Origin of the sequence: Microbulbifer variabilis, from assembly GCF_020524905.1 — a bacterium.
GTDB lineage: Bacteria > Pseudomonadota > Gammaproteobacteria > Pseudomonadales > Cellvibrionaceae > Microbulbifer > Microbulbifer variabilis_A.
On the sequence record NZ_JAIVKI010000007.1, the window covers coordinates 114,865 to 172,535 of the forward strand.

The window sequence follows — 57,671 nt, forward strand, 5'->3', positions numbered from 1 at the left end:
GCGATGGCAGAGTGACCGAAGTGCTAAGTGGTCTCAATGTGGGTGACCGTTATGTCACCGAGAACAGCTACCTGATCAAAGCGGATATCGAAAAATCCGGCGCTGCCCATAGCCACTAAGAGAGACCAGAAGATGATTGAAAGCATCCTGCGTTTCTCTATTGAGCGACGCTACTTCGTGCTGTCCCTGATTTTTGTATTGGTGGGACTGGGAGTCTGGAGTTACCAGAAACTCCCAATTGACGCAGTCCCCGATATCACTAACGTCCAGGTACAGATTAACACCGAGGCCCCTGGCTATTCGCCTTTAGAGGCGGAACAGCGGATTACCTATCCGGTGGAGGCCGCACTCGCCGGCCTGCCCGATTTGGAATATACACGCTCCCTTTCCCGCTATGGACTTTCCCAAGTAACGGTGGTTTTCAAGGAGGGTACAGACCTCTATTTCGCCCGCAATTTAATCAATAGCCGGCTCGGCGCTATTAAGAGCAATCTTCCACCGGAGCTGGAACCTGAAATGGGCCCCATTGCTACCGGGCTCGGTGAGATCTTTATGTACACCGTGGAGGCTCTACCCGGCGCTATCCAGGCGAACGGGCAGCCCTACGATGCCACCGCCTTGCGGGAAATTCAGGACTGGATCATCAAGCCGCAATTGTCCCTGGTGCCCGGTGTGACGGAAGTAAACACCATCGGTGGCTACAACAAGCAGTATCACGTAACCCCAGACCCCCGCCAGATGCTCAGCTTCGACGTTTCTATGGAGGATATTGCTGAAGCCCTACGCCGCAATAACGAGAGTCGCGGTGCCGGTTATCTGGAGAATAATGGCCGTCAACTTTTGGTGCGTTCACCGGGTCAGCTGCAAAATATCGCTGAAATCGAAGATGTCGTTATCACCAGTCGTGCCGGTGTGCCAGTAAAAATCTCTGACGTGGCCGAAGTGGCTATCGGCAAAGAGTTACGCACTGGCGCAGCTACTCGCGACGGTAAAGAAACCGTATTGGCTACTGCCATGATGCTGGTAGGGAAAAATTCCCGCGAGGTTGCCCGCGATGTGGCTGAGGCATTGGAACGGGTGAAATCCACCGTGCCCGAAGGTATCAAGGTGGAGGCGGTTTATGATCGTACCACTTTGGTAGATAAAGCCATCGCTACCGTGCAGAAAAATCTTATCGAAGGCGCTCTGCTGGTTGTCGTGGTGTTATTTCTGTTATTGGGGAATATTCGCGCGGCCTTTATCACCGCAGCCGTAATTCCGCTCTCCATGCTCGCAACCATTTTCGGTATGGTGCAAACTGGTGTTTCCGCCAACTTAATGAGTCTCGGTGCCCTCGACTTCGGCCTGATTGTCGATGGGGCTGTGATTATCGTGGAGAATGCGATTCGCCGACTTGCCGAAGCACAGCATCGCAAGGGGGGCAAACTGCCTCTGTATGAGCGTTTGGAGTTAGTATTCCAGGCGACCAACGAAGTGATTCGCCCAAGCTTGTTTGGTGTGCTGATTATTACCGTGGTGTATATCCCTTTGTTCACGCTTACCGGCGTGGAAGGCAAGATGTTCCACCCCATGGCCGCCACTGTGGTGATGGCCCTGCTGGCCGCACTGGTGCTTTCATTGACTGTTGTTCCAGCAGCGGTGGCTGTTTTCCTTACTGGCAAAATTAGCGAGAAAGAAAACAAGCTAATCGTAGCCACCAAATCCCTATATAAACCACTGTTGATAGCGGCTATGAAGGTGCGTTGGCTGGTGCTTTCCGGAGCGCTCGCACTGGTACTGTTCTGTAGCTGGCTAGCCACTACTTTGGGCTCCGAATTTATTCCACAGCTCAATGAAGGGGATATAGCACTGCACGCCTTGCGAATTCCCGGTACGGGTCTAGAGCAATCGGTAGAAATGCAACGATTGTTGGAGCAGCGTATTAAGGAGTTTCCCCAGGTCGATAAAGTATTCGCGAAAGTTGGTACAGCAGAAGTGGCGACAGATCCAATGCCGCCCAATGTGGCCGATAATTTTGTGATCCTGAAACCCAGGGACCAATGGCCCGATTCGAAACTGCCACAGGAACAATTGGTGGCAGAAATCGAAGAAGCCGTACGCCAGTTGCCGGGTAATAACTATGAATTTACCCAGCCAATCCAGATGCGTTTTAACGAACTGATTTCTGGGGTACGTGCCGATCTGGGTATCAAGGTGTTTGGCGATGATCTGGATCAGCTGGTCGCTTCCTCCAATGAAATCCTGGGCGTATTAAATGGAATTGAAGGGGTTGCCGATGCGAGAGTAGAGCAGGTGGAGGGGCTTCCGGTACTTTCTGTAGTGCCTAAGCGCATTGCGCTCGCCCGTTACGGTATCGACCTGCAGACCCTGCAGGATCTGGTCTCCACTGCTATCGGTGGGGAAGAGGCTGGATTGATTTATGAAGGTGATCGCCGTTTCCAATTGGTGGTACGCCTGTCAGAGGGGTTGCGCAGAGACTACGAAAATCTCGGCGACCTGCCTATCCCTTTACCTGCTGATAGCCAATTGGGCAGCTATGTCCCCCTATCTGAAGTGGCGAGCCTCGAAATGACGCCGGCCCCTAACCAGATCAGCCGGGAAAATGGTAAGCGCCGCGTGGTGGTAACAGCCAATGTTCGCGACCGTGATTTGGGATCTTTCGTTGAAGAAGCGAGGGCACGTATCGAACAGCAGGTTTCCCTACCCGCAGGTTACTGGTTGGCTTATGGTGGCACCTTCGAACAGCTGGAATCGGCCAGTACTCGCCTGTCGATCGTGGTACCGCTAACGCTGTTGGTAATCCTCGGTTTACTGGTCATGGCCTTTGGCTCTTTTAAGGATGCCCTGATTATCTTTACTGGAGTTCCCTTGGCCCTAACTGGGGGTGTTTTAGCCCTGTGGTTGCGAGGTATGCCCTTGTCGATTTCGGCGGGTGTAGGTTTTATTGCGCTATCCGGTGTCGCGGTGTTAAACGGCCTGGTGATGCTCTCCTTTATCCGCCAACTGCGCCAGCAGGGCGGCGAGCTAATCACTTCCATTATCGACGGGGCCATGATCCGCTTACGCCCGGTGTTGATGACTGCATTGGTGGCCAGCCTCGGTTTTGTACCTATGGCCTTGAACGTAGGTACCGGGGCTGAAGTGCAGAGACCTCTAGCCACGGTAGTGATTGGAGGAATTATTTCTTCGACATTGTTGACGTTATTTGTATTGCCGCTGCTTTATCGGATTGTACATGGAAGAGAAGAGGCTAATAGGGCTACTACGATAGCCGAATAAACTGACCAGCTTACTCATACTATCTCAGGGAGTTAGAGCTAGTATGAGTTGGACTCCTATTGCAAATCATACGAAAGTTGACAAATACGTCTCCACTCTGTCTGGCCTAAGCATACTAGCGCTTCGACTCTTTGAATCGCAGATGATTTTTTAATAGTCATGGTTTTCAGCGCAATTTAACTCACATCTGAAATTTAGAGTATCCAACCACAGTTAGGAGCTTCTAAAAAAATCTAGGTAACTGGAAGTTTAAGTTGTTTGTAGGAGTGTTCTAGGGAATTGCTTGGTTCACATCCTTGGTCCCAGATATTAGCGGTTGTCCATAATTGAAAAGGCATCACTTATTAGTGATGCCTTTTTTATGTGATAAAACTTACCTATATAGGTTAATTTTATCTACTGTGCTTTGTGCATGGTCTCAGTAACTTCAACTCGACTTTCAATGGTTAGGCCGGACTGTTTTATTGCATTGAAAGCTTCTAACAAATCATTGCCTTCTTTAATTTTTAAGATGGCAATGTCAGTGCCAGGAAATACCGACAATACTTTCATGCCGGTTGCTTCTGCTACTTCAGACGCAGTAACATTTTTACTTAACAAAACTGTTACGTTTCCAGTCAGAGTTGTTAGTTCTTTAGTTATCGTGTTTCGTACGATTGTGCCTTTACCGACAACATCTTTTACAGAATCGTCACCGATATTCACTATGGCTACTTCACCCTTTCTTGCAACAATATGTTCTGGTGCAGCAATCGATGATGGAACGCTTGTCAGTGATCGCTCAACTTTAAAGATGCCAAACTCAGCAGAACTTGTTCTTGCTGCAGATAAAGTTCTTGGCTGTTTGGTTATAATGTCTTTCTTATCTATGCTATCAATAGCGTTAGCTTGCGCCATACCTGATAAACATACTGCCGTAGTTAAGATTATTAATTTGTTAAACTTCATTGTATTATCCTTCTTATTGAGCAGCACGACCGAACGCTCTTAGTGATACACCCTCTAGAACACTCTCTACGGGGTTGTTTATCATGCCTGTTGGCTTCTCATCTGCCTCCTCATCTACAAAAATGACGAGACCATCTGTGTCACTAAATTCTAAGTTAGTATCACCGGTATCTAGTGCTTTGATGGTCCAAGTTCCCTTGGCATTTTCACCATAAAACGCATTAGAAAGGAATACTGCGCCATCTAAGATATAACCCATGCTATATCCATTTGCAGAGCTCCAAGAAGCATCCAGTAATGCCTGCTTAGATGAGAGTAAAACACTTCTAGTGCCAGAGGGAGAAACTACTTCAAGTGCTAAGTCGTTACCTGCAGAGGAGAGTAGATTATCATTTATGAAAGAACCCATATCATCATTGCGGATGTCAAACTCGAATTGCATAGCTTCAATGATGATATCTTCAGTTACTTCGATTTGTTGGGTCACACCTGCTGCACTGTTATCTGGAATAGTCGTTTCCATGGCAACTTCACCAGCTGTTGAGCCTAGACCTTTCCATTCGGTGATAATTTGCTCACCAAGACTTTCTGAGTAGTCCAAAGCCATAGCTACAGCTGCACCGGCATCAACACGACCAAAGCCATATAGGTTATTAAAGTTATAACCTGCCGCATTTTTAACCCAACCGTCATGGGCAAAGAAAGAGCCATCTGGGAGTGTTAGCTTAACTTTTTCGTTTTCAGCGTCAATCAAAGTACTTGTTGAAGCTAAAATATGTCGAACATCACGCCAAGTCAGTTCTGGGTTTGCGGATAAGATTAGAGACACAACACCTGATGCATTTGGTGCAGCGGAAGATGTTCCATTGAACGTTGAAGTATAGTTGCAACTCACATTTTCCGGATGGCCTGGGTAATTGAACGGGAACTGGCTAGCTGCAAAGTCTTCGCCATAGGCACCGCTCCAAGCGCTGATTGTTCCACCATTGAAGCCAGAATAACCATTGATGCAGGTCATTTGGTCTGTGGTTACCATTGCCGGTGCCCAACGACCATATTCACCCGCAGGAGCAGACACCATCGTGCTCGCGCCAGCTGTTGAGTAACTGGTATGTTTGCCATTAGCGTTCACCGCAGCAATACTCAAGTAGTATGGGTGGGCCTGACTAGGCTCAAACGCTGCGCTGTAACAAGTAAGGCCTAAATCCTTAGCGCCATTATCTTTACAGAAACTCCCTTCACGGCCACCGCTTCTAAAAGAATTACCATTAGACTTAATGTTCAAAGCACCTTTGCCGCTTCGAAGCATAAGGTTAGGGTAAGATTCAATAGCTTCATCTAAAGCAGAGTACCCAATAAAACCTGGCCAGGTAATTCCGTAGCTGCGATTAAAAGCTGAGATTTTCTCATCTGTAGAAATTCCACTTCCAGGGAACCCGTGAATTAACAGCTCTGTTTGTTCTATTGTAGGCTTTCCTATCAGAGTCATGCCGATAAGCCCGGTATCTGGGGCCACACCGCGGCTGCCTATATTGTTCCAGCCTTTAGCTGCAATCAAGCCAGCGACACTGGTACCATGGTCACCGCTATTAGAAAGGTTCGTTGGATCAGTTCTATCAGTTGCTGATTCGAACAAGTTGAGAGAGCGATTTACTAGCACATTATCTATTAAATCTTCATGGCGAATTTCCAACCCCTCATCTACAACAACAGCTGTCACGCCCTCACCAGTTACACCTTGAGCGTAAGCTGCGGCAACGTTCATATCTTCGCCAGCAACAAGCTCTTCAGCTTCACCTTCTGCAAGCTCCTCGGCAATTTCTTCGGGAGTATAAAAGCCAGCATCGACCATCCCTTGCATCATCTGATCACTTAATGCATAAGATTTTTGGCCTGTATTGCGAAGGTGCCATTGCTGATAAGCAAGTGGGTCGTTTGCAACATTCACAAACTCAATTTTTGCAGATGTTGATGCATCATTTGCTGTTACGGTATAAGTAATTGAGGCATCCTGGCCTGATATCGAAGTATATTCAAATTGATTGCCGTTTAATGTTAGTTCACCATGACTAAAAGTATAAACGCCATCAACTGGATTAATCGCTACATCATTTTCAGAGAAGCTATATGCTAAAGCATCGCCATCTTTATCGCTGCCCAGCAGCTCACCAGATATCGGTACCCACTGCTTTGCTCCATCTATATTTACAGTGTTAGCTGTTGGAGGAACATCGGCGATGATTTGAATCTTAGCGGAGGCTGAAACACTATTCGCTGTTACGGTATAAGTAATAGAAGCGTCTTGTCCTGAAATTGAAGTGTATTCAAACTTATTGCCGTTTACTGATAATTCACCATGGCTAAATGTATATACACCATCAACAGAACTAATAACCTTATCTTTTTCTGAAAAGCTATAGGTTAAAGTATCGCCATCAGGATCGTTGCCCAATAATTCTCCAGATACTGAAATTCCCTGCTTTACACCACTGATTGTTACATTGCTAGCAGTAGGTGGTTGATCCGCCGGTGTAGGAGTAGGAGTAGGAGTAGGAGTAGGTGTAGAAGCAACAGGAGCAGAAGCAACAGGATCAGAAGACGAGCTACTGTTACTATCACAGCCGGTTAATGTTAATAGAACAGCTGCTGAAATTGCAGAAAGTCGAAACATCTTTTTATTCATCAAAATTCCCCATTATCCCTTTTTTAAGTAATTTCGGGTGTTGGCATTATATACAACCTCGGTGGTGTATAGACAACTAAAATTGGCCAACAAAAATCATCATCCTGTCTTTAGATTTTATTGTGACAATCTATTACGCTTGGGTTGAATTGTAACCAGGTCGGTAAAAGGGAGCGCTCTCCAGAAATAATGCTATAGGCTTTTAGGCTTTTAGGCTTTTAGGCTTTTAGGCTTTTAGGCTTTATAGCTGCTGGTTGATAAAATTTATATGATTAAGGTTGGTGTTAGATATGTTGTAAGAAAGTCTACGATGGATTCAAAAGATAAATACAGGGCCTGGCGATAAGAGCCTTGGTGAGTTGCTATCATTCGAGACCAGCAAAGCAATAAGAACAGGGACGGACTATCAATTTGATAATAGGGTAGGAATAAAGTCCAAGAATTCGCTCGCCTATTCAGTATTTGACTTCCCGGTCATGATGTGAAGTTTCAAATATTACAGGGTTACCATGCCATTCAACAGATTTATGAAGTATTCGGTGTGCACCAAGCAATGATTGGAGTAGGGCCCGTTGGAGGTGGGCCAAAAATCTGATTGAGATATATAAATACAAGTTCCTACCAGGGCAACGTATAAAATCAATATTAATTTAGTCAAGCTCCTTGTTCTTCCCAAAATTGAAGCCTTCTACAGCAAGTACTTGATGATGGATAGTATGAAGGAAGATCTTTCCATCGTGCATCTGAGAATAAAACCCGCAATATACTTTCATAACCAGCTCGATTATCAATGGGTTTTGGGCCTACTTCCCTTTGTTTAGGATTGGGAAGGCAAGGCTTGATGAATTTCCACTGAGTGTCGATTAACTCAGGCTTGAAGCGGCTCACTAATGCCGGTCTTTTTATGTGGCTGCTTGAGAATAGCTATTTTAATATGTGAGACAGCTTCTAGGAAAATCGTAGGGTTATGGATGGTATTGGCATTGATTTTTTAAATTTGCGTGTGATAAAGCCGGTGAGAGTTGGATAATAAACGAAGAAGGAAGGGGATTGTCTTTGAGATTGTACTATATATGTAGGCCGAGTTTTTTGATATTTCTGGTGGGCTTCCTATCCAAGATGAATTTCTAGAGGGTTATCAAATGTCATATGTAGATGGTTTCGTAGTGGCTGTGCCTACAGCAAAGAAAGAAGTTTATATAGAGTATGCAAAGACTGCCGCAGAACTATTTAAAGAGCAGGGCGCCATGAAGGTTGTGGAATGCTGGGGGGATGATGTTCCTGATGGTGAAGTCACCTCCTTCCCTATGGCTATAAAATGTACTGAGAATGAAACCGTTGTATTCTCCTGGACTATTTGGCCATCAAAAGAGATTCGTGATGCTGGCTGGCAAGCTCTTATGGATGATCCAAGAATGCACCCAGAGGAAAACCCGATGCCGTTTGATGGCAAACGACTTATCTATGGCGGCTTTAGTGTCATCCTTGACGTATAAAGGTATAAAAAGGAGAGCTATAGATACAACGCTATAAGTGATATAAGTGTATATTTCTACAGGCTCGTGTATTTGCATAGCCGATCTTTAATTGTGTCAACTGGACCTGATTAATCGATGCGAATAGCGTCACGGCATAGATAATGAAGTATTAATGTTGTCACGAAAGGATTCTGCTGCAAGAGACCACCCATATCCCCTCGATTTATCAAGCATGAATTATCTTCTAGTTATAGTTCTTTATTGCGTGTTGGTGGATAACAGTGTCAACAGAAAATGGTAGCTATGAAAAGGAAACGTTTCAGCTGGAACTTAAGTCAAAGAAAGAATGTGTTTCTTGTGCTGAGCCAATAGTTCATAAATATGATGACAATAAGGTCTGTGTCACTGATAAAGTTGGATATCCTGTCTTAGAGAATAGATCCCCGCTTGACTTGGTGTTGCACAGCGGGGAGGGATACATTTCCCTTTGGGGAAAGAATGTAACTCTAAGGTGGAAGTTTGATGAAGAGTCTTTGCGGTATTTTAAAAAGCCAGATGAAGTAAAAGACTATATTCGAGCTCTACTTGGTGAGGCTCTGTTAAAGTGGGGTGATGCTTCTCCGGTCAAATTTAATGAGAACCCAAATGTTTGGGACTTCAAAATTAGAGTAGAGTCTGTAGAAATTTGTAGTGTGGTAGGTTGTACATTATCACGCGCCTTTTTTCCTAACCCGGGACGTAATGAGCTGGTGCTCTTTCCCACAATGTTTGAACAAAACCGGAAAGAGCAGGTTGATACTATGATTCATGAGCTGGGTCATATTTTTGAGTTAAGACATTTCTTTGCTGATCTGAAAGAGAAAGCTTGGCACAGTGTGATTTACGGTGTACATAAGCCTTCTCCATTATGAACTATGGAGAAAATAGTGGGCTTACCAAAGCCGATAAGAATGATTTAAAAACTCTTTATGATTTGACATGGTCAAGACAACTTACCGAAATTGATGGGGCACAAATTAGATTTGTTAAACCATATCATGAAACTATTGAGCAGATGTCCGTTTTCTTTGAAGTTTCAATTGGGTAAGTTCTAAAATGCTCTAAAGTTGGTGGATTAATGAACCCAACTATTATCGGGAGGAATTCATCTTTTATATCCAATTCCTTTTAAATCAAGAACGCAAGGTTTGTGTGCAGATTGAATAAGCTTATCATTTTTATTGGTAGAGGTTGAGATGTAGGCTTCGACAATAAATGTTTAAGATAATGTATGGTAGGGTTTCTTAATTTTTGAAGGTTAACTATAAACATCAAAAATTTTCATCGGTATATTGTCTTTGAACCTGTTCCATGTTCCTATTTATTCCTACTAAGCGGCTACGTGGTGAAAAGCGATAGATACTCTATATGGCTCTTAGTGATGAGTTCTCCAAGCTAGTATCCAAAATAAATTTCAATAAAAAGGAACAAGTTTTGAATAAAATAGTATTTGTGGTATTGCTTATAGTATTTAGTGTAAAGGTCTTTGCATCAAATCCCAACGTCGATCAGGCAAGAGTCTCTTTGCAGGTAATTAAGGAACTGACCCCATGGCCTTGGGAAGAGCCTGTTACTCCAATACTCGATGATTACCTGGCTGCTGAGTTTGACCAATATCAGGGGCGGGCGAAATCGCTCTATATGGTCGATGAGCTAAAAATGCACAAGTGGGGGCAGTCTATTACTGAATTTACAGTGCTTGCCGAGCTTTTGTACACCTTTCAGCCAGAGGATTACCAGGAGGAGTATAGGCAGGCTTTTGAAGCCGCTATCGCAGATTTGGATCTGTTTAGGCAGGAGCTTAATGACTTTCTGTATCCCTATGTGCCCGGTTATAACCTTAAACAACATAATCTAGTTAGGCATTTTGATGGGGAGGGTATTGTTATTGGGGTGTTCGATTTGTTTGATCCTGTCCGCTTGCAGGAACAACGTGAGCAGTACCCAAATATCGAAGCGGAAGTTCAGTTTGGTGACCCGATCACATTCCTGCATGGCAATACCGTCATCGATATTATCCTCGATATTGCACCTAAGGCCACCATTGTACCCATAAGTACCGAGAGTAAGACATACAATGAAGCCATGGCTTATATGCGTAGTCGAGATGATATCAGTGTGATTAATATGAGCCGGGCCTTCCATATCACCAATGATCAGTTAGATCCAGAGTTCTCAGACCATCTATCACATATTCTACAGTCCAAAATTTTTACCAAATCTATAGGAAATACGGGTACGGATTTGAACGGTGAGGATACGGATGTGCGTAAACGTCTGGGACTTCCCCCTTTGGGAAGTTTCTTTACTTATGATTTGGATCTGATTAAAGCTTTCTTACTTCAAAACCAAAGCATGCAGGGTAATAAAAACCTGATGTTTGCGATTAACTTGCAACCATTTTCCGATGAGGTATCTCTAACTGCTACCGTTCCTGGTTATAACGAGTTGGCGATCAACCGCAGCTTCGCCATCTCAGGTGATGCTGTTTACTCGGCTTCTAGCCAAAACTTTGAATCTGGCAGTTCTTTTGCGGCCCCACAATTGGCAGCTGTAAGTGCGCTTCTATTGGATGCGGCTGACCACTATGGATACTCTAAGGATGAGGCCGTACCAATGGTTGTGCAGGCTCTTCAGGGCACGGCAAGGCACTCTCACTTGGGTGCTAATAATACTGGGCTGGGTTTTGTTGATGCTCATAAGGCCTTAGTGGAATTGATGCAGTCTAGTAGAAGACCTGGGCATATCCACTAACGGATTCACATGCCGACAATAATCGCTGTGTATTAAATCACTCAGCAGGTCTGATTGGTTTTGAAATGAAGGCGGGTGAGAATGCAGCAAGATCGTTTATGATTGCTACCCTGAGCTGATAGTCTTATCAATCTATATCTTCGGGAAGTTTAACTTGAAAGTAATCGTGTTCTTCGCTCTTTTTGTGAGCAGTCTTGCCTGGTCTTCAGAAAATATTGAATGTGGGAAGTCGTGCACATTTGTTCTTAAGAATCACAAAGAAGCCACCTATTCAATCATTAATGAAAGTAGGGCAGATGTCAGGATTACCCCTTTCTCAACCTTCAAGGTGCCCAATACCTTGATCGCTCTGGATACCGGGGTAGTTCACAGTCTTGTTCAAGAATTAACCTTTGACCACTTGAAGTATCCAGCGCAAAGTTGGTGGCCCAGTATTTGGTATGACAAGCCGCTCCCCATCCGGGCGGCATTCCAGAACTCCGCAGTGCCTATTTACCGTCAGCTGGCCATTCAAATAGGTGAGGAGCGGATGAGTCAATATTTGAGCAAATTTGATTATGGCAATAGGGATATTTCCTCCGGCCTGGATAAATTTTGGCTAAATGGCAGCTTGAAGATTTCGGCTAGAGAGCAAGTCGACTTCCTACAAAAGTTGTTTTCCGGTTCATTGCCTGTTTCCCAAGAGACCTTGTCTTTATTTAAAGAAGTGATGCTGGTAGAGGAAACAGATTCATACAAGCTATATGCGAAGAGTGGGGGAGGGCAAATTTCCGATGATTTTGCCCAGGGCTGGTATGTCGGCGTAGTAGAGACTGGTAACAACATGTATTTCTTTGCTGCGAATATAGATGGTAAGAATTTTGCCGAAATACAGACAAAGCGTATTCGGTTTACCCGGCAACATTTGTCGAGGCTTGGGGTCATTTAGCCGTTTGAGGTCCAAGGTGGATAATTGGCCCAACCGCTTTTAAATGCTTCAATATAGAAGGCGGTAACAGAGCAAAGTAAGTGGCGCTGACCGGTGCCACTCTGATAATGTTGGATTTATATCCTAATTTTCTCGCCCATGACAATTACCCGGCTTGAAGGAATGCGGTAATACTCTACCGCACTACTGGCATTGCGAAACATTGTGGCAAACAGTCGCTCCCGCCAGAGAAACATGTGGCTGTCTTCTTGTTTGGAGGGAATGATGGTCTGCCGAGTTAAAAAATATGAAGCCTTGTTAGGCTCAAAATCCAATTCTTTTTTGGATCGAAGTCCCTTAAGAACCTTCCAGATATCAGGTTGCTCTATATAGCCATAGCGTAGAAGTAAGTAAAAACAGTTTTCTCCAATTTCGCTGAGTATATATCGGTTGCCAGGCATTACCCGCGGGGTGTTTACAAAAGATACGGTAATAAATAGTAATTTTTCGTGCAAAACCTTGTTGTGTTTCAGGTTATAGATTAAGGCGTGAGGGGCATACAGTTGCCTTGAGATAAGGAATACAGCAGTTCCAGGTACTCTCAGTGGTTTCTTTGCCAGAAGGGCTGCCAAATAGGGCTCCAGCTTAAACTCCTGTCGCTGAAGATGTTGTGCCAATACTTCCTTGCCATCCCTCCAGGTAAACATAGAAATACATGCTATTGCGCCCAGGCCCAGTGGGAACCAGCCTCCGTGGCTGATTTTTAATAGGCTGGAAGAGAAGAAAGACAGATCGATACAGATAAAGAAGGTTGCAACTGAGATGCATAGCAGTAAGTGATATTTCATCTGAATTCGGTAAACAACTGCCGCCAGGCAGGTACTTATCAGCATGGCGCCACTTACAGAAACACCGTAGGCACTAGCCAGATTTGTAGAGGAGCCAAACCCTACAACGGCGCCAATAACTAAAAGCATAAGTAGCCTGTTTACCCCCGGCATAAAAATTTGCCCTTCCAAGTGTGCTGAGGTGTGCTTGAGGGCAAGCCTGGGAAGGAATCCTAGTTGCATGGCTTGTTTGGCCATAGAAAAGCTGCCGGTAATGCAAGCCTGGGAGGCTATGACCGTAGCGGCGGTGGCAAGCACGATCACCGGGTAAAGCCCCCAGCTGGGAAACATGCGGTAGAAAGGGTTGTCCACGGCATGGGGATTACTCATCAAAAGTGCCCCTTGCCCCATATAGTTCAGAAATAGAGCAGGAAATACCAATCCAAGCCAGGCCAATCTGATAGGACTGCGACCGAAATGTCCCATATCGGTATAAAGCGCCTCGGCCCCGGTAAAAACCAGTAGAACGGCACCGAGAACCAGGAAAGAGCTAAATCCATGGGTGGTTAGAAATCTTAGAGCATGTACCGGATTTATGGCCTGGAGAATCTGGGGGTTACTGATGATACTGGAAATTCCAACTACCAGCAGGGTGAGGAACCACAGGGCGGTAACCGGTCCGAATAGGGCACCCACAGTAGAGGTGCCGTAACGCTGCACAAAAAATAGACTGATTAACACCCCTATGGCAATTGGAACGACCAGGATTTTGTGTGTCTGGTCGCCCACCTCAAGCCCCTCAATGGCTGAAAGTACAGAGATTGCGGGGGTAAGGACGGCATCTCCAAAGAACAAAGCGGCACCGCAGATACCGGCGCCAACTATAAACCACTGTAGATACTTGCGTTCTTCTGCGGCATCCAATGCCAACGTCATCAACGCCATGATGCCGCCTTCACCACGATTATCCAGGCGCATTATCAAGGTGACATATTTGATTGTCACTATCACGATTAGAGCCCAGAAGATCGCAGAAATACCGCCCAGGATATTGGCTTCGCTCAAGGGAATACCAAATCTCGAGTGAAAAATAAGCTTAACCGCGTAAAGAGGGCTGGTACCGATATCCCCGAAAACCACCCCAAGCGCAGCGAGTGATAGAAACCATTTTCCCTTGCTGCTCTTCTCTTTGCTTTTCATAGAGACGCTATTAATGGAAATCGGGAAAGCTATCTTTTGTGCAGAGGTTGTTGGTTGGTGGCAGGCTGGGTTGGATTACCATCAAGGTGGATAGAGTCGCAGTTGGCAACATTAAGTCCTTGATTCGACTCTTGAGATCCATGGGGAAGGCCTTTTTAGATGGAGTTCTCCACTCAATGATATTGGCAAGTAGTGCGTGTGGAGGAATTCTGTCTTTTATAGTAATCCCTAGGGTTGGAGTGTAGGGAAAAGTGGAGCTTGTGGGCACCGAAGACGTCATCCTGTGCTAAAACTCAGAGGGGTTTGACTTTTGTATGTTCAAATTAATGTCACTGCCCGCTGGGAGTGACGAAAGAAGTGGGTAGCTTTAGCCTTCTGGGGTTAGTGAATAGAGGCGTCGAACATCCCGGATTTGGCTGATTCTATAGAGCTTACAACGACGAGAGACGCTCCTATGAAAGCATCCGATCTATTTGTACGCGCCCTGGAGGCTGAGGGGGTTGAGTATGTTTTTGGTATTCCTGGTGAGGAAAATCTCGACGTGCTGGAGTCTCTACGGGGCTCCAAAATTCAATTAATCCTTACCCGCCACGAACAAGCAGCAGGTTTTATGGCTGCGACTTATGGCCGCCTTACCGGCAAGCCTGGCGTTTGCTTGTCAACTCTGGGTCCTGGCGCTACCAATCTTGTCACCGCAGCAGCTTATGCCCAGCTGGGGGCAATGCCAATGGTACTTGTTACCGGGCAAAAGCCCATCAAGAGTTCTAAGCAAGGGCAATTCCAGATTATCGATATCGTGGATATGATGCGTCCACTCACCAAATTCACGAAAACAATTGTGGGTGGGGATTATGTGCCTGCACATGTACGCGAAGCATTTCGCCGCTCTGAGGAAGAGCGGCCCGGTGCCGCACACCTGGAGTTTCCTGAGGATATTGCCCGCGAGCACTCCTCTATGCCGGTGCTCGAAATCAGTTACTCCCGCCGCCCCATTGCCGAAGAGAAAGCCATTCGTAAGGCGGCTGAGGCCATTACCGCCGCTCGTAAACCCCTTTTGTTGATTGGCGCCGGCGCGAATAGAAAGCTGACATCGAAGATGTTGAGGAAATTCGTAGAGAAGCTGGGGATTCCCGCGATCACCACCCAGATGGGCAAAGGGGTGATCGATGAATCTGGGCCGCACTTTATAGGTAACACGGCCTTATCCGATGAAGATTTCATTCACCGCGCAATCGGGCAGGCGGACCTGATTATCAATGTGGGTCACGATGTGGTGGAGAAGCCCCCGTTCTTTATGCGCCCTGGAGGGCCTGAAGTCGTACATATCAACTTCAATGCGGCTCAAGTGGACCCGGTTTACTTCCCGCAGATAGAAGTAATTGGGGATATTGCAAATAGCCTATGGCAATTGCAGGAGAATCTGGAGCCTCAGGAGCATTGGAGCTTTAGCGATGCCCATCGCATACGTTCGGCATTACAGAAGCAAATAGAGGAGGGGGCAAGTGTGGATACCTTCCCCATCCGACCCCAGCGACTAGTGAAGGATGTGCGGGAGGTGATGCCGGAAAAAGGCGTGATTGCCCTGGATAATGGCATGTTTAAGATCTGGTTTGCCCGTAACTATCCTGCTTATTACCCGAACACTGTGCTTTTAGACAACGCGCTGGCCACCATGGGTGCGGGTCTGCCATCGGCCATGGCAGCCAAGTTGGTCTGCCCCGATAGAAGGGTGTTGGCGATCTGCGGAGACGGTGGTTTTATGATGAACTCCCAGGAAATAGAAACGGCTGTGCGCTTAAAATTGGATCTCATTGTGTTGATTCTTCGTGATGATGCCTATGGCATGATCAAGTGGAAGCAGTCCATGATGGAGCTAAAAAATTTCGGGCTCGATTTTACCAACCCTGATTTTGTCACCTATGCAAAATCTTATGGTGCTCAAGGCCATCGAATTGAGGCCACCGGTGAATTAAAATCGATGATTGAGAAATGCTGTCATGAGGGTGGGGTGCACTTGATTGATGTGCCTGTGGATTACAGTCATAACGATCGAATTCTCAATCATGAAATTAAGGATTTGGCGAGCAAGCTGTAAGTTGGATTGGGAAGAAATAGTAATATCGCTACGGCTCTCTTCGCGAATCATGCATTGTGCGCCTTGAGTTTTAGTGAGATTGCAGAGGCAATTACATTGAGGGCTATTTTTACTTATCAATAATTTTCTTTATCGCGTCATAACGCCAGCCGAGCCTAATCAGTATCAAAACGAAGACGGCTGCGACGGCGGTTATAAAAAATGGCAGCCGGATATTGATCTCCATGGCGCCGCCACCTAGCAGTGAGATAAGAGTCGCTACTATGGTAAATCCTGCCGTGGCGATACCCATTACCCAGCCCTGCTCACTCTCATTCACACTCTGGGCAAATAGATGCAATAGTGCTGGATAAGCTACCCCAAAGCTTAAATAAGCGATAAACACACTCAGATAACACAGCCAAACCTGACTGCTAAAGGCAAAGATCAGTGCACAAGCGCCCATGATAAATGCCGATACTTTAATGATCAGAGGCTTACTCCATCGGGATAGCACGGGTTTCACCAGAAAAATACTGGAAATGCCCACGGCGATTCCCATAAACAACATAGCCATACTGGTTCCCAGCAACCCAAGTTGAAAGCGGCTATTCAAGTAGTTGGTGATAAAGATATAAAAACTGAGATGTACCAGCATAAAGCTCAGGTAGGCAGGGCATAGTCTGACAACCTGCGGGCGGTCTTTCAGATGCACAAATTGCCTGAACAGGTCGAGGAAACGTAGTTGAACAGGTGCCGTAGGCTTCCGGCTATCGTGATAAAACGCCAGAATCAGGCCTAGAGTAATGCCAACCAACAGTAGCGCGAAATAAAAAGGGAGCTGAATACTTGCGATATTGCCTAATAGTGCCTTGTCGGCTAATACGCCAGCGATAATCGGCCCGGCTACTGCCCCAGCGCTCATTCCAGCCACCAGTAGCCCAAGGTTCCTGGAGGCATCCAGTTCGCTGCAGCTGGCATCAATCACTGCCGCCTGGGCAATGGGCTGATTTCCTGCGGTAAATCCACTCACTATACGCCCCAAAATTAGCAGCCACAGGCTACTGGTGAATAGTGCTACCACTGTGATGGCGTAGCCTGCCAGTGCACCAACCAGACAGAGCACCATTGCATTTTTTCGCCCGATACTGTCGGATAGCTTCGCGACATACACAGCGCCCAAAAACCAAGCCAGGAAAAAGCTACTGATAACGATGCCATAGAAAAGGTGGCGTGTGGATTGCGGGGTGTCTAAAGGTAGAAAGTGAAACTTAGTCGACATGACCAGCTCACTGATGATGGGGAATAGCAGCCCTTGCCCCATTAAGTCGACAAAAACGACAGCCAGCAGGGCCAAGCGGCTCATCGCGGACATTAAATCTCCCCTGTGGGGTTTCTCTTGATAGGAGCGCCATGAATCGCGGCACTGGGGAGAAGATAGCACCGAAATAGAGGCTTCACGGGAGTGGAGGGAAGTTGAAGTGGAAAATCCCGAAGTCTGTAAGGCCGCCCCCAAAGTACTGGATGACGATGAGGGCGAGAAGCTATTGCGCCAAGATCAGCGAACCTCCTGGCACAGGTTGTATTGCGCAACACAGCGGCTTACGTAACCAATCTTGATAAACGTTGCACTGATAATCATAAAAATATGACCAGCCACCTGGGCTGGAATCGAAAAATAATGCGAGAACGGATAACAGATAACAACGGTGAGTAGCAGCAGGGGAGCTGAGAGTAACAGGGTGAGATTTCCGGCCTTGAGCAGAAGTTCGAAACGTCTGCGAATTTTCAGAGTGTATGTGTCCAGCATTGTCTTTGCCTCTATTACTGAATAACCTCAACAGTTACTAGGCAAAGGATGTGCCAATCTAAAAAATCTTTATAAAACAATAAGATACATTTTGTATTTGCCAGGCTTGTGTCATTTTGACTGAATCTATAAATGTGTCATAATGACTCTAAGAGAACTTATTGACTGGTTGGGTTTTGGTGGATATCAATTCTACTTTGCTGCTTGAAGTGGCGCTGGATCTCGCGAATAGCCTGAATAATAGCGACCGGTTCGAACGATTGCTCTCCACCATCCGCAAGGCCATTAAGTGCGATGCGGTTGCCCTGATGGGATTGAATGGAGAGGTGCTTACGCCCCTGGCCGTGCAGGGCTTGGCCAGGCGCACATTGGGTCGGCGCTTCCTGGCTAGTGAACATCCCCGCCTGGCTCAAATCTGTAACTCTGAATCACCTGTTCGCTTCCCTTCTGATTGTAACCTGCCAGACCCTTTTGATGGCCTGTTGCTAGATAGGGAAGGGGATCTACCGGTGCACTCCTGCCTTGGTTTGCCACTCTATTCCGATAATCACCTGGTGGGGCTGCTGACCTTGGATAGTATGGCATCCGATGCCTACAGCCTAATTAGTGATCGAACTCTCGAACTGATTGCGGCTCTGTCAGCCGCAACACTCAAAACCGCTCTGGAACTTAAAGCGCTTTCTCTTTCTGCGGAGCATGCCGAGCAGCTGGTGAAAGAGTTGACCCAGGAAGCCTTCCAGCGGGATGGTGGCGAACTGATCGGTGAGAGCAAGGTAATGAAGACCCTGCGCAGTGATATTGAACTGGTCGCTGGGTCCGACTACAACGTGCTTATTCTCGGGGAGACCGGTGTAGGTAAGGAATTGGTTGCCCGAACGGTGCACAGGTTGTCCCCGCGCAAGGAGAAACCGCTGGTATATCTCAACTGTGCTTCCCTGACAGAAACACTGGCAGAAGCTGAATTATTTGGGCATGCCAAAGGGGCCTTTACCGGCGCGGAGCGGGAACGCCCCGGTAAGTTTCTCTTGGCGAACGGCGGAACTCTTTTTCTGGATGAGGTAGGTGAGCTGCCTTTGTCTGTACAGGGCAAGCTGTTGAGGGTGCTGCAAAGTGGTGAAATCCAGCCTGTTGGTAAAGATGCAGTGCAGCTTGTGGATGTGCGTATTGTGGCAGCCACGAATAGGGATTTGCTGAAAGAAATCGCGAAGGGTGCCTTCAGGGCCGATTTATATCACCGCCTCTCTGTGTACCCCCTGGAAGTACCCTCGCTATCGCAGAGGGGAAATGATGTTCTCTTGCTGGCGGACTACTTCTTGGAGAGATCTACGAGAAAACTGGGTTTCCGCCAGCTAAGACTCACTGCGGACGCCTCCAGCAAATTAAAGCGCTACGGATGGCCGGGCAACGTACGGGAGTTGGAGCATATCATTAGCCGCGCAGCACTCAAGGCCAGAAAGAACTCGTCTCCCTCTGAAATTGTATCGCTAACCGCAGCGCATATAGAGATTCCTGAAGATATGGTGGCGCAGGCAGACTTTGAGAAACCCCTTGCGCCGACGCTCGAAGTAATAAACCTTAGAGCCGCAACCGAAGATTACCAACGAGATCTGATTAAGCATATCTTGATTCAGTGTGAAGGAAATTGGAGCAGGGCTGCCAATTTGCTTTCTACTGACCGGGGCAATCTGGTCCGTCTCTCAAAACGGCTGGGTATTTATGTTAAAAAAGAGATTGTCGGAGTAAAGTGACACTAAGCTGCCCTATAAAAGCGATGAGAAATATTTATGAATAAGGATGTTAGGCAGTCAATAGCTATTGGTGTTATTGCCCTGCTGATCGGAATCGTTGCATTTGCTTATAATTGGCTGATTGTAGGTGGGGGTTGGCAGTATTTCCGTGTTTTTTTGTTTCCAGGAAACCTTGTACTATCCCTATTCACTGAAGAAATTGACTTTTGGCCAAAGTTTGCCTTGCAAATGAGTGGGCAGTTTATAGTGACATTCTCCGCTGCCTACTTGGTAAGACGGGAACTGAAAATTACTGTCATGCGAATGGGTTAGAGCGTTTTAAGTTGATCCTCAACTTGCGAGATGCTGGTAATGACGTAGAGTTTTGCTACAGCTTCGCCGCAATAGGTTTTCATTGGCATTTTGGTCTCTATTTGGATGCCCTTATCAGGTTGCTGAAGAGTGAAGCCATAGTATTATTTGAGCTGAGAGCACTCTTAGAAGGAGGTGATGTCTCATCTCCTTCTAAGAGTGCTGAATACCGGTAGTTTTTTGATGATCAGGAGCTATACGCCCAAAAACATTCTGACTATGTGTTTGAGAGCCTAACGGATTTGCATAACTACCGCGGTCTTGAGTACAAAGATAAAAGTCATTTCCTGATTTTGCGCAAGCGATCACCTCTTGTTACTGCATATTGGGCGGCACCCGTCTTGACGAGTAGTTATATTTACTTGTCCACAATATGAATCCCGTATTGCTTAACGAAGCGTTCCTTGTCAGCTTGTGTCGGCGCATCGGATAAATTGGATACATCGTGCATAAAGGCCTCCGCTGGTCCTCCCGGTGCATTGATCACTACGAGTCGGCTGTCTGTCAGTGCTTTAAATCTGCGATGCACCTTGGGGCCCGCAATCACCAGGTCTCCGGCAGTAGCAATGAACTCGTCATCGTTAACACCGAACTCGACTTCACCTGAAACGATATAGAAAATCTCATCATCTATGTCGTGGTAGTGCCATGGCGCACCGTTGCCTTTTGGCAGCCAACTCTCAGACACCGTGACACGTCCTGCGGTGTCGGCAGCCGTTGCGAGAAACAGTGTTGTCTCACCGCCTTCAACCTTGAGGGATTGGGCATTGGCAGGAGTAATATGCTTCGATCTCATCGTTCAGCTCCAAGGGTTCAGTTTGGTTGGGCCTGTTGATACTGGTGTTAACGGCTAGGGGCTCTAAAAAGTCCATAGCGTTTAGCTTAGAGTGCAATATAATCAATACCTATCTGAAAATAATCACAGCTAAAGTAATAATAGAACTTACTAAAAGTATCGAATGGACAAGTTGAGAAAGATGGCTCTGTTTTGCAGAGTGGTGGAACTGGGCAGTTTTGTTGCAGCTGCTGATGATCAAGGCATCAGCCCCGCAATTGTTGGGCGTCACGTGGCCGACTTGGAGAATCTACTTGGCTTGCGTTTGATCAACCGCACCACTAGGGCTATGGAAATTACCGAAGCCGGCCAGCTTTACTATCAGGGCTGTAAGGAAATGCTTGACCAGCTGGTCTCATTAGAGCAGGTCGTTTCCGGAGGTCGGGCTCAAACACCCAGTGGCATTATTCGCATTTCTGCACCGGAAGGGTTGGGCTCTCCTCATCTGTTGGAGCTTATTGAAAGCTTTCAAGCAAAATATCCCGACGTTCTTTTTGATCTTTCCTTGGATAACGACAGAACGGATTTTGTAAGTTCCAATGTTGATATCGCTATCCGAATGGCGATCTCTCTGGAAGATAGCTCTTTAATTATGCGAAAGCTTGCAGGCACCCCATTTGTCCTAGTCGCTTCCCCTAACTATCTGAGAGAACATGGAACCCCTAAAACACTGGCAGATTTGTCTGGACATGCTTGCCTGAGTTTTGGTGCAACCCGCCTGGGGAATAGCTGGCCGCTGGTAACAGCGAAGGGGATTCGTAAATTCAGCCAGCCTTGGAGGTTAGTGCTTAACCAAACGCACACTCATCGTGATGCTATTGCGCGTGGTATGGGAATAGGGTTATTGCCTAGGATCATGGTAGAAGAACTGATTGATCAAGGTAAACTGGTCCCTATAGAGCTCGATGCAGAATTTCCAGTACTGGGAATCTATGCAGTATACCCCAGTCGGAAATTTCAGCCTAATCGGGTTCGTTTGTTTTTAGAGCACTTGCAGGAAATGTTTTGCCTGAAGGCTGCTGCCAGTAATGTAGTGGACAGAGAATAATTGAACCATGTGATGACACCCTGACATTGCAGGGTGCTTGGCAAGACAAATGTATCTGGCAAATATAGATACCCGAGTTAGCTCGAACTCCAAAACCCTATCACTTCCGCATCAACCGCAGCCCATTAAAAACTACCAGCAGGCTGGTGCCCATATCTGCAAATACCGCCATCCACATTGAGGCTTCGCCGGCAAAGGCGAGTGCCAGGAAGATCACTTTGATGCCGAGGGCGAGGACGATGTTTTGCCAGAGAATATGCGCGGTAGTCCGGGAGAGGCGGATAAAGCTGGCGATCTTACCCAGGTTGTCATCCATTAGGGCAACATCGGCAGTTTCTATGGCGGCGTCGGTGCCGGTAGCGCCCATGGCGAAGCCGATATCGGCGCGCGCCAGGGCAGGGGCATCATTGATACCATCGCCCACCATGCCGACACGCCCGTGGCCCGCCAGGGAATCCACTTCGCGCAGTTTATCCTCAGGTAGCAAATTGCCCAGGGCCCGGTCTATGCCCACTTCCTGGGCGATGGCATCAGCGGTGTGCTGGTTGTCGCCGGTCAGCATTAGGGTTTTCACCCCCAGCTGGTGGAGTTCCTCAATGGCCTTGCGACTGGATTCCTTTACGGTATCGGCCACGGCAAAAAGGGCCAAAACGCCGTTCTCATCCACCAGCATCACCACAGTCTTACCCTGGTACTCCAGTTTGGAGAGCCGATTCTCGAGTTCAGCGTTGCAGACTTTTAACTCCTCCACCAGGCGATGATTGCCTAAGTAGTAGCCGGTGCCTTCGATTTCTCCGCGAATTCCCCGGCCAACAAGGGCCTCAAAGGCCTCTACTTCTTGCAAGTTCCCCTCACCTAAATTGAGAAAGTCCGCCACGGCCTTGGAAACCGGGTGATCGGAGCGGTGTGCGAGGCTGGCGGCAAGGTGCTTTATTTGTCGCTCATCTGAACTGTTTATAAGGGCAAAATCGGTTACTTCCGGTGCACCATGGGTGATGGTGCCGGTTTTATCCAGGGCCAGCCAGCGTAGGCGGCGCCCCTCTTCGAGATATGCTCCGCCCTTGATCAGTGTGCCGTGTTTTGTGGCGGCGGCCAGGCCGCTGACAATGGTGACCGGGGTAGCAATGACCAGGGCACAGGGGCAGGCGATCACCAGCAGTACCAGGGCGCGGTAAATCCAGTCCATCCAGGCGCCGGAGAAAAATAGCGGCGGAATCAGCGCAGTGGCCAGGGCTACCACAAACACCAAGGGGGTATACCAACGGGCGAATTGATCCACAAAGCGCTGGGTGGGGGCACGGCTGCCCTGGGCTTCCTCTACCGCGTGGATAATTCGGGCGAGCACCGCATCATTGGCGGCGGCGGTAACTTTATACTCCAATGCGCCGGATTCATTAATACTGCCAGCAAAGAGGCTGTCTCCCGCTGTCTTGTCCACCGGCAGACTTTCGCCGGTAATTGGGGCTTGGTTTACTGCGGAGTTGCCTTTTACCACCTCGCCATCCAAGGCAATGCGCTCGCCGGGCCTGACCCTGACGGTGGCATCGAGAGAAACGGTTTTGGCATCCACTTCGCGCCACTGGCCACCAGCTTCAAGTACTGTGGCAGTTTCAGGAGCCAAGTCCATCAATTCGCGAATGGCATTTCTGGCACGGTCCAGCGACTTGGCCTCAATCAGCTCGGCCAGGGTAAACAACACCATCACCATGGCCGCCTCGGGCCAGTGTCCAATCAAAAGTGCGCCAGTGACCGCAATGGACATCAGCGCATTCATATTCAGGTTGCGGTTCTTAAGGGCAATCCAGCCTTTCTTGTAGGTGGAAAGCCCCCCGCCGGCAATGGCGCCGAGCGCCAGAAGCATTACCAGCCAGTTATTCCCTCCCTGTAGCCAGAACACCCACTCGGAGGCAAGTGCCGCCAAACCCGCCGCACCCAGAATCCACCAGTTAGCCTTGGCGGCTGGTGGTGCGCTTTCTGTATCTGACGGGGAAGCGATCCTGGCCTCAAGATCCAGCGGGGCGAGTATGTCTAGGATTTGCTGCTGCATACCAGGGGCGTGTCCCACCCGCAGGGTGCGTTGCACCAGATTGAAGTCGAGGCTGTAGATCCCTTCCAGTGGGGTGAGTTTGGCGCGGATCAGGCTTTCCTCAGTGGGACAGTCCATTTTGGTGATCGAGAAGAGGGAGATTTCACTCTCCTTTCCAGCGCCACTGTCGACTGGTTGTTGCTGAGGTTCAGTGTTGGTGCCGCAGCCACAAGTGGAATCCTGTTTTCCCATGATTAACTCTCGAATAGCTCAATGAGTGAGCCAGCATTACAATCCCTCTAGTAACTATAGAGTCAAGGGGGCGCCAGTATGCAGTTCCGGATAGGAGAGGCCGCCAAGCGGGCAGGCTGTAAGGTGGAAACGGTACGTTACTACGAACAAATGGGACTGCTGCCGCAACCGTCCAGGTCAGAGGGCAACTACCGCCTGTACTCCGAGGAGCACCTGGCGCAATTACGCTTTATACGCCACTGCCGTTCACTCGATATGCCCCTTGAGGATATACGCAACTTGTTAACACTACGGGAGCGGCCGAGGGAACATTGTGCAGAAATCAATGCCCTGGTCGATGAGCATATTGATAGGGTAAACAGCCAAATGGCATTGCTAGAACAGTTGCGCGAAAGTTTATTGACCCTGCGCAGCCAGTGTGCCGGCCCTGGTTATACCGATTCCTGTGAGATTGTGCGGGAGCTCTCTACCTGCGAATGTCACGATTCATAAATCACCGCTTAAATAATAATCTGTACCGAGAATCTCTCATTGAGAAAGTTGTTAAGAAAGTCTCGTATCGTTTTTCTATTGATTCTGGCGGTGGGTATTATTCTCTCTGTTTGGGCATTTTTCGCCGAACCCAGGAGTTTCAGGATTAATGAGCAAACGCTCCGATTGGATACCTGGCCTGCCGCCTGTAGCGAAATGAAGGTAGCGGTAATAGCAGATTTGCATGTAGGTTCTCCCTACAAAGGGATGGATAGCCTGCGCTCACTGGTTCGCAAAGTGAATGCCAGCCGGCCGGACCTGGTATTGCTACCCGGAGATTTTGTGATTCAGGGTGTGCTCGGTGGCTCTTTTGTCACGCCTGAGCGTGCTGCCGAAGTACTTACCGGGCTTAAGGCGCCGTTAGGCGTCTTTGCCGTATTGGGCAATCACGACTGGTGGTTGGACCCTGGCAGGGTAGCGCGGGCATTTTCTGAGCGGGGAATCCCGGTGTTGGAAGATACCTCCACCAAGATAGCCAGAGAAGACTGTGCTTTCCGCTTAGTCGGTATCAGTGATTTTTGGGAAGGGCCACACAATATTGACCAGGCAATGGCGGCTGTTGAAGATAATGAGTTGGTCATGGCTTTTACCCATAACCCCGATATATTCCCCCAAATACCTCAATCTATTGCCTTGACGATAGCCGGTCACACCCACGGAGGACAGGTATACCTGCCAATGATTGGCCGCCCGATTGTGCCTTCTCGCTATGGGCAGCGTTATGCGATCGGACATATCGTCGAAGAGGGCAAGCATCTGTATGTCAGCCCTGGAGTGGGCACCAGTATCCTGCCGGTGAGGTTTCTTGTGCCGCCGGAAGTGACCCTGCTAACGCTTTTAAGTACCGAGTAATAAATGTTCAAGCTGGGAATGAACGAAATGGTTACTCGCTTTGGCAGGATGCCGCAGGGCCTGCTGGAATAGAATGCAGGCCGGGCTTTTGGTACAGGGAAAATCCAATGATAACCGTCAGACGCAAGGTTTTGTTTGGAGACTGCGATCCAGCGGGCATTGTTTATACCCCCAGGTTTTCGAACTTTGCTCTGGAAGCCACGCATGAGGCATTGTCGGATCTTTTTGGTGGCCCGGCTATCACCACTATGCAGCAGCGGGGATTTGTGACCCCGGTGCGGGCCTTTAATTTGGAGTTTCTCACCCCGGTTACCTGGGATCAGGAGTTAGAAATAAAGGTCAGCGTATCCAGGGTCGGCAACCAATCGTTTACCCTAAGGGTGGAAGCCTATCTCAACCCTGATCAGCTGGCTTTTACCGCGATGATTACCTATGTCACCCTATCGGTTGAAACCAAGGAGAAGATCAGCCTACCTGAATGGCTGAGAGATGCTCTTAGAGAATATGCAGAGCGGTGAATGATTAATTTAGAAATTCTTAAATTATTAAATGTCACTAATTCATAAAGTTCTCGACAAAGATATCCTTCCAGTTTAATTCCAGGGTGACTCTCACTTTTTCAGATAAAGGAAATTTTTCCGGGTCTGAGAGTACAATTTTGGCGAGCTGGTTACGCTCCTGTGGTTTGAAGGTATTCTGAAATTCTTCCGGTAGCTGATCGGAGATTGGCAGTAATTCAGAGATTACCCCTTTATCCTTGTGGCGCCCACTCTTGATGGTGACAACCATCCCCGGCCTGATTGAGAGCAGGTAGCGGTGGGGCATATAGGCAAGAACATAGGGCTTACCCCAATATACCTGCATCAATGGCTCCCCCTCCCTATAGACATCACCTACGGAGGGGACTGTTGCTCCCACAATACCAGTCACCGGGCTGTGTACTTGGCCATCGTCATAGTGGTCTTTCAGCTTCTGGTAAGCTGTACCAGCTACCTCGATCGCTGCATCCACGGCTTTTCTTTTCTTGTCTAAAGTGGAGCTCTCTACCTGAATCTTTACGAGTTCCTGGCCCGCATTAAAGTTATCCCTGAGAACCTCCTGGTAGGTGATTTTGCTGACAAAGCCCTTGTCGGCAAGCTTATTGATTCGCGCCAGGATCTCCTCTATCTCTTGTTTGCGCTGTTCCGCAGGAACCAAAAGTTGTTTGGCGGTTTCTGCTAGCAAGGTAAATTCGGCGGAAATTTGTATTAGGTTGGCTTGGCGGCTAGAGAGATCTGCTAGACGCTCCAGCAATTGCATAGATTCTATTTTAAGGAGTAGCTGCCCCTCTTTAACCGATTCCCCTTCGTCGACTTCCACCTCGGTCACTCTAGTAATGTAGCCCATCTCTATGGCTGCATAATCCCTGAGGACTAGTCCGTCACCTTTAAGTAAAAACATATCCCCAAATAAGTAACGAATGATTCCCAGGGCAAACAATATCAATACGAAAATGTAGATACGCCTGCCTATGGCACTGTGATGGGGGCGTATCTCACTGGCCATATTATCCGGGCGGATATGTTTTCGTATGGTTCTCATCGAAATTACTCCCGGACACGATGCACTTTGGATGGAGCGAAGGTGTCATAGTAGGAAGATTTAAACACCCACTCCTGAACATAGGCATAGAGCCTAACAAGGCGCATCATATTTACGTAAAAAACACTATAACCCAGCAGGTAGGGCCACAGGGGGGCGGGCTTGAATTTTTTTATGATTAATGCACCTAGGGTGAAGGTAACTATGTCTAAAAGTATCAGGATAATCTGCGCCCCTATTAGAATAAACCAACCGTTAGCGCCATAAGTGTAAAATAACCACGTTAGGTAAAATGGTAATACCAAAATGGCGATTACATTAAACAACAGGAATTCAAACTGGTGAAAGAATTCCCTGAATTTTAGGCGGCGTTCGAAAGGGTTGATAAAGTGACGGTATTTTCTAAAGCGCAGGCGGACGGCATCCCTTTCCCAGCGAACTCTCTGCCGAATGAGTGCCGCCAGGTTTGTGGGTACACTGGTATAGCAGATGGATTCGGCTGCATACTCTACTTTCCAGTCATAATGACGTATTCTTAATGTCACATCCAGGTCTTCACCACCGCCGGAATCGAAACCGCCAGCCTGGATGATGGCCATTTTTCTGAATGCGCTGAAAGCCCCAGAGGCGCAGGACATCTGCTCCAGCATGGACAGCGCATGCTTGCCAAGGGAGATGGCGACAATATACTCAATAGCTTGGAATACTGTGAGTAGATTGGTATCCCAGTTGCGTACAAAAATATTGCTTGAAGCTGCTCCAACTAAGGGATCTTCAAACTGCTCCAGGATTTTTTTAATGGCGTGATAGTCAAAAGAGCAGTCACAGTCGACATTTAAAATTATATCCCCAGTGCAAAACCGTAATCCTAAATTGAGAGCGGCGGATTTACCGCCACGTATTTCCGTGGAGTGTGCCCCCTGGATAAGCCCGTTACTTAATAAATTTCTTGCTTTTTCTCTCATGCCATCGGTGGAACCATCACTCACCACAATGATCTCATCGGGAGGGCGGCTCTGCTCCAATAAGCTGTAGACACATCTCTCAATGGCCTCCTCCTCGTTATGACCGGCAATAATGACCGATACTTTTCCCAGGCTTTCAATATCTGTCTCGAATTCTGGCTTGGTACTATAAAAAATTAGGGCAGTAAAAAATGAAAAAAGGTAGCGGGGAATTTCGAAAATCACTACCACCCAAAGCATCAGAAATAGAGTCGTATGGCTCTGGGAAATAAGGTAGTAGTAACCTTCTTGGAGCTCCTCCCACATCAGATGAGATCCTCGGGCCCAAAGACCTGCAGGATAGGTTCCACATCCAGGCGCAGTGAACTGGCGGCCTTCTGACCTGCCTCTTCACTAAAGACGTACAGGTCTTTCTGGTTGATATCGCTAACCAAAATAAAGTCTTCTAGCCTGCCTTTGGCTGCGGTAACCGGGTATTCTCCCTTCATTACTTTCTTCAAGGAGTGGCTTAAGCTCTGAAAGAACTGATTGCGGCTATGGAAGAACTGGCGGTTACCGTGCTCCTGCTCAATCAAATATTCATTTTCATATTTGATGCAAAGCAGGGCAAACTCGCTTTCGTTGTTTTTCCACTTTTTCAGTTCCTTGTTTAAAACCACGATTAACTCGAAGGGAAGCCCGGAAAAAATCGGGCTCTGCTGGGTGAGCTCCAGGAATGCGTGGCCAGCGTGCAGGTAATGAACCGCTTTTTCGGTGAGGCTATATTTAAATATATCCCCAGTCTTCACTGAGTCACCATCGATATGGGTGTCGCAGTTAAGGCATAAAAAGCCGACTTCGGTTTCTGAGCTGGTCTTGCCGCAGGAGTTGCAGATCAATATTGTCCCTGGTTTGTCGTAATCACTGCCGAAGTGGCTCATCTCCATTCTGCACTTAGGGCAGATCAAATATTCACCCTGGCGGAAGTCTTCTTCCGGGCCCAAGTAGGCACACTTAAAGTGGTGTAGGTAGAAAGACTCCCTCAAATTCGGTGATCGACATTCCGGGCATTCTTCACGCACATTAAATTGTGAGGCGCTGCAACCACTGCAAATATGCCGGCGGTCAAAAAAGCTACCCGCCAGCAGTTCTGCGGTCATCATTTTTTCGCACTCGTGTAATACCGTTTCTGAATCTAACAGGGTATTGAAATATACCGTGGTGCGCGAGTTCGGTTGGTAACTTGGGGTCAAACTTACCCCAGAGACAAAAATACGGGCCAGGATTTTGTCGTCATCGTTGTGGGGGTTTTGGAAATCTGGGTGCAGCTGGGAGCGGCGAAAGTTAAATGAGTCGATCAACTTGCCATATTCTTCGGGGTCTGCCTTGACGGTATTGGAAGCATCCAGATCTGCCCTGACTCCCAGTGTGCCTGTTAGGTCAATAACCGGTAGCAGGTGCAGCCCTATCTGGCTGTTCCAGAGCCTTTCAATGCACTGCGGAGTCATTGGCTCCTCTACAACCAGGGCATCACACTTCTCAATACCCGGATGTACAGTATTGAAGTCACTGGGCCAGCGATAGTAGCTGTATGCATCACTGAGAAAGGATATGGCGAACCCTCCTACAAAAGAGCAACTTCACTCTGTAGTGCCTGGTTCATACTTCTGGCAGGGAAAACCCTGCCTCAAGTAAAACGATAGACCATGTGGTGTATAGCGCCAATCGGCTGGAGATATTCCGGTTGGTCGGCTATTGCAGAGCTTTTGACAGGAGGCCGGAATATTGCGAATCGTCATAAACCAAACTTAGTGCCTTGCCTATTCATCAAGTTCAGTCAAAAGGTGAGGAGGTCGGTGTGATGGCCATGAGCTCTACAGGTTTTTTTGTGGTGACAAGCTGTCGAGGCGGCTGATGGGGATTACTCCCTAACCCGGTGAACCTTAGAGGGGGCGAAGGAGTCGGCGTAGGAGGTTTTAAAGACCCACTCCTGCACATAGGCATAGAGTCGTACCACACGCATCATGTTCACATAGAGAATGCTGTAGCCAATTAAAAAGGGCCATAGTGGCAGAGTACTAAATTTATAGGTGGCATAGGCTGCGAGAGTAAAAGTGAGGCAATCCAACAAAATTAGTACTACCTGGGCACCGATCAAAATAAACCAGGCGTTACTCCCGTAGCTCATAAAGAGCCAGACCAAATAGATCGGCAAGGCGATAGCGGCGATCACGTTGAAGATTAAAAATTCAAACTGATGGAAGAATTCCTGGAATTTAATACGGCGTTGAAAAGGGTTGATGAAGTGGCGGTACTTTCGATAGCGCAAACGCACGGCATCCCGCTCCCAGCGTAATCTCTGGCGAATTAGTGCCAAGATATTCGTGGGTACATCCGTATAACAAATAGCCTCTGGGGCAAAGGCGACTTCCCAGCCGTAGTTGCGTAGGCGGAAGGTAATATCCAGATCTTCACCCCCACCGGAATCAAACCCACCAACCTGGTCAATGGCGGTTTTTCGAAATGCGCTGTAGGCACCGGAGGCGCAGCACATCTGTCTGATCATGGCCAGCGCATGCCTGCCGAGGGAAATACTGATGATGTATTCGATGGTTTGAAAGGCGGTCAGCAGGTTGTCGTGGGGGTTGCGCACAAAGACATTGCCGGATACCACGCCTACTTTGGGATCTTCAAAGGGTAGCAATACTTCCTTCATGGTGTGGTGCTCAAAGGAGCAGTCGCAGTCCACGGTGATCACAATATCACCGGTGCAGTAGCGTATCCCCAGATTTAGGGCGGAGGCCTTGCCACCTCTCAGCTCTGTGGCATGAGCCCCTTGGATTAAGCCCCTGGATAGTAAGCTGGATATCTTTTTGCGGGTCCCATCGGTGGAGCCATCGCTGACCACAATAATTTCATAGGGCTTGATACTTTGAGCCCAGAGGCTGTGCACACACTTTTCAATCGATTCTTCCTCGTTGTGGCCGGCAATAATGACCGAAATTTTGCCGATTTTTTCCAGCTTGACCTCTGTATCGGTCCTTGAACTGAAAAAGAAAACCGCAGTAAAAAACGAAAAGATATAACGCGGGAGTTCCAGAAAAATCACAATCCAGAACATGACAAACAAAGCGCCCCGACTCTGCGCCAACAAAAAGGTGAAGCCGTCTTGCACCGTCTCCATCATAGGCGCGGCTGACCTTTGGAGGGGAGGGCGGATTGCATAGGAGAGGAGTATCTACTCAATGAATAGTCGCAACGATATTTATAGCTCTCGTCGTAACTATCGCCGAGGCTATGGCTCTCTCTGAACCTGAACCTGAACCTGAACATGGTTATTCCTCCAGCTGCGAGGCTAACCTGGCGGTCAGTAGTGTTGACTACCTGTTTTTAGGGAGCAGTCAGGGTGGCCGCATCCCACTGAAACAATAGATTAAGATGAGTGATACGCCAAACCGTTATGCTAAGGCAGCGTTAGCACCATCAACTGGTTTTATTGAGGTGGCTTGCCAAAAAAAACCAAGCATGGCTGGGGATAGGGCACTTGTGAACTCTGAGTGTGAGCGGGCCTATCGCTCCAGGTACGCCGCTGTAGCCATGCCGCCGGCGGTACAGACACCAATAATTGCCTTGTGTGCATCTCTGCGCCCGAGCTCCAGTAGAGAAGAACCGAGATAGCGAATGCCGGACATTCCATAGGGATGTCCCAGGGCAATAGCACCACCATTAACATTGGTAATATCCCACGGGGTATCCAGTTCGGCTTGGTTATAGAGTGTGGTGACTGCAAAGGCTTCGTGTAGCTCCCACAGATCTATCTCGCCCATAGCTAGGTTGTGATGCTTCATCAAGCGTTTGATGGCCGGCGTCACGGCAATACTCATTTCCTCGGGGGCTACAGCAGCAAGCTGCATACCGCGAAATAAGCCCAGAATAGGCAAATTTCTTCTCGCAGCCAGCTCGGCATCCATCATGACCACCGCCGCGGCTCCGTCAGAGAGTTGTGAGGCGTTGCCCGCGGTTACGGTACCGCCGGCATTGACCGGTTCGAGAGATGATAATCCTTCAAGAGTGGTTCCGGGGCGGGGGCCTTCATCTTCTTTGAGCAGTACGGTCTTTTCTGAGACCTGTCCGCTGTCTTTATCCAACACCGACATCACCGTCTCAAAGGGGACGATCTCCTCGGCAAATTTCCCCGCTTTGTGTGCTTCTGCCACTCTTTTTTGTGATTCCACCACATAGGCATCTTGAGCCTGCCGGCTGATGGCAAATTTGTTGGCAACGTAATCTGCTGTTTGGATCATGGTCCACCAGACCGCGGGGATTTGTTGCTGCAGGGGCTCAAAGACAAAGTGATTCAGGTTCAGGTTGAACTGAACGAGGCTGATGCTTTCCACACCTCCGGCAACACCAATCTGCATTTCCCCGGCGGCGATACGATTCGCCACGGTTGAGGCTGCATTCAGGCCCGAGCCGCAGTAGCGGTTAATGGTTATACCGGGAACCTCGCTCCCACAGCCGGCAAAGAGAGCGGCATTGCGGGCGATATTGTGGCCGGTGGCTCCTTCAGGTAGTCCACAGCCCAGCACCACATCTTCTACTTCCCGTGGGTCCAAAGTTGCCTTGTTTATCGCTTCCTTTATGACGTGTGCTGCCATTGGAATGCCGTGAGTTTGATTCAAGGCGCCGCGTCTCGCCTTGGCGATAGCGGTTCTGCAGTAGGCGATAATGGCGACGTCTCGCATGGGGTCTGTCCTGCGCTGGTGAGGGTTTCTAATACAGTAGAACAGTTATTAGCTACTGAAATTATTTTGAGCTGGAAGTATTTACGTAGAGAAATATGAGAATTGAGACGGACGATAAGCCTGCATTGCAGGTGGTACATTTTGACATGTCAAAACATATATATGTGACAATCATTACAAATTTAAGATTTTAATAGATAAAATTTCATCAAAGATTAACAATCTGTGGAATAGACTGACTTCTTTGTTGGTACGCTTTTCTATAGAATGCGCGCCAATTCACATTGTTCGAATTCAAAATAACAACAGGAAGTTGGGGTTTATGACCGTCTCTCGTCGCACATTCGTTCAGGCAATGGGGCTTGCGCTGCTCACACCATTTACCGTCCGCACTCTAGCGGCCAGCAATAGCGAAACCTACGCGCGTTTTAACCTGAGCGGCAGTCCCGTGGGCTATGACATCGACCAGGATGGCCTGATTTTCGATTTGTCTGTGGCCTCGGGAGACCCCAGCCAAACGGGTGTAGTGCTCTGGACCCATATCAACCCGGCCGCCTTTTTACCCGGTCAAATTCTGTATTTGGATGTGGCCCTGGATGAATCATTTACTCAGCCGGTGATGAGCGCCGAGATCAATGCCGAGGATATCAGCGCGGATCGCGACTACACCGTAAATATTGACCTGGAAGGCTATCTGTCTCCGAACCAGCGTTACTATTACCGCTTTAAGTACGGCACATTGTGCAGCCGCACCGGGCGCTGTCATACCTTGCCTACCGGCGGGCTAGAAAGTATCAAAATGGCGGTGGTGACTTGCCAGGATTACACCACGGGTTATTACAACGCGTACAACCACCTGGCGGATGAAGACGTGCACTGTGTATTGCACCTGGGGGACTTTATCTATGAATACGCCCAGTACGAAGGTTTTGAAGATGCCATTGTCCACCCCCTGAGCCTGCCTTCCGGTGCAAAAGTGGCTATGGATCTCGAAGACTACCGTCATATTTACCGGGAATACCGCAAGGATAAAAACCTGCAGCGGGCGATGGAAATGCACTCCTTTATTATCACCTGGGATGATCACGAAACCGCAGACAACGCCTACTGGGATTACGATCGAGACACCCTCGGCGTGCCATCCCATCCCTACCAAACCGGTGATAACAATCCCGAGCAATTGCGCCAGTTAAGACGCGATGCGCAGCAGGCCTGGATTGAGTATGTGCCCGCGCGTGTGAAAGTTGATGAAGCGGCCAGCCACGCTTTTGACTACTTGCAGATCTATCGCTCTTTCCAGTTTGGTGACCTGGTCGATGTATATATGACCGATAGCCGCACCTACCGCACCAAGGAGCCCTGTAAAGACGGCACCGCCTGGCAAAACTATTGGTGCACCGACTACGAGAAGAAATCCCAAACCATGCTGGGTAAAACCCAGCGCGATTGGCTGATTGATGGCCTCGTCAATTCAAATGCGCGCTGGAAAGTCTGGGGCAATCAGACCTTACTGGCCCAGCTTGCGGGCACTGCCCTGGGGCGCCCATTGGTTTTTGCCAACTACGATGCCTGGGATGGCTACCAGTGGGAGCGTGAGAAGATTCTCTCCAGTGTGAAAGACAGCAATGTCGATAATTTTGTTGTGCTGACCGGGGACCTGCACACCAGTATCGCCTCTTACCTGAAGGTAAACTTCAATAAGATCAGCAACTGGAACTACGATAACCTGGTGGGCATTGAACTGATGACCCCTTCGATTTCATCGCCGAATCTCAATGATACGGTAGAAAGAGGGCACGATGTGGGTGCCGTATTTACTTCACTGCTCAATGGCGGAGTGCAAGTGAATAACCCCCACATCAAGGATTTCGTCAGTGATATTTATGGATATGCGCTGATTGAGTTCAACCACAGTGAGTTGAATTGGACTGTCTATAACATCGACAAAAAGTCAGACAACCCATCCACCAAGAAAAAAACCTATAAAAAGTTCAACTACGAACCCGAAGGCATGTGGCTGACGGAGCAGTAAGCCAGAAATAATAGTCTTCTATAGCGCCACCAAGCCTGTTTTGGTGGCGCTTATTTAACTCTCTTCGCCCGAGTCCCACCCACCAAAGTCTTCGCAAGTCTCTCAGTTGCTATCTGGCCCTGGGTGACCTATACCCTCGTGATTGATCGAGCGGGTTTTTGATGTCGATGCTCACCGTGAACACCACTTGGAGACATCGATGCTACAGAAAGCATACCCCTACTATCTGGCCAACGAAGCCGTCTATGCCAATACCGAGCTAGAAGTGACAGATAAGTACTCCGGCGAGGTGGCAACACGGGTTGCCATGGCGGATGCCAAGGTGATCGATAGCGCTATCGATTGGGCCCTGCTGGCGGAAAAGCCCATGGCCGCGTTGCCCCCCTACAAGCGCCAACAAATCTTGGATCATTGCGTACAGCGCTTTCAGACACGGTTCGAAGAGCTGGCCGAGGCCCTGTGTGTTGAAGCGGGTAAACCGATTCACGATTCCCGAGGGGAAGTCTCCCGTCTGATTGATACTTTCCGAGTGGCGGCAGAAGAGGCCGTGCGTATCAATGGCGAGATTATTAATCTCGAAATCTCCAAGCGCAGCGCGGGTTACCAAGGGTTTGTTAAGCGTGTTCCCGTGGGTGCCTGCTCTTTTATTTCACCGTTCAATTTTCCACTGAACCTTGCGGCCCATAAAGTGGCTCCAGCTATTGCTGCCGGCTGCCCCTTTGTGCTCAAGCCCGCGAGTAGAACACCGATTGGTGCCCTGATTATCGCAGAGGTGCTGGCGGAGACCGATCTACCCAAGGGTGCCTTCTCAGTGCTGCCCTGTCATCGCGAAGGCGCCGATCTGTTTACCGTGGATGATCGCTTCAAGTTGCTCAGCTTCACCGGCTCTCCTGCCGTTGGTTGGGATTTAAAAGCCAGAGCAGGGCGCAAGAAGGTGATTTTAGAGCTGGGCGGCAATGCCGCCTGTGTGATCGACCGTGATACCGATCTGGAGGATGCGGTAGAGCGTTTAATCTTTGGGGCTTTTTATCAATCGGGCCAGAGCTGTATCGGTGTGCAAAGAATTTATGGGCACTCCAGCTTGTATGAGGATCTGAAGGCGCGCTTAGTGGAGCGCACCAAGAAGCTAAAAAAAGGCGATCCAAAATCCGAGCAGACTTTTATAGGGCCAATGATTTCCGAAGGCGAAGCGACAAGGCTGTATAACTGGATTAAAGAGGGAGTTGAACAGGGAGGGACTCTCCTATGCGGAGGCAACCGCGATGGCGCCATGCTTGAGCCAACCCTACTGGAGAATGTTCCCAGTGACTGCGACGTAGTGCAGCAAGAAGCTTTTGGTCCTGTCGCAATACTGGAGCCTTTTGATGACTTCGATGAAGTACTGAAAAAGGTCAACGACAGCGCATTTGGTTTACAGGCCGGGATCTTCACCCGTGATTTGTATCGAGCCCAAAAAGCTTGGGACACCCTGGAGGTGGGCGGTGTAGTGATTGGTGATGTGCCCAGTTGGCGGGTAGATAACATGCCCTACGGAGGCGTGAAAGATTCAGGCCTAGGGCGAGAGGGGGTGCGTTGGGCTATTGCGGATATGACGGAGGAGCGGTTGATGGTGGTGAGAACTCTAAGATAAGCAGTTAATCTTCAAAGAGTATCTGATAAGCACTGATCGTGATAATATTCATTAATAAAAATCGGTTGTCGTGCATTATTGAAGAGGTACACTTTATATGTTTTATATCCTTCCTAATCTTATTTTAAATCATCCAGCTGGCTGATGTATTAATTACCATATAACAAACGCAGTTAAAGCCTTGGGCTTAATTGCTCGTTGAAGTTGTTTTAGGTATTTTTCATGGATGACCAGAAAAACAAAAAAGCCAAGATCACACCAGTATCACTGCTATTTTTCATCGCCTATCAAGCTATATTTTGCACCCTTCTATATCAATGGGCTCTCACACCGGTAGTTGATAAGCTTAGGATGTTCAATTGGCTTCCAATGGATGCCCATCTACTTGAAGTGGATCTAGAAGTCTATTGGGATGATGAAAGTACTTTCTATCAAGTTGTTGCCAGCTTTGAATTTAATATAGATGGTAAAACCTATTGGGGTAATAGGGTTGATATACACTCAGAACCAGATGATTCTGGAGGAAAGCGTTACCATGAAAATATGCATAGCCTTCTTCAGAAATTTAAGAGGCAGGGGCGCACGTTTAATGGATGGTTTAACCCAGATAACCCCTATGATTCAGTCCTGGATAAGAAGCTACGTTGGTCAAAAATTATTATTCCCGGCTTGTTATGCTGTCTATTTATTTTAATTGGTTTAATCGTTTATCGAGCATATATTTTTCGGGAACAAGAAAAGGACCCGGAGCTGGTTGAAAAAACACCATGGATCGCGAAAAACAAATGGAAGCCGGAGGGAATATCGTCTGAAACCAAAGGGATACTGAAAGGGCAGTTATGGAGTGGGATCGTGGCGGCTTTGCTCGGTGTAGTTTTTGCTTATGCAGGATTAACGATCTTGTTAAATGGAGAGTATGCGGGGCTATTTTTCTTAAGTCTAGGGATTATCGCTTGTTTATTGGCCATTGAACCAATTAAGAGCTGGTGGAAATTTAAGGCGCTTGGAGGTGTGTCTGTCGTCATTAATCCATTTCCAGGTAGAGTCGGTGGGAAAGTATCTGGCTATATTCAGTTTCCCCAGTCTCTGTTAGTTGGAGAGCATACTATTCGCATAATACTAAAGCAGTTTACAAGATTAACTGAGCGTGGCGGGGATATTAGGAATCGAAGGGAGTTTGTAAATTGGGAGGCCGTAACTAAAGGGAGGTATCAGGCTACTAATTCTGGGATAAGGGTCTACTTCTCTTTCGAAGTTCCAAACAAATTGCCTGAATCGAATACGGATATTTATTGTGGGGATGGGGAGTATTGGTATTTAAATGTTCGTGGTGGTTTTCAAGGTGACCACTTTGAGAGGGAGTATGAACTGCCGGTATTTAATGTGGGTTCTTCTGATCATAATAATGGGGATCAGGAGTGCGAGGATAACAGTACAGAAAGCCAAGTTGACAAAACTCCTGGGAATATAAATTTTAAGGCGGATTTTGTTCAAGGAAGTAAAAAGTCTCCTACTGATGTTCCTGTGGGTAAGCCGTTGAGGAATTTTTCCGAAGAGCTATCCAGCATAGTACATATGGAAATGCAAGGAGGCACGGTAATAATTAGGCAAAAGTCATTTTTTCATAAGTTTAGTGTGTGGATGATGGGGCTCACATTTTTCATGCTTTTTCTTGGGTGTGTGCTAGTTATATCGGAACCAGAATTTCCTTTTTTAGTGTTTGGGATAAGTATTTTTTTATTTGTTTTATCGGTCCCGTCGGCGTTTTCAGTTAAAGAGGTTCAAATTACTCGGAATCATTTAATACGCCAGAAACTTTGGTTTGGCATGGCGAGAGAATATGAGAAGATTAATCGTGAATCTATTAGAGAGGTAGTGTTGAAAAAAGTTGGATACCTCACTAGCTCTAAAAATCAAACCCGTGAATGCTTCAATCTATTTGCTAGAGGTGAGTGCGGAACAGATATTTTAGTTGCAAGCTTTATCCCAGGTCGTGGAGCTGCTGAGCAATTACGGAAGAGGATAAGTCTTTTGATTGGGCGCAGAGTGCGCCAGACCAAAAAGAAGCCACCCAGCCGTGTGTTGCAGGGGGGAGTTCAGTAGTGGCTTTTATAATGAGCAAGCTTGGAAAGTTCAGTTTTTCATTCAATCCTTATTTGTTTGGTATAGCGGGTATATTCTTTGTTTTTTCATTTGCTGCATTCCTATATGAGGTTGTTGATCCTGTCCGAGATGCGATAAAGATGCGAGATTGGTTGCCAATGACTGCAGAGGTTCTTGAGGTTGAACTGGCAGAAAGCTGGGGAGATGGGGGATCAGTCAGTTATCAAACTTTTGCTGCATACGAATTTGTAGTGGATGGTAAGGCTTATTGGAATGACCGGGTATGTGTTAATGATGGTTTTGATAATTTTGGGCAATATCAAATAAATCTTTTCCATCGATTGAATAGTGCTAAGGAAAGAGGGTTGCAGATAAGTGGGTGGTATAATCCTGGTAATCCTGCCGAAGCAGTAATTGACCGGGGATTGAGATGGATACAAGTAGTACCTTTAACCCTCTTTTGCTTGCCTGTAATGTTTTTCGCATTCATTGTTATGTGTGCATCTGTAGTAAGAAGAAGAGATGATGAACCTAATTTAGAAACTGCTTCCTACCTGTTTAAAGAAGAGTGGAAGGTGAATGGAATCCTATCGGAAGAACATCGTGGGCAGCTATCTGGATGGCTGTTTATTATGCTTCTGTGTTCTCTGATTATCCCTTGTCTATATATTGCGGTTGATAAGTTAACTAGAGGGGCACATGATCTTGAGGTGGTAATATATTTACTTTTTGCTGTTTCTCTATTGTATGTACTTTACCGGCCTCTTAAGCGCAATATACAACAAGTTCGATATGGAAAGGTTCCTTTGGTGGTGACTCCATTTCCAGGCATATTAGGTCGTATTTTTTCTGGATATTTGCAGTTCCCTAAAATAGTTAAAGTTAGTCAACAAGCTTTTCATTTTTCGCTTCAGCAGGTACGAACATACAGAAACAACCAGGGAGAAGGTTCTGGGTTACAACATGTCGTAAATTGGGAGGCTCAAGGGCTGGGTCATTTAGAGGTAGTCAATGGCTATTCAAGGGTCTATTTCGCCATTCAGGTCGAGGATAATTTACCTGAATCGAAGATTGAGGGAGACCAGGGGGATTGGTGGCGACTTAATGTCGAGGCCAGGATGCAGGGAATTACCTTTACTCGTACCTACAAAGTTCCAATCTTTAGCGAGGGCTATGAATTTCAAGAAGCTGATACTTTAAATACTGAAATTGTGGCCAAAGTGCCGGTAGGGCGATTAAGAACAGACTATTCTGAAGAACTAAAAAAACTTGTGTCGATAGAGGAACTAGGTACCGCTATTCAGTTTCGTCAGAAGATACTTATTAGCATACCAACCGTAATCCAACTAGTTGGAGGCTTGATTTTTAGCGCTACTGGCATTGCATTATTTTTCACGAAATTTCCATTTGTTTTCGCTGTCGTCTTTACGATAGCGGGTTTTTTGCCCCTTGGCTCTGCATTGAGTCGCACTGCTAGATACTACCAAACCTATATAGGAGATAATAAGATCACTTGTCGCCACTCTTGGATGTGGGTGAAGCATGAGCAGAAGATTCTGGATAAGTCCAATATACGTGGTGTTTACATGACAAAATATACGGGCTATGAGGGTGCAGATGATCGGAAAAAAGAATACTTTGATTTTTATTTGGTAGGGAATGACGGTTATAAAGTAAAAATCATTTCAGACTTGCTGGGGAGGGAGGCGGCCAAGCTATTTCTTGAAAAGTTAGAGGTTTTATGCAAGCTAAAATCAATCAGCGCTCTTGAGTTAAAGTCACTTCAAGAAAAGCAAAAAAATGTTGCCTGAATTTTATTCGCAGAGGATGGTGGGGCTGCTTTTTAATTTGTGTAATCATGCCGGTGTTAAATCATTTCTGATATTAACTTGGTAAATTTTATCCTGAGTGCCACTGCTACTAGTTGTTTATCTGAGCTGCTGAAACATCCAGTTGCTACAAAATTCTGCAACCCGATCCCATCCAGGTTCCAGCATTAAGTAGTGGCCGTAACCTTCGGCGGTATAAAAAGTGGTTTTTGTACTTTGTTGCTTTGCAACAAAGCGTGCTGTGGAGGGGGGTATTGCTAAATCGTCGGTGCCGGAAACCATCAGAACAGGGCAATCGATCTTTTTGTAATCAATTTTTGTGGTCTTGTTGTCGTCAAAGATCCAGAAGAAAAGTTCGAAAAATACTCGTCCAGATTCAGGGCCTAGACGATTGAATACTTGATGTTGATCTTCCTTATTGAGCTTGTTGAGTCCAAATTTTGCTATTGTCTTAAAGTCTGGTAAAAGTACGTCCTCCCAAAAATTACCGGCTGCCATAAACATCTTGCCGAGCTCGCGTTCTTGTTTTGTTGTGGGCAGTATCCCCCAGTTGACGCTTCCATTAAGCAATACTATTGCGTCTGCCAAGCCCATGGTGGCTACTTTTTGTGCGATAACGCCTCCAAGGGAGTGACCAACCAGAATTGGTTTATGGCTTAAGGTTCGTATAAATTTTGTAATGTCGACAACGTAGTCATTGATGCTGACTCCCTTTAGGAGCTTTTGCGATTGTTGAGATTCAAGTTTCTCGTGGTAGCGATAGCTTGGGCTGTAACAGCGGAAACCTTTTTCTTCAAAGTACTGATGGAAGCTCTCCATAGTCCAGGGGCCGGCGTTGGTGCCATGGATAAGAACAATAGGGGTATCTATAAATGACTCCCGGCTTAACAGAGACTCTTCAAACCTTAGATGCGAGGATGTTGGCAGTCATAATCTGAGGCGCTGACACGAGTAACTCCTCGGCCTTTCCAAGCAGTGCTGCCGCTATCTTGCCATTTAAATGTGCTTGCCGACCTTGCTCATCGACAAAAGTATCAAAAATGGCAAAGTGGGTATTGTCAATCTGAACCGCAAACCAATTGATAGTTCCTTTTTCTTCATTTGCCAAAGAAAGTGCCGAGGAGAGTAGGGTTTTCACCTCCTCGGCTCTATCCGCTTTAGCCTCTATATGTGCGACTATTGCCAGATTTGCCTGGGGCATTACAACCTCCAATACTTGCTTGCCACACTGACTAAGCAATGACTATTTGTTGAGTATAGATGGGGAGTGATTACGATCAGTCTAGGTTGAATTACATTTTCTCCTACCCTATTCAAAAGGTAGGCGTCTACTCAATGGGGGAATGTTTCGAGGACACGAGGAGGTAAATCTTTAAATGTTCTGTAGATCTCTTTGATAAGAATAGCAACACACCCGCTTTCATTCTGAACGGATATAACGATACTGAAATTATTGTTGGGTACTAGAGTATTGTTGCTCAGTTTTTTTGCCTTCGCTATCCAGCAGGAATAAGTGTTAGCCTGATGAATTTAGCTAAAGTCTAGTAGCACACCTTCAAGAGAATTGGTAATAAAGTACTCTGAAATAGTCAGGTCCGGGTTGAAGTATTATTTTTTGTAATAACCCACACCGCATACATGATCGCCAACTTTAGTAATAAATGCAGTTTTCTGTACGGGTTTTGTTTCACCAGGGCGCGGCCACATATAGGTTACCTTGCTGATTTGCCCTTCTTTAGCATTCTTAATCATCTCCTCTCCAAAAGCTTTTCCCATTATATCCCTTTCCGCTTTTAGGTTCCGTTCATCAAGATTTGGATGGAATACAGGATGTGCTGTAAGGCTGCCATCTGCCTTGACACAAAATGGGTAGAGATCTCGATCTTTAAATCCTTCCTCGCCTTTATTAATTTTATCGATGGTCGCTGACTCATCCGTCTTTAGCGAGGTGACTACCTTTTCCAGCAGGGCCTTGGCTTCTTCAGCAGTACCATAATTGTCAGCAAACACTGAATACGATGCGAGGGATGCAAGTATCATTACAGAGCGGATAAAATTTTTCATCATTGAACTGACTCAATAGAGAGTGTTGCCCGTCATCTCTACATAATAGACCCTGTCTGGGATAAGGCGTAAAGGGATAAGCTCAATAGACTTTGCAGTGTAGCGAGTTTAATTGACGATTGATAAAAAGGTACTGCTCGTGATCTTCTAATCTGTTTACTGGGATGGGTGGGGCGCAAAAGTTAAGCTAAGCGCCCCGCAGAGGATTTTTTACCGAACTACCAATCTTTTCCTGAGATTGGCTGAGTGCAAACTATTCTTCGATAGCAACGTTCGGTTGTGTTGAATGGAAATTACATAACTTAACCGCGGATACGCCGAACCCGGAATTTACGACCTTTCAGTTTTCCGCTTTCAATTTTTTTCAGTGCTTGCGTTGCTACGTTTCGTTTTACCGCAACATAAGCTGTCAGGTCTAGGACATTGATCTTGCCAACATCTTTCCCGTTGATCGGATGATCACCACCGGTCAGTGCTCCCAGAATATCCCCGGGGCGGACTTTCTGTTTTTTTCCACCATCAATCTGCAGGGTGGCCATGGGTGCCTGAAACGGAGGCTCGTTTAAGATACTGGCAGGCGGTGGTGTATCGGGATCGGACAGCGGATCTTGGGTAAGATCCATACGCAGCAGTTTGTGGCCTTCCTTCTCGGAAAACAGGGAGTAGGCGCAACCGCGTTCACCGGCACGGCCAGTTCGTCCGATGCGATGGGTGTGTACTTCTGGATCTTTGGCGATATGAAAGTTAATCACGGCATCCAGCTTGTCGATATCCAGGCCGCGTGCCGCTACATCGGTGGCCACCAGAATAGAGGCGCTGCCATTGGCGAAGCGAATCAGCGTTTCGTTGCGCTGGCGCTGTTCCATATCGCCATGCAAGGCGAGCACATTGAACCCAGCTTGCTTCAGGTCATTGGCGACGTCATCGGTTTCACGCTTGGTGTTACAGAAAATCAGGGTATTGACCGGTCTGTCATTGAGTAGAATGCGACGGGTCATCTCCAGACGATCGTCGAAGCTCTCAGTTTTATAAAAACGCTGCTCAATCACATCCTCACTGTGCGTGGATTCAATGCGTACCATCACCGGCTTTTGCATCACTCGCGCACTGAGCCGCTCGATTTGATCCGGGTAAGTTGCACTGAACAGTAAGGACTGTCGCCGAGCTGGCAGCTGCGCCAGAATAGTATCAATGACATCCTGAAAGCCCATATCGAGCATCCGGTCGGCTTCGTCAAAGACGAGTGTGTCGACATGCTCTAGGGACAGGGTTCCCTTGCGCAGGTGCTCTTCGATACGCCCAGGTGTACCAACAATGATGTGCGCCCCATGCGCCAGGGAACCAATCTGTGGGCCAAACGGCATGCCGCCGCATAATGTCAGAATCTTAATGTTGTGAATCGCTCTGGCCAGTCGGCGCAGTTCCTGGGCAACCTGGTCGGCCAGTTCCCGTGTGGGGCACAGAATCAGCGATTGAATCCGAAACCGATCAACATTGAGCCTGTGCAGTACTCCCAAACCAAAGGTCGCCGTTTTACCGGAGCCGGTTTTTGCCTGTGCGATGACATCTTTACCGTCGAGTATGATCGGGAGTGTCTTGGCCTGAACCTCGGTCATCAATGTGTAGTTGAGTGACGCCAGGTTTTTTAACAGGGCGGGCTTTAGGGGGAGGTCGGAAAAGGGGGCAGTCAAGGTGAATCCTGGAGTCGTTAAATATCAAATACGTGTATTACGCAACTGCATTTTTGCAGCCTGGCCAATACAAATTTTGCCTGGCACTTTAACAGTTAATCCCGTTGAAACCTATGTACTATTGGTCTCTACCAAGTGTGACGTTCTCGTCTTAGTCATCACCAAGCCGAGCCTGCGTCCAATGTGATCGTTTGAAAGAAGAAGGGGGCAAGGGACCAAGTTGATCCAATGCCCCCGCTTTTTTAGTTTTCCTTCTCTTTTCTGGCCTTCCACTGATAAAACACCCCAGGCATCACCAACAACACAAACAACAATGTGGTGATGGTGCCGCCGACCATGGGTGCGGCAATGCGTTTCATGACATCTGCGCCGGTGCCGTCGGAAACCATCACTGGGATCAATGAAATTAACAGCGTCAGGCTGGTCATCATCATTGGCCGTATGCGGCCCGCTGCCGCTTGTGCGACTGCGGCGGTATTGCCTTGCTGCGATTTATTATCTCCAGCGGCCGATAAATAGTGCAGCATCAAAAGACCCATCTCTGCGGCAAGGCCGGCCATAGCGATCATGCCCACCCATACGGCGACACTCAGTTTGTAGTCGAGCAGGTATAGCAACCAGAAGGCTCCGACGAGCGCCATCGGCATGGCAGTGAGTACAAACAGGGTGTCAGATAGCCGGCCGCGGTGCAGGTAAAGCAGGAAACAAACCGCTAGTAAGGTCAAGGGCACCAGCCATTGCAGGCGGGACTTGGCCCGCTCCAGATATTGATACTGGCCAGCCCAGGCGATGCGTTGGCCGGGCACCAAGTTGACCTGTTCGTCGACTACCTGTTTCGCTCGGTTTACATAGTCCGCAACACCGGCATTGCCTTTCAGGTCGACAAATACCAATCCCACTAACTGCCCGTCTTCGTTGCGAATCATGGGGGGGCCAGTGCGGAAATCTAAATCGGCCAGCTGGTTGAGAGGTACCTGAGAACCATCGGAAGCGGGGACCAGAATTTGCTCTAGCTGTTCTGGGGTATCCCGGTAGTCGCGGGCGTAGCGCACCAGTACATCGTAACGCTCGCGCCCCTCGACTGTCTGGGTTGCGGCCAGGCCACCGGCAGCTGCGGCAATAACATCCTCGATATCCTGAACATTCAAGCCGTGGCGAGAAGCCCGGGCCCGATCAATATCAAAGTCCAAAAAATAGCCACCGGTGAGACGCTCGGCAAAGACGCTGCGGGTTTCATCGGCTGTGCGCTGATCGCTGCGCAGGGCCTCTTCGATAGCCAAAGCGGTCTGCTCGATTTCCTCCAGGTTATCGCCAAACACCTTGATACCCAGTTGGCTGCGGATACCGGTGGCGAGCATTTCGGTACGAGTTTGGATTGGCATCCACCAGATATTCGGCATGCCGGGATACTGTAGTTTCTCATCCATCTCCGCTAGCAGGTCATCCCAGGTCATGCCGGGCCGCCATGCATCCTTGGGCTTCAGGGTAATCACAGTCTCTACCATGGAGAGTGGTGCAGAGTCAGTTGCACTGTTTGAGCGACCAATTTTGCCGAACACGTGCTCCACCTCAGGAAAGGCTTTTAGCTCTTCATCCATTTGCTGTAGCACTTTGCCCGCTTCGGTCACAGACATACCGGGTAGGGCAGTGGGCATATAGAGGATGCTGCCCTCATTGAGTGGCGGCATAAATTCACCGCTCAACTTACTAATGGGGTAGGCCACGGAAACCAGGGCGATTACTGCGAGGGCCGCCACCATTTTGCGCTGGCGCACACAAAAGTGGATAACCGGCTGCAGTATAAAAACCAGGGCACGGGTGACCGGGTTTTCCTTGGTGCGGATTTTGCCACGCATCAACAGTACAGCGAGTGCTGGGATCAGGGTGATCGCCAGTAGTGCAGCAAAGGCCATGCTGTAGGTTTTGGTATAGGCGAGGGGTTTGAACAAACGGCCCTCGGTGGCTTCCAGTGCAAACACCGGCAGGAAGGAAACCGTAATAATAATCAGGGAGAAGAAGATGCTCGGCCCCACTTCCTGCATTGCCCGAACAACCAACTTTCTTCGCTCAGCAGTAGACAATGCCTTATCGCCAGAGGCTGCCAGCTTTTTATGGATGTTATCCACCATCACCACGGCGGCATCCACCATGGCTCCAATGGCTACAGCAATCCCCCCCAATGACATAATATTGGCGGTCAATCCTTGTAGAGAAAGTGGAATAAAAGCCAACAATACAGCAATGGGGAGGGTGATCACCGCGACTAAAGCCGAGCGTGCGTGCAGCAGGAAAATGGCGATCACAGCGGCGACCACTAACATCTCTTCAATCAGAGTGTTTTTAAGGTTGTCGATCGCACTGTTAATCAGCTTTGATCGATCATAAGTTACTACCAGCTCGACCCCTTCCGGTAAGCCAGCGCGAATCTGTTCGATACGCTCTTTCACTTTTTTGATGACCTTTAGGGCATTTTCACCGTAGCGCATTACTACAATGCCCCCTACGGTTTGCCCCTCACCATCCAGTTCGGCAATGCCACGCTGCATGGCCGGTCCTAGAGTAACATCGGCCACCTGGTCCAGGGTTACGGGAATTTTTGCCGCGTTTACCCCAATCACGACCTCTTCGAGATCTGAAACATTGCGGATATAGCCTCGGCCGCGCACCATATGTTCGTGGCCGGCAATCTCCAGTACCCGCCCGCCGGTATCGTTGTTACTGCGGCGAATAGCTTCGACCACTTTGCCCAGGGGGATTTTAAACATCTGCAATCGGTGGGGATCAATTTGGACCTGGTATTCCTTTTCATAGCCACCGATGGATGCCACTTCGGCCACGCCCTCCACAGAGGTGAGCCAATAGCGCAGTTTAAAATCCTGTAGTGCGCGCAGTTCTTGCAGATCGTGCTTACCGCTGCGATCCTCCAGTGCATACTGAAATACCCAGCCAACTCCGGTGGCATCGGGCCCCAGGGTGGGTTGGACACCCTCCGGGAGTTGGTCTGCTACCTGGTTGAGATATTCGAGCACCCGCGACCGGGCCCAGTAAATATCGGTGCCGTCTTCAAAAATGGCGTAGACAAAACTGAGTCCGAAGAAGCTCTGGCCACGCACATATTTGACCTTGGGCAACCCCAGCATGGCGGTGGAAAGTGGATAGGTAATTTGGTCTTCCACCAGGTCCGGGCTGCGACCAGGCCAGTCTGTCATCACGATGACCTGGGCATCGGATAAGTCTGGGATAGCATCCAGGGGAACACTGGTAAGGGCCCGGTACCCCGCCAGGGCGGCAATCGCCACCAGGATCAGGGTGATCCCCGGCTTGCCGGCGCAGGCCCCAATAATACGGGCGATCAGCCCTTTGGGTTCGGTATTTACCACTGCTGTACCCCCGATTTCAGGCGGCTCTCTGCCGCGATCAGGAACACGCCAGAGGTGACGATTTTGTCGCCTTCCTGCAGCCCGGAGCGAATCACAATACGCTCGCTATCCCCGTAACCGGTGCGTACCTGCACCGGCTCCAGGCGGCCCTGGCCCAGATCGCGGAACACAATGCGCTTCTTGCCGGAAATCAGCACAGAATCCCTGGGAACCACCAAAAGATTACCCAGTTCCGCACTCAACATAATGTCTGCAAACAGCCCTGGGCGAAGCTCGCCATCGGTATTGGGCAGGGTTACGCGCAGCCTTGCGCTGCGGTTGCTGTGGTTTAGGAACGGGTCGATCTGGGTGAGGGTGGCTGGGATTTCCTCGTGGAAGACGTTGGTTAAACGCACCTTGGCCGGCATGCCTTTTTCCAGCAGTGGCAGTTGGTCCTCATAGGCGTGGGCCTCGATCCAGACCTGGCTGAGATCAGCAATACGCAGGAGGTTGTCCCCCTTCTGAAAAGCCGAACCGGCGACAATATTCTTCTCAATAATCACGCCACTAGCTGGAGCGAAAATGGGGATATAGTCCTGCGCCTTTTGCTGTTCTACCAACCAATCGATTTGTTCTTCAGAAAGCCCCCAGAGTAGTAGACGCCTGCGCGCGGCTTTTTCCAGCGTATCGCCACGGCGGCGCGCTTTCAGGTATTCATCCTGAACGGCCAGAAGCTCCGGACTGTACACGGAAAACAGCACTTCACCGCGTTTGACTTCCTTGCCCTCAAAGTCAGCATCCAGTTCACCGATCCAGCCATCAAAGCGCAGGCTGATATCCCGCAGGCGGGTTTCGTCGTAAGTTACCTGGCCATGCAGATGAATGGGCAGGGCGAATGGCTGTCTTTCAACTGTGCCAGTTTTAATACCAATGGCCTGGCGGCGGCCGCTTTCAACCACAATACTGCCGCTTTGAAGTTCATCATGGCTGACCGGCTGCAAGTCCATACCGCAGATAGGGCAGGTGCCGGGCTTTGCAGCTCGTACTGACGGATGCATGGCACAGGTGTAGTAAGCGGTATCCGAAGCTTCGGGTGCTGATTTTAAGCGCAGCCCTTTGCGGTTGGTGCTCATATCAAAGGCCAGGTCCACATGGCGATCGTGGCCAGTAGCCACATCTACCACCATGGGCCAGGAACCCACCATGGCGAGTTCGATCTCACCCTGGAAAACACCGGGGCTTGTCTCGGTAATATCGGCCTGGGCTCGCATAGCCGGCATGGCACCCATCGCGGGCATTTCTGCTACTGCGCGGACTTCGGCACCAGCGACAGGCCGGTTTTCCCTATCCCGCACTTCAATGCGAATTTGGTTATTACCAGCGCGAGGCTGCTGTGGATCTACAGTTACGGCGATCTGGAAGGGGCCGGCAGGAATAAACTCCACACCGTCGGTTACAGCTAATTCGGCTGTGTTCTTCCAATAGAAGGCAGCCCCTGCCGCCGCCAGCAATATAACGAAAGAGATTAGGCCCAGTGTTTTTGTACGACTCATAGGACACCTCCAAAGACAGAGGGAATGAGGATTTGGATACCGAGCTTGGTGCTAAGTAGGGTGCCAAGTTGGCCATCAAAGGCACCGAACATTTCTTTGCTGCTACGGGCAGCAACGGCTTGTAGGGAAATCAAAGGGTTCACTCCTAGAACAATCTTTCTGAAGCCCAACAGCAGTAATGACAAAAGTCGAAAGACGTATAGTGCTGCGGGAAATTTCGTAAATTAGAGAGAAGGAGTGATCAAATACGCAGGCGCAGAGTGGCCAACCAGGTTCGATTGCCGGGGAAGGTAGAGGCTAGGGGAAAGGGTGTAACCGAGTTGGGCGCCGGTGGGGCCAATATTTGCGGCCACTGGTAAGTGGGTGGTGGTGCCAGCTGAGGAAGTTCCTGGCCAAGGAAGGCGGTGGTTAAGGTGGCCGCCTGATCATCCAAGGAGATCTTGAGGGAAACCTGGGCATCATAATCACAGCAGTCAACATCATCGGGCTGTGAGCTGGTAACCATATGGTCACAACAGCACTCTGCCGCCGGCTCTGGGCTATCCATCATTTCGCAGGCAAGCACGGTCTGTACCTGGAACATCAGCAGGAACAGGGCCGCCATAGCGATCAGCTTGGCGCGAAATGTGGAGGAGTAGTGCTTCATTACTGATAAATCATACACCAGAGATTGGCTACCCGACAAAGATTGCCTTCACCGCGTGACTGGCTGGTGTTCTCAAGTTTCTCCAGGCAATGAAAATTAAACGAGGCTCAGCAATTTCCCGTGAGCCCTTTGGTGGGAATTCCGACATCCATTTTCTCTTCGAAGCAGGCTTCCAAGCGATAATTAAGCAGTGCCCCTCTTAATAATGGGCCAAGTCACATTTATCTATCGAAAGCGACATAAGGTTCCCCAATGCCATTCCTTCCAAATGCCGCCTTATTGTTGATTTCTTTAATGAGCATCATCTTTACTACTTCGGCTGTCGCTAGCTCTACTCAAGATGCCTTACAGATATTGCATGCTACGGCGAATGATCTCAATAAGAAAATTGATAGCGACTGGATACTGAGTAGGGAACGGAATTTGACAGCTTGGCTGCGAATGAAAGCAGTTCGCCAAGCGAGTTATGACGGTGAAGACTTGTCTTTCCTCCAAAAGCACGGCCTTGAAAAAAAGAGTCCGACTTGGTATGAGGTGAATTTAAAAGAACATCCTGAGTGGATGACCGCATACCGGTTGTTAATGCCGTTATCCTCTTGGCGAGGACTGTCTGAACACCAAGCTAAACTTTATGAACTTGGCATGACGGTGGTTGAAGTCAATAGACTAACTGGCTATATCCTGGCCAATGATATTCAGGAAATAACGATCCAGGCAAAGTTGGATTTTTTACGGGAGGAGGAGTCCACTTACGTAAGTAGATTTCTTCAAGGAGGTGAAGACTTTTCTTTAATCTATGTAGAATTTGTGGATAAGCTTAATGCGCTCTCACATGCATTGGAAACCGATTGGACGATAGGCCTATTTAACCTGTTCGATCGTGATGGTCAAGATATTTTATTGACTTACAGTTTGTCGAAAGTTAACTCCCGGATAGGTCTGGGGAAGGGTAGTTTTAGCCTGGATGAGAAGGTTGACATATTCATGGGGTATTTTCTCTCTGGAGGATTTCATGCATCAACGAAAGAGTCATTGCAGAGACACAAAGAGAGAAGGCGAGCTGATAGAGCTCAAATTAATGTAGAATTTAAACCCCCGACCGATAAGGCCGTCAATAAGTGTCGGTGCGCCCCAAAGCAATGTTCGTATACCAATCCTTGAATATACTCATTAATAGCGATAACGCCTTATGTCGCTTGTGTGGTCATTTCTTGATTTTGAGTGGTAGAAGCAATGGCTGTAACAAAGATCTGTATTTGTCTTGTCGTACTTCTCATTTCATTGCCTCTTGCGGCAGAAGAAAACACCCCCGCCACAGAATCCTACGGTCCTCTTACAAAAATGACCAACTTATGGCTCAGAGGTGAAATTAGCAAAAGGCAGATACGGGAGCTGGCACTAAGGGGGCGCTATGTGAATAGCTCCGATAATGATAATGCTCACGTATCGTTTTTCCTGGACGAGATGCAGATAGTCGCCCGTGGGTCATCGGTTTCCGGTCGTTCTGCTCAAATAAATATCCAGGTCAATGACTCCAAGTTTGACCTGGATTACGATCTAGTTTCCATGCACATTCTAATTAATGGTCATGGCAGCGGGCTATCGAACGAGCAAAAATTTTTGTTGATTGTTATGAGTTATCGTTTGGCAGCAGAAGGTTGGAGTAAATCTTTGGGAATAGATCAAATGGAGAAGAGCCTGATTTATCGTACTCTCAATTATCTCTCCGAGATGCCAGCGGATTATAAGATGTGGGTGATGGCTAAGGAGATCTATCACCCTTTGCATTAATGCGAAGAGTGAAAGTCGAACGAATTATAAGCTGTAACGCTTACTAAAAAAGCTATCTGGTTTTCCATCCGTTTTGTTTGAAGAATCAAATCCTGTAGGGATAAAAACCCAAAATTCTCTGGATTTAGTTTAAATAAAACAGGATTGATCAGTATCAACTTAAAATTGGTACAAATGTATACAAAAAACTAGCGTACTTAAACGATTTATCCTTGTATCCTGCCTCGACTGTTATTAACCTCAGCCTTTTTGCTTTAAAGGATTTGTATGCAGGCCCGGATTTCACAGCTGGATTTGCTAAGAGGAATAGCCATATTGGGGATTCCTTTTATGAATATGGTTGGCTTTTCAATGCCCATGGCTGCCTATTTGAACCCCAAAGCCTATTTGGCTGAGGGGCCATTAAATGATTATATGTTCATTTTCTTGCATTTATTTGCCGACCAAAAATTTATGGGATTATTCGCACTGCTTTTTGGTGCGGGTATTATCTTGCTTGCTGAGAAGCGCAAGTACCTAAAAAAATCCGCAGCCAAGATTCATTACAGTCGCAACTTTTGGTTGTTGGTTGTGGGAATGCTTCATGCAATCTATATTTGGGAGGGCGATATTTTGACGGTGTACGCCCTGATCGCCATGGTGCTCTATGTATTCCGAAGACTACGTGGTGGTTGGCTCATTACTTTGGGAATAATGGTTCTAATAGGTTCTGTTTTGAGTTCCAACTATACTGGAGTGGTTCTGTCAGGGCTTAGCGGTGAGGCTAGATACATAGTTTCAGAAATTTTCTCACCTGATGCCGCGCAAATTCAAAGGGACATTGCGGCCTATAGTGGTGGTTTCTGGGAATTGGTCAATCATCGTTTGGTAGCTGGAAATAGCGATGCTGACTTTGCCGCGAGCTTGATGATGCTTTTATTCAGTCTTTCCCTTATTTTAAAAGTCTCCGCAATGATGTTACTGGGAATGGGGCTCTATAAAACCGGTGTTTTGAGTGGTGAGGCAACGCAAGAGACTTATAAAAGATTAGCTGTTACTGCAATTCCCATTGGTTTGATATTGACCTCAGTCGGATTGATTGGTAACTACAGTCATGGCTGGGATATTAACTACTACTTCTTATATGGCGATGTCTTTAACTTGGTAGGTGCTACTTTCACTAGTATTGGGTATATAGGCTTAGTCTGCCTTTGGTATCAAACAGATAAGCATCAGTGGATGAAAAACAAAATCCAGCAAGTTGGGCGAATGGCATTTACTAATTACCTTGTCCAGTCAGTTATTTGTGTGTTTATTTTTTATGGCTTTGGGTTGGGTTTATACGGTGAACTAACTCGTATAGAAGTTGCTAGTGTTTGTATAGCTCTTGTTCTATTTCAGCTGGCTTATTCTGATCTTTGGTTAAAAGTATTCAGTATGGGGCCGCTGGAGTGGTTCTGGCGTACGCTGACTTACTTGAGAATTCAACCTATTTTCAAAGAGAAACTGTTATATTCTGCGGGGACGGAAGCATAAGATCGTTAATTATTTTATCAGCCCTATGGCTGTGAAATATTTTAGGTTTCGTTTACCCATATTGTTTTTGTGATTTGCTGGTATTTGTCTAATACAGTAACCATTCTTTTGCGGGTGGTTACTGAGTCAACGCATTTCTTTTAGCCAGTCGACGAATTCTTAGCCCCATAGCCAGATGCCAAGTAAATAGCACCGCAATAATAGCCCCGGCAATAGTGTGAGTGAGGCTTGAAAGCTGGCTGAGCTCTGGATCGCCGAAATAGTAAATGCCTGTACCTGAAAGCAGTAGGAAACTAAACAACAATAGAAGCAGTATTCCACTCACCCGATTGAGCTTGCGTCTCCAGCCGGAGCGCATATGTACGGTTGCCAAGGCTCCCACCATGCCAATAGTGATAAAAGCGATTAGGCAATGAATGGCAGCACCTGTTAGGCGCAGGTCCCCGGGAATTTGCACCGGAGGTTCCATATCCAGGCGTAGATCCATCATCGTTGGTATTAGGAGGATACCACTGGCCAGTAAACCAACACTTGCGGCGATGAGTGCGCTGTAGAACCAGCGTGGATATCCGCTTAAACGGCGCATCACTTTCCAAACCTCTATTCTTCGATCAAGACTCCGCCCAGGTGGGCGATACGCTCAGCGCGCTGGCTTTTGGGGGCCAGGGCGGCAACTTTGGTCAGTGCATCGGCTCGCCAAGCGAAGCGCGAGATTACGCTAAAGGTTTGGGCATTTCCAGCTTTGGGGGTAGAGGACTCAGGTTGATCCTCGCCAGCAAGAATTAACCCTGGCGTATCGGGGTTCAGCCCCCCGCCGGCACTTGATGTGGCCAGCGAAGCATTTTGCAGAGCACCCAAGGGGCGGGTGCTGCCATCGGCGCGGCGCTGGGCAACTGGTAGGGCAAAATCTCCAAAGACCCGTAAATCCCCACCGGCATTAACCCAACCCCAGGAGGAGCCAGCACACTTTAATACTTTAATCGCACAGTCTACCGCGTAACCCTTGGCAATGCCGTCGAGGGTAATACGTACCGGGCGCACAAGGCGCGCACGGCCTGGGGCGAGTTCAATATCGTCGGCGCAGCCGATAGGGAGAAAATCCCCACCGTGATCGGGTAGAACCCCATGTTCGATGATCATGCCACCGAGAGTGCAGTTAAACAGGTGTTCACTGGCTTCGGTCATCTGCCGAGCCAACCGCAGCAGTCGAAGAGTGTGCTTGGAAAGCTGAATCCACTGCCCGTGGTTAGCATTGAGGTGCGAGAGTTCGCTATCGGGTTGCTGGAAGCTGGCCAGTTCATGTATTTCACGAATGGCCTCAAAGGCTTGGTTCACCGCATTGGTAGCCCTTGTGTCAACGCCTGCAGTGGCGACTTCAACAAAGGTGCCGAGTAGGGGGCGCATTCGTTTGGTGTGCGCCCCCCTTGCTGCGGCTTGGGGATCAAGCATGCTTGAGGTAGAGGTCCCACATGGTCAACAACCTTCTTACCCCGTCAGTAATATTACGGCAGGAAAGGGTTGCACCACTGATATTGGTCACATCTTTACCGAGGCGAAGAGTGTCCTCCAGGCTTTTGCCCTCAAATTGAGAGCGCCAGCCGGCTTCGCGAACTTCACCACCATGAGTTTCCCGGTAGCTGAGGACTTCTATTCCCAGAACCTCTCCCGAAGGGGATACCGCCAGTGCATAGGTGATGAATTCATGCTTGCCAATAACGTTGTCGACAAACATCCAACCCAGATTTTCACCGTCGCGTTCCGCACGCCATACCTGTTGAGTTTCGCCGCGTTGACGAGTACCTGCGTTCTTTTTGATTTGGCGACGCTGGTCGCTATCAAAGTTCAGGGTGCTGTCGACGAACTGGCTCGCATCAGGGAAAAACTGGCTCTGGGCTTGGGCCACACTCAGGTAGTCTGTGGCATAAGCCGGAGCCACCAGGACGGTCATCGGTAGCAGAGCGCCGAGTAGGGCTTCGTATTTCATCACCGTTGCACCTTTTATTAGAAGTTGTAGCCGAGCTTCAGGCGCACTTCGCGCTTGGTTTTCTCAATCAGGTGCAGGTCATCATTCTCGACGATCATCTCACCACCGCCTTCGACTTGCTGGAACCAGGAAAGAGTGGCCCACCATTTCGCAGTGGCATAGTGCAGGTTGGGGCCGGCAAACAGGCTCCAGCGCTCTTGGCCGACTTCTGTTTCAAATTCGGTCTGGTATTGCACCTCGGCACCGATAAACCAGTTAGGGGCGAAGCGGTAGCTGAGGCCGGAACCCAGGGTGATTTCCAGCTCCATTTCCGGGTCGGTGGGCCACTCGAAATCTTCGGGGAGGTTGTCGATCTTGCCACGCTTGGCGTAGGTGCCTTCCAGAGACAGGTTACCTACCCACACCATCTGGCCTTCAAGAAGGTATTTTTGAGCTAGCAGTGCGGATTCCAGGGAGATGGTGTCTTTGTCGCGACCAGAGTGAGGGTCGAGTGACATGTAGTCAAATTCCCAATATCCGGACAGGCCAAAATCATCCATTGCCGGGCTTAGGAAATTGTATTTTGCATTGACTTCAAAGCCGGCCAAGCTCAAGTTCTTGTCGTAATCACCGGGGATATAACCATCAACCAAGAGGCCATCGGTCTTAACTGCCAGTGCTTTTATGCCACCACCGATGGTGAATTTGTTGCTTACACCATACTCCAGCTCAGTGAAGGCATCCCAGGCTCTGTAATCGCCAGTTCCCTTGTCATTGCGTTCGGTGACGATTTGATAAGCTTCCCAGCTACCTTCTGGCAAAGTTTCAGCACCCTTGACATTACCGAAGAGGTTTTCTTCAGCCAGAGAAGGCATGGATAGGGTGGCTAGGATGGCGCCAAAAGCGGAAAAACGATTCAACTGATTCATGGTGATCCCCAAATGAAATCATGCGTTATGATTTTGTGCCGCGGATTCTAGCGATCCGCTAAAGTTAATGCAAACAGTTCGCATTTAAAATCGGCACATTTGGGAGTATTGAGTTCTAAATAAAACTATATATTGGCCTGAAGTGACCTTGGTTTTATCTTCTGTAGGCTTATCAGCCCTTTATATCCCAGATTACGGGTGGGACTTTATTGGTTCGCTCAACCCTTCGTAATTGCTCTTCTCGCTGAGCAGTAAAAAATTCTGGGTGCATATGAGCTACCGAGGCGAGGTTGTGAATCCCATCGAGCACCCTTTTGCGTACTTTTTCAGGATTGGCACTGCCGGTGAACGTTAATCTAATTATGTTGACCTCTTTGATAGGCGCTCCCGCTTCGCAAGAGAGAATCAACTGAGCTTCCTCAACCCCCTGTTCCTGTTCGGCTAGCTCGATCACCATCCCGGTATCGATAAGTGCACTGTGCAGGCTAATTGAATCACCAACGCGTCCCTTGATGAGTAGCGCATTCGCGCGACCACAGCGACAAGTAGTTTCTTTGATTCGGTCTCCCAACCGATAGCGAACAACTGGCACCGTCCAGCCCTCGCCAATTCGTGTTAGCAGACCACCATCATTATCTGGCTCTATCAGTTGATCCGCTAATAAATGAAGCGTGTCCCGGTCGCATTTAGGCGAATTAACTGCAATCATCCAGGTTTCAACCGATCCGTATACACCCCAGAATCCGGCACTGGGGAAGGCCCGGCATACGGTTTCATATTTGGTTTCTGTCCAGCGTTCGCCCGTCCAGACGATGCTTTCAATATCCAAGCTTCCATCAGTATCCAACAGGCCTTGGGCAAATTCCGCTAATACCGTTGGATTGCCTGCGAGTGTATTTACCCCAATTTGTTGAAAAGTTTCCAGCCAATTATCGACTTCGTTTGATCGGTATGGACCGGAAGGAACAGTGATTGCCTTACTTTTTTCTGCAAGGGTTTGAATCAGGTAGTGGGCTCCCCAGAGCCGGCCGGGGTTGAAGAGGTTGAGTACCACGCTACCTGGGCCGATTGGATGCCATTCCCGCATCAGTCTCTCTGATGCCTGGTGAAATGGAGTATACGTCAACTTAGGTTTTCCAGTAGTTCCTCCACTGGACATTATGATGGCGCCATTTTTTTGCGCCGAGCTGCGGGTAATTTGTAATATTTCTTTTGGGCTACTAATTGAAAGGTCCTCAATTCGGGTGGCAGAGTCGGGCACGGCAAGCCCTCCGAGCTTTGATAATTTCCTCGCGTGAGATAGCATTTGGCTCCAGTCTAAATATCCGATTCCCATTGAGGTATGTATGTTCCTTTTATAGCCGTAAGAAACCTAGGTAACACAATAAAATTGTACTCAACACCCTTAAGCACTTTGTTCCAATTGTAGTACTTTTGGAATTCCCCTAGCTGATAATTTTTGGGTAACTCTCGGTTGCTGAACAAAATAAATGGCAGGGAAAATAATCTTATTAATGCCTTGGCGTCATATTTTTAATCTGTTGTTATTTTGCTCTCCATTTTTTCGAAAGTTTCTGTCTTAAGATTTTTGGCAAGGATTTTTATAAATTGCTGATGTCGGTATTTTTTTCATTTCCCCCATTGGAATACTTAG

Annotated in this window: 47 protein-coding genes (1 of these 47 running past the window's edge); 21 read left to right on the forward strand and 26 right to left on the reverse strand. The window is 48.1% G+C overall.

Going from position 1 to position 57,671, the window contains the following annotated elements; translation table 11 throughout:
• Positions 1–119, forward strand: the final stretch of a protein-coding gene (locus tag LC073_RS10270) for an efflux RND transporter periplasmic adaptor subunit (RefSeq protein WP_226646698.1). Its footprint begins 1,132 nt before the window's first position; the window shows 119 of its 1,251 coding nt (coding positions 1,133–1,251); its start codon lies beyond the left edge, outside the window; its stop codon occupies positions 117–119.
• A gap of 13 nt (positions 120–132) precedes the next feature.
• On the forward strand, positions 133–3,279 hold the full coding sequence (locus tag LC073_RS10275) for an efflux RND transporter permease subunit (RefSeq protein ID WP_226646700.1): 3,147 nt from the start codon (positions 133–135) through the stop codon (positions 3,277–3,279).
• 396 nt (positions 3,280–3,675) lie between these two features.
• On the opposite strand, the gene LC073_RS10280 is transcribed toward LC073_RS10275, so the two are convergent.
• From LC073_RS10280 to LC073_RS21940, 3 genes are all read right to left on the reverse strand, one after another.
• Complete coding sequence (locus tag LC073_RS10280) at positions 3,676–4,227, reverse strand: hypothetical protein (protein ID WP_226646702.1); 552 nt, start codon at positions 4,225–4,227, stop codon at positions 3,676–3,678.
• A gap of 13 nt (positions 4,228–4,240) precedes the next feature.
• Positions 4,241–6,910: a S8 family serine peptidase gene (locus LC073_RS10285; protein ID WP_226646704.1), complete on the reverse strand. Its 2,670-nt coding sequence runs from the start codon at positions 6,908–6,910 to the stop codon at positions 4,241–4,243.
• 654 nt (positions 6,911–7,564) lie between these two features.
• Positions 7,565–7,798: a transposase gene (locus LC073_RS21940; RefSeq protein ID WP_226646706.1), complete on the reverse strand. Its 234-nt coding sequence runs from the start codon at positions 7,796–7,798 to the stop codon at positions 7,565–7,567.
• 254 nt (positions 7,799–8,052) lie between these two features.
• On the opposite strand from LC073_RS21940, the gene LC073_RS10295 reads away from it, so the two are divergent.
• The 5 genes from LC073_RS10295 (at position 8,053) to LC073_RS10315 (ending at position 12,109) form a co-directional block, all read left to right on the forward strand.
• On the forward strand, positions 8,053–8,406 hold the full coding sequence (locus LC073_RS10295; protein ID WP_226646708.1) for a DUF1428 domain-containing protein: 354 nt from the start codon (positions 8,053–8,055) through the stop codon (positions 8,404–8,406).
• A 263-nt stretch (positions 8,407–8,669) separates the two neighbouring features.
• Positions 8,670–9,299 carry a matrix metalloproteinase-11 gene (locus LC073_RS10300; protein WP_226646710.1) on the forward strand — a complete coding sequence of 210 codons (630 nt, stop codon included), beginning with the start codon at positions 8,670–8,672 and terminating at the stop codon, positions 9,297–9,299.
• Positions 9,296–9,475: a hypothetical protein gene (locus tag LC073_RS10305; protein WP_226646712.1), complete on the forward strand. Its 180-nt coding sequence runs from the start codon at positions 9,296–9,298 to the stop codon at positions 9,473–9,475. Before LC073_RS10300 ends, LC073_RS10305 begins: the two co-directional genes overlap by 4 nt.
• 320 nt (positions 9,476–9,795) lie before the next feature.
• Entirely contained in the window at positions 9,796–11,181 is a 1,386-nt protein-coding gene (locus tag LC073_RS10310; RefSeq protein WP_226646714.1) for a hypothetical protein, read from the forward strand.
• Positions 11,182–11,335: 154 nt separating this feature from the next.
• The gene (locus LC073_RS10315) at positions 11,336–12,109 is read left to right on the forward strand and encodes a penicillin-binding transpeptidase domain-containing protein (RefSeq protein WP_226646716.1); all 774 of its coding nucleotides are present in this window, start codon (positions 11,336–11,338) and stop codon (positions 12,107–12,109) included.
• Between the two features lie 116 nt (positions 12,110–12,225).
• Here the strand turns inward: LC073_RS10315 and LC073_RS10320 are convergent, their stop codons facing one another.
• The gene (locus LC073_RS10320) at positions 12,226–14,115 is read right to left on the reverse strand and encodes a potassium transporter Kup (protein WP_226646718.1); all 1,890 of its coding nucleotides are present in this window, start codon (positions 14,113–14,115) and stop codon (positions 12,226–12,228) included.
• Positions 14,116–14,569: 454 nt separating this feature from the next.
• Here LC073_RS10320 and LC073_RS10325 point away from each other — a divergent pair, with 454 nt between their 5' ends.
• Positions 14,570–16,210: an acetolactate synthase large subunit gene (locus LC073_RS10325; protein WP_226646720.1), complete on the forward strand. Its 1,641-nt coding sequence runs from the start codon at positions 14,570–14,572 to the stop codon at positions 16,208–16,210.
• A gap of 109 nt (positions 16,211–16,319) precedes the next feature.
• Here the strand turns inward: LC073_RS10325 and LC073_RS10330 are convergent, their stop codons facing one another.
• Positions 16,320–17,564 carry an MFS transporter gene (locus LC073_RS10330; protein ID WP_226646722.1) on the reverse strand — a complete coding sequence of 415 codons (1,245 nt, stop codon included), beginning with the start codon at positions 17,562–17,564 and terminating at the stop codon, positions 16,320–16,322.
• A 183-nt stretch (positions 17,565–17,747) separates the two neighbouring features.
• Positions 17,748–17,999 carry a hypothetical protein gene (locus LC073_RS10335; RefSeq protein WP_226646724.1) on the reverse strand — a complete coding sequence of 84 codons (252 nt, stop codon included), beginning with the start codon at positions 17,997–17,999 and terminating at the stop codon, positions 17,748–17,750.
• A 161-nt stretch (positions 18,000–18,160) separates the two neighbouring features.
• Here LC073_RS10335 and norR point away from each other — a divergent pair, with 161 nt between their 5' ends.
• Together norR and LC073_RS10345 are read left to right on the forward strand one after the other, a co-directional pair.
• Entirely contained in the window at positions 18,161–19,747 is a 1,587-nt protein-coding gene (gene norR / locus LC073_RS10340; RefSeq protein ID WP_226646726.1) for a nitric oxide reductase transcriptional regulator NorR, read from the forward strand.
• Positions 19,748–19,783: 36 nt separating this feature from the next.
• Positions 19,784–20,059 carry a hypothetical protein gene (locus tag LC073_RS10345; RefSeq protein ID WP_226646728.1) on the forward strand — a complete coding sequence of 92 codons (276 nt, stop codon included), beginning with the start codon at positions 19,784–19,786 and terminating at the stop codon, positions 20,057–20,059.
• 397 nt (positions 20,060–20,456) lie between these two features.
• On the opposite strand, the gene LC073_RS10350 is transcribed toward LC073_RS10345, so the two are convergent.
• Positions 20,457–20,894 carry a cupin domain-containing protein gene (locus LC073_RS10350; protein ID WP_152453506.1) on the reverse strand — a complete coding sequence of 146 codons (438 nt, stop codon included), beginning with the start codon at positions 20,892–20,894 and terminating at the stop codon, positions 20,457–20,459.
• 181 nt (positions 20,895–21,075) lie between these two features.
• Here LC073_RS10350 and LC073_RS10355 point away from each other — a divergent pair, with 181 nt between their 5' ends.
• Complete coding sequence (locus tag LC073_RS10355; RefSeq protein ID WP_226646861.1) at positions 21,076–21,981, forward strand: LysR family transcriptional regulator; 906 nt, start codon at positions 21,076–21,078, stop codon at positions 21,979–21,981.
• A 100-nt stretch (positions 21,982–22,081) separates the two neighbouring features.
• On the opposite strand, the gene LC073_RS10360 is transcribed toward LC073_RS10355, so the two are convergent.
• Complete coding sequence (locus LC073_RS10360; protein WP_226646730.1) at positions 22,082–24,259, reverse strand: heavy metal translocating P-type ATPase; 2,178 nt, start codon at positions 24,257–24,259, stop codon at positions 22,082–22,084.
• A gap of 78 nt (positions 24,260–24,337) precedes the next feature.
• Between LC073_RS10360 and cadR the strand changes: the two genes are divergently transcribed.
• The 3 genes from cadR (at position 24,338) to LC073_RS10375 (ending at position 26,160) form a co-directional block, all read left to right on the forward strand.
• A complete protein-coding gene (gene cadR / locus LC073_RS10365) occupies positions 24,338–24,751 on the forward strand; it encodes a Cd(II)/Pb(II)-responsive transcriptional regulator (protein WP_226646732.1) in 414 nt (137 codons plus the stop codon).
• A gap of 39 nt (positions 24,752–24,790) precedes the next feature.
• Entirely contained in the window at positions 24,791–25,642 is an 852-nt protein-coding gene (locus LC073_RS10370) for a metallophosphoesterase (RefSeq protein WP_226646734.1), read from the forward strand.
• Between the two features lie 107 nt (positions 25,643–25,749).
• Positions 25,750–26,160 carry an acyl-CoA thioesterase gene (locus tag LC073_RS10375; RefSeq protein WP_226646737.1) on the forward strand — a complete coding sequence of 137 codons (411 nt, stop codon included), beginning with the start codon at positions 25,750–25,752 and terminating at the stop codon, positions 26,158–26,160.
• Positions 26,161–26,197: 37 nt separating this feature from the next.
• Here LC073_RS10375 and LC073_RS10380 read toward each other — a convergent pair whose 3' ends face one another.
• The 5 genes from LC073_RS10380 to LC073_RS10400 all read right to left on the reverse strand — a co-directional run bounded on the left by LC073_RS10380 (position 26,198) and on the right by LC073_RS10400 (position 32,912).
• Positions 26,198–27,223 carry an HlyD family secretion protein gene (locus tag LC073_RS10380; protein ID WP_226646739.1) on the reverse strand — a complete coding sequence of 342 codons (1,026 nt, stop codon included), beginning with the start codon at positions 27,221–27,223 and terminating at the stop codon, positions 26,198–26,200.
• A gap of 5 nt (positions 27,224–27,228) precedes the next feature.
• On the reverse strand, positions 27,229–28,494 hold the full coding sequence (locus LC073_RS10385; protein WP_226646742.1) for a glycosyltransferase family 2 protein: 1,266 nt from the start codon (positions 28,492–28,494) through the stop codon (positions 27,229–27,231).
• A complete protein-coding gene (locus tag LC073_RS10390) occupies positions 28,494–29,675 on the reverse strand; it encodes a hypothetical protein (RefSeq protein WP_226646743.1) in 1,182 nt (393 codons plus the stop codon). Before LC073_RS10390 ends, LC073_RS10385 begins: the two co-directional genes overlap by 1 nt.
• 413 nt (positions 29,676–30,088) lie before the next feature.
• Positions 30,089–31,354, reverse strand: coding sequence for a glycosyltransferase family 2 protein (locus tag LC073_RS10395; RefSeq protein WP_226646745.1), 1,266 nt, complete (start codon positions 31,352–31,354; stop codon positions 30,089–30,091).
• 382 nt (positions 31,355–31,736) lie between these two features.
• Positions 31,737–32,912: a thiolase family protein gene (locus LC073_RS10400; protein ID WP_226646747.1), complete on the reverse strand. Its 1,176-nt coding sequence runs from the start codon at positions 32,910–32,912 to the stop codon at positions 31,737–31,739.
• A 322-nt stretch (positions 32,913–33,234) separates the two neighbouring features.
• Between LC073_RS10400 and LC073_RS10405 the strand changes: the two genes are divergently transcribed.
• The 4 genes from LC073_RS10405 (at position 33,235) to LC073_RS10420 (ending at position 40,488) form a co-directional block, all read left to right on the forward strand.
• Positions 33,235–34,944, forward strand: coding sequence for an alkaline phosphatase D family protein (locus LC073_RS10405; RefSeq protein WP_226646749.1), 1,710 nt, complete (start codon positions 33,235–33,237; stop codon positions 34,942–34,944).
• Between the two features lie 199 nt (positions 34,945–35,143).
• Positions 35,144–36,574 carry an aldehyde dehydrogenase family protein gene (locus tag LC073_RS10410; RefSeq protein WP_226646751.1) on the forward strand — a complete coding sequence of 477 codons (1,431 nt, stop codon included), beginning with the start codon at positions 35,144–35,146 and terminating at the stop codon, positions 36,572–36,574.
• A 222-nt stretch (positions 36,575–36,796) separates the two neighbouring features.
• Positions 36,797–38,677, forward strand: coding sequence for a DUF3592 domain-containing protein (locus LC073_RS10415; RefSeq protein WP_226646752.1), 1,881 nt, complete (start codon positions 36,797–36,799; stop codon positions 38,675–38,677).
• Positions 38,677–40,488: a DUF3592 domain-containing protein gene (locus LC073_RS10420; protein WP_226646754.1), complete on the forward strand. Its 1,812-nt coding sequence runs from the start codon at positions 38,677–38,679 to the stop codon at positions 40,486–40,488. The genes LC073_RS10415 and LC073_RS10420 overlap by 1 nt, the downstream gene beginning before the upstream one ends.
• 117 nt (positions 40,489–40,605) lie before the next feature.
• On the opposite strand, the gene LC073_RS10425 is transcribed toward LC073_RS10420, so the two are convergent.
• The 8 genes from LC073_RS10425 to LC073_RS10460 form a co-directional block, all read right to left on the reverse strand.
• The gene (locus LC073_RS10425) at positions 40,606–41,433 is read right to left on the reverse strand and encodes an alpha/beta hydrolase (protein WP_319004725.1); all 828 of its coding nucleotides are present in this window, start codon (positions 41,431–41,433) and stop codon (positions 40,606–40,608) included.
• Positions 41,405–41,707, reverse strand: coding sequence for a putative quinol monooxygenase (locus LC073_RS10430; RefSeq protein WP_226646756.1), 303 nt, complete (start codon positions 41,705–41,707; stop codon positions 41,405–41,407). Before LC073_RS10430 ends, LC073_RS10425 begins: the two co-directional genes overlap by 29 nt.
• Positions 41,708–42,114: 407 nt before the next feature.
• Entirely contained in the window at positions 42,115–42,573 is a 459-nt protein-coding gene (locus LC073_RS10435) for a cache domain-containing protein (RefSeq protein ID WP_226646758.1), read from the reverse strand.
• Positions 42,574–42,872: 299 nt separating this feature from the next.
• The gene (gene dbpA / locus LC073_RS10440; protein WP_226646760.1) at positions 42,873–44,261 is read right to left on the reverse strand and encodes an ATP-dependent RNA helicase DbpA; all 1,389 of its coding nucleotides are present in this window, start codon (positions 44,259–44,261) and stop codon (positions 42,873–42,875) included.
• Between the two features lie 242 nt (positions 44,262–44,503).
• Positions 44,504–47,641 carry an efflux RND transporter permease subunit gene (locus LC073_RS10445; RefSeq protein ID WP_226646762.1) on the reverse strand — a complete coding sequence of 1,046 codons (3,138 nt, stop codon included), beginning with the start codon at positions 47,639–47,641 and terminating at the stop codon, positions 44,504–44,506.
• The gene (locus LC073_RS10450; protein WP_226646764.1) at positions 47,635–49,173 is read right to left on the reverse strand and encodes an efflux RND transporter periplasmic adaptor subunit; all 1,539 of its coding nucleotides are present in this window, start codon (positions 49,171–49,173) and stop codon (positions 47,635–47,637) included. Before LC073_RS10450 ends, LC073_RS10445 begins: the two co-directional genes overlap by 7 nt.
• Entirely contained in the window at positions 49,170–49,307 is a 138-nt protein-coding gene (locus LC073_RS10455; RefSeq protein ID WP_226646766.1) for a hypothetical protein, read from the reverse strand. The genes LC073_RS10450 and LC073_RS10455 overlap by 4 nt, the downstream gene beginning before the upstream one ends.
• A gap of 107 nt (positions 49,308–49,414) precedes the next feature.
• Positions 49,415–49,819 carry a hypothetical protein gene (locus LC073_RS10460; RefSeq protein WP_226646768.1) on the reverse strand — a complete coding sequence of 135 codons (405 nt, stop codon included), beginning with the start codon at positions 49,817–49,819 and terminating at the stop codon, positions 49,415–49,417.
• A 252-nt stretch (positions 49,820–50,071) separates the two neighbouring features.
• Here LC073_RS10460 and LC073_RS10465 point away from each other — a divergent pair, with 252 nt between their 5' ends.
• The 3 genes from LC073_RS10465 to LC073_RS10475 all read left to right on the forward strand — a co-directional run bounded on the left by LC073_RS10465 (position 50,072) and on the right by LC073_RS10475 (position 53,125).
• Positions 50,072–50,980, forward strand: a complete 909-nt coding sequence (locus LC073_RS10465; protein ID WP_226646770.1) for a hypothetical protein — start codon at positions 50,072–50,074, stop codon at positions 50,978–50,980.
• 72 nt (positions 50,981–51,052) lie between these two features.
• Positions 51,053–51,610: a hypothetical protein gene (locus LC073_RS10470; RefSeq protein ID WP_226646772.1), complete on the forward strand. Its 558-nt coding sequence runs from the start codon at positions 51,053–51,055 to the stop codon at positions 51,608–51,610.
• Positions 51,611–51,877: 267 nt separating this feature from the next.
• Entirely contained in the window at positions 51,878–53,125 is a 1,248-nt protein-coding gene (locus LC073_RS10475) for a DUF418 domain-containing protein (RefSeq protein ID WP_226646774.1), read from the forward strand.
• Positions 53,126–53,243: 118 nt separating this feature from the next.
• On the opposite strand, the gene LC073_RS10480 is transcribed toward LC073_RS10475, so the two are convergent.
• The 5 genes from LC073_RS10480 to LC073_RS10500 form a co-directional block, all read right to left on the reverse strand.
• The gene (locus tag LC073_RS10480) at positions 53,244–53,711 is read right to left on the reverse strand and encodes a hypothetical protein (RefSeq protein ID WP_226646776.1); all 468 of its coding nucleotides are present in this window, start codon (positions 53,709–53,711) and stop codon (positions 53,244–53,246) included.
• A 14-nt stretch (positions 53,712–53,725) separates the two neighbouring features.
• On the reverse strand, positions 53,726–54,574 hold the full coding sequence (locus tag LC073_RS10485) for an FAD:protein FMN transferase (protein WP_226646778.1): 849 nt from the start codon (positions 54,572–54,574) through the stop codon (positions 53,726–53,728).
• A complete protein-coding gene (locus LC073_RS10490; RefSeq protein WP_226646780.1) occupies positions 54,567–55,109 on the reverse strand; it encodes an FMN-binding protein in 543 nt (180 codons plus the stop codon). The genes LC073_RS10485 and LC073_RS10490 overlap by 8 nt, the downstream gene beginning before the upstream one ends.
• A gap of 17 nt (positions 55,110–55,126) precedes the next feature.
• Positions 55,127–56,017, reverse strand: coding sequence for a DUF6662 family protein (locus LC073_RS10495; protein ID WP_226646782.1), 891 nt, complete (start codon positions 56,015–56,017; stop codon positions 55,127–55,129).
• A 172-nt stretch (positions 56,018–56,189) separates the two neighbouring features.
• Positions 56,190–57,278: an AMP-binding protein gene (locus tag LC073_RS10500; protein WP_226646784.1), complete on the reverse strand. Its 1,089-nt coding sequence runs from the start codon at positions 57,276–57,278 to the stop codon at positions 56,190–56,192.
• Positions 57,279–57,671: the final 393 nt, after the last annotated feature.

Excerpts from the sequence above, each read along its gene's own strand:
- LC073_RS10275 (WP_226646700.1), top strand. The coding sequence starts at position 133 with ATGATTGAAAGCATCCTGCGTTTCTCTATTGAGCGACGCTACTTCGTG.
- LC073_RS10280 (WP_226646702.1), bottom strand. The coding sequence starts at position 4,227 with ATGAAGTTTAACAAATTAATAATCTTAACTACGGCAGTATGTTTATCA.
- LC073_RS10285 (WP_226646704.1), bottom strand. The coding sequence starts at position 6,910 with ATGAATAAAAAGATGTTTCGACTTTCTGCAATTTCAGCAGCTGTTCTA.
- LC073_RS10295 (WP_226646708.1), top strand. The coding sequence starts at position 8,053 with ATGTCATATGTAGATGGTTTCGTAGTGGCTGTGCCTACAGCAAAGAAA.
- LC073_RS10305 (WP_226646712.1), top strand. The coding sequence starts at position 9,296 with ATGAACTATGGAGAAAATAGTGGGCTTACCAAAGCCGATAAGAATGAT.
- LC073_RS10310 (WP_226646714.1), top strand. The coding sequence starts at position 9,796 with ATGGCTCTTAGTGATGAGTTCTCCAAGCTAGTATCCAAAATAAATTTC.
- LC073_RS10320 (WP_226646718.1), bottom strand. The coding sequence starts at position 14,115 with ATGAAAAGCAAAGAGAAGAGCAGCAAGGGAAAATGGTTTCTATCACTC.
- LC073_RS10325 (WP_226646720.1), top strand. The coding sequence starts at position 14,570 with ATGAAAGCATCCGATCTATTTGTACGCGCCCTGGAGGCTGAGGGGGTT.
- LC073_RS10330 (WP_226646722.1), bottom strand. The coding sequence starts at position 17,564 with ATGTCCGCGATGAGCCGCTTGGCCCTGCTGGCTGTCGTTTTTGTCGAC.
- LC073_RS10335 (WP_226646724.1), bottom strand. The coding sequence starts at position 17,999 with ATGCTGGACACATACACTCTGAAAATTCGCAGACGTTTCGAACTTCTG.
- LC073_RS10345 (WP_226646728.1), top strand. The coding sequence starts at position 19,784 with ATGAATAAGGATGTTAGGCAGTCAATAGCTATTGGTGTTATTGCCCTG.
- LC073_RS10350 (WP_152453506.1), bottom strand. The coding sequence starts at position 20,894 with ATGAGATCGAAGCATATTACTCCTGCCAATGCCCAATCCCTCAAGGTT.
- LC073_RS10355 (WP_226646861.1), top strand. The coding sequence starts at position 21,076 with ATGGCTCTGTTTTGCAGAGTGGTGGAACTGGGCAGTTTTGTTGCAGCT.
- LC073_RS10360 (WP_226646730.1), bottom strand. The coding sequence starts at position 24,259 with ATGGGAAAACAGGATTCCACTTGTGGCTGCGGCACCAACACTGAACCT.
- cadR (WP_226646732.1), top strand. The coding sequence starts at position 24,338 with ATGCAGTTCCGGATAGGAGAGGCCGCCAAGCGGGCAGGCTGTAAGGTG.
- LC073_RS10375 (WP_226646737.1), top strand. The coding sequence starts at position 25,750 with ATGATAACCGTCAGACGCAAGGTTTTGTTTGGAGACTGCGATCCAGCG.
- LC073_RS10380 (WP_226646739.1), bottom strand. The coding sequence starts at position 27,223 with ATGAGAACCATACGAAAACATATCCGCCCGGATAATATGGCCAGTGAG.
- LC073_RS10385 (WP_226646742.1), bottom strand. The coding sequence starts at position 28,494 with ATGTGGGAGGAGCTCCAAGAAGGTTACTACTACCTTATTTCCCAGAGC.
- LC073_RS10390 (WP_226646743.1), bottom strand. The coding sequence starts at position 29,675 with ATGACTCCGCAGTGCATTGAAAGGCTCTGGAACAGCCAGATAGGGCTG.
- LC073_RS10395 (WP_226646745.1), bottom strand. The coding sequence starts at position 31,354 with ATGATGGAGACGGTGCAAGACGGCTTCACCTTTTTGTTGGCGCAGAGT.
- LC073_RS10400 (WP_226646747.1), bottom strand. The coding sequence starts at position 32,912 with ATGCGAGACGTCGCCATTATCGCCTACTGCAGAACCGCTATCGCCAAG.
- LC073_RS10405 (WP_226646749.1), top strand. The coding sequence starts at position 33,235 with ATGACCGTCTCTCGTCGCACATTCGTTCAGGCAATGGGGCTTGCGCTG.
- LC073_RS10410 (WP_226646751.1), top strand. The coding sequence starts at position 35,144 with ATGCTACAGAAAGCATACCCCTACTATCTGGCCAACGAAGCCGTCTAT.
- LC073_RS10415 (WP_226646752.1), top strand. The coding sequence starts at position 36,797 with ATGGATGACCAGAAAAACAAAAAAGCCAAGATCACACCAGTATCACTG.
- LC073_RS10430 (WP_226646756.1), bottom strand. The coding sequence starts at position 41,707 with ATGCCCCAGGCAAATCTGGCAATAGTCGCACATATAGAGGCTAAAGCG.
- LC073_RS10435 (WP_226646758.1), bottom strand. The coding sequence starts at position 42,573 with ATGATGAAAAATTTTATCCGCTCTGTAATGATACTTGCATCCCTCGCA.
- LC073_RS10450 (WP_226646764.1), bottom strand. The coding sequence starts at position 49,173 with ATGAGTCGTACAAAAACACTGGGCCTAATCTCTTTCGTTATATTGCTG.
- LC073_RS10460 (WP_226646768.1), bottom strand. The coding sequence starts at position 49,819 with ATGAAGCACTACTCCTCCACATTTCGCGCCAAGCTGATCGCTATGGCG.
- LC073_RS10465 (WP_226646770.1), top strand. The coding sequence starts at position 50,072 with ATGCCATTCCTTCCAAATGCCGCCTTATTGTTGATTTCTTTAATGAGC.
- LC073_RS10470 (WP_226646772.1), top strand. The coding sequence starts at position 51,053 with ATGGCTGTAACAAAGATCTGTATTTGTCTTGTCGTACTTCTCATTTCA.
- LC073_RS10475 (WP_226646774.1), top strand. The coding sequence starts at position 51,878 with ATGCAGGCCCGGATTTCACAGCTGGATTTGCTAAGAGGAATAGCCATA.
- LC073_RS10480 (WP_226646776.1), bottom strand. The coding sequence starts at position 53,711 with ATGCGCCGTTTAAGCGGATATCCACGCTGGTTCTACAGCGCACTCATC.
- LC073_RS10485 (WP_226646778.1), bottom strand. The coding sequence starts at position 54,574 with ATGCTTGATCCCCAAGCCGCAGCAAGGGGGGCGCACACCAAACGAATG.
- LC073_RS10490 (WP_226646780.1), bottom strand. The coding sequence starts at position 55,109 with ATGAAATACGAAGCCCTACTCGGCGCTCTGCTACCGATGACCGTCCTG.
- LC073_RS10495 (WP_226646782.1), bottom strand. The coding sequence starts at position 56,017 with ATGAATCAGTTGAATCGTTTTTCCGCTTTTGGCGCCATCCTAGCCACC.